The organism is Celeribacter sp. HF31 (assembly GCF_011806455.1).
In the GTDB taxonomy this organism is placed as follows: Bacteria; Pseudomonadota; Alphaproteobacteria; order Rhodobacterales; family Rhodobacteraceae; genus Celeribacter.
In genome coordinates, this window is sequence record NZ_JAATOT010000001.1 from 553883 (window position 1) to 611553 (window position 57671).

44 protein-coding genes (2 of these 44 running past the window's edge) are annotated in these 57671 nt (G+C 61.4%); 26 read left to right on the top strand and 18 right to left on the bottom strand.

Features of this window, described 5'->3' with window-relative positions; translation table 11 throughout:
* Window positions 1-268, bottom strand: the 5' portion of a protein-coding gene (locus HCZ23_RS02825) for a GTP-binding protein (protein WP_167600155.1). 809 nt of this gene lie to the left of the window's left edge; the window shows 268 of its 1077 coding nt (coding positions 1-268); it begins with the start codon at window positions 266-268; the stop codon falls past the left edge of the window.
* A 319-nt stretch (window positions 269-587) separates the two neighbouring features.
* Here HCZ23_RS02825 and HCZ23_RS02830 point away from each other — a divergent pair, with 319 nt between their 5' ends.
* From HCZ23_RS02830 to HCZ23_RS02840, 3 genes are all read left to right on the top strand, one after another.
* On the top strand, window positions 588-1874 hold the full coding sequence (locus HCZ23_RS02830; protein ID WP_167600156.1) for an O-antigen ligase: 1287 nt from the start codon (window positions 588-590) through the stop codon (window positions 1872-1874).
* 279 nt (window positions 1875-2153) lie between these two features.
* A complete protein-coding gene (locus HCZ23_RS02835; protein ID WP_167600157.1) occupies window positions 2154-4370 on the top strand; it encodes a GumC family protein in 2217 nt (738 codons plus the stop codon).
* A gap of 105 nt (window positions 4371-4475) precedes the next feature.
* Window positions 4476-4676, top strand: a complete 201-nt coding sequence (locus tag HCZ23_RS02840; RefSeq protein WP_167600158.1) for a hypothetical protein — start codon at window positions 4476-4478, stop codon at window positions 4674-4676.
* 106 nt (window positions 4677-4782) lie between these two features.
* On the opposite strand, the gene HCZ23_RS02845 is transcribed toward HCZ23_RS02840, so the two are convergent.
* A complete protein-coding gene (locus tag HCZ23_RS02845) occupies window positions 4783-6483 on the bottom strand; it encodes a PQQ-dependent sugar dehydrogenase (RefSeq protein WP_167600159.1) in 1701 nt (566 codons plus the stop codon).
* Between the two features lie 428 nt (window positions 6484-6911).
* On the opposite strand from HCZ23_RS02845, the gene HCZ23_RS02850 reads away from it, so the two are divergent.
* Window positions 6912-8129, top strand: coding sequence for a Gfo/Idh/MocA family protein (locus HCZ23_RS02850; RefSeq protein WP_167600160.1), 1218 nt, complete (start codon window positions 6912-6914; stop codon window positions 8127-8129).
* 86 nt (window positions 8130-8215) lie between these two features.
* Here the strand turns inward: HCZ23_RS02850 and HCZ23_RS02855 are convergent, their stop codons facing one another.
* The 4 genes from HCZ23_RS02855 to HCZ23_RS02870 form a co-directional block, all read right to left on the bottom strand.
* The gene (locus HCZ23_RS02855; protein ID WP_167600161.1) at window positions 8216-9040 is read right to left on the bottom strand and encodes a sulfotransferase; all 825 of its coding nucleotides are present in this window, start codon (window positions 9038-9040) and stop codon (window positions 8216-8218) included.
* 124 nt (window positions 9041-9164) lie between these two features.
* Window positions 9165-10346 (bottom strand): glycosyltransferase family 4 protein, encoded by a 1182-nt coding sequence (locus HCZ23_RS02860; RefSeq protein WP_167600162.1) that lies wholly within the window; start codon window positions 10344-10346, stop codon window positions 9165-9167.
* Between the two features lies 1 nt (window position 10347).
* Window positions 10348-11346 (bottom strand): glycosyltransferase family 2 protein, encoded by a 999-nt coding sequence (locus tag HCZ23_RS02865; protein ID WP_167600163.1) that lies wholly within the window; start codon window positions 11344-11346, stop codon window positions 10348-10350.
* The gene (locus tag HCZ23_RS02870; RefSeq protein ID WP_167600164.1) at window positions 11340-12554 is read right to left on the bottom strand and encodes a glycosyltransferase; all 1215 of its coding nucleotides are present in this window, start codon (window positions 12552-12554) and stop codon (window positions 11340-11342) included. Before HCZ23_RS02870 ends, HCZ23_RS02865 begins: the two co-directional genes overlap by 7 nt.
* A gap of 193 nt (window positions 12555-12747) precedes the next feature.
* Between HCZ23_RS02870 and HCZ23_RS02875 the strand changes: the two genes are divergently transcribed.
* Entirely contained in the window at window positions 12748-14178 is a 1431-nt protein-coding gene (locus HCZ23_RS02875; protein WP_167600165.1) for a polysaccharide biosynthesis/export family protein, read from the top strand.
* Window positions 14179-14201: 23 nt separating this feature from the next.
* On the opposite strand, the gene HCZ23_RS02880 is transcribed toward HCZ23_RS02875, so the two are convergent.
* On the bottom strand, window positions 14202-15152 hold the full coding sequence (locus HCZ23_RS02880; protein WP_368487274.1) for a glycosyltransferase family 2 protein: 951 nt from the start codon (window positions 15150-15152) through the stop codon (window positions 14202-14204).
* 150 nt (window positions 15153-15302) lie between these two features.
* On the opposite strand from HCZ23_RS02880, the gene HCZ23_RS02885 reads away from it, so the two are divergent.
* The 5 genes from HCZ23_RS02885 (at window position 15303) to HCZ23_RS02905 (ending at window position 20687) form a co-directional block, all read left to right on the top strand.
* On the top strand, window positions 15303-16118 hold the full coding sequence (locus HCZ23_RS02885; RefSeq protein ID WP_217703106.1) for a family 16 glycosylhydrolase: 816 nt from the start codon (window positions 15303-15305) through the stop codon (window positions 16116-16118).
* Between the two features lie 3 nt (window positions 16119-16121).
* The gene (locus HCZ23_RS02890) at window positions 16122-17096 is read left to right on the top strand and encodes a glycosyltransferase family 2 protein (RefSeq protein WP_167600168.1); all 975 of its coding nucleotides are present in this window, start codon (window positions 16122-16124) and stop codon (window positions 17094-17096) included.
* A 43-nt stretch (window positions 17097-17139) separates the two neighbouring features.
* The gene (locus HCZ23_RS02895; RefSeq protein ID WP_167600169.1) at window positions 17140-18339 is read left to right on the top strand and encodes a Gfo/Idh/MocA family protein; all 1200 of its coding nucleotides are present in this window, start codon (window positions 17140-17142) and stop codon (window positions 18337-18339) included.
* Between the two features lie 384 nt (window positions 18340-18723).
* Window positions 18724-19689, top strand: a complete 966-nt coding sequence (locus HCZ23_RS02900) for a glycosyltransferase family 2 protein (protein WP_167600170.1) — start codon at window positions 18724-18726, stop codon at window positions 19687-19689.
* The gene (locus HCZ23_RS02905; RefSeq protein WP_167600171.1) at window positions 19686-20687 is read left to right on the top strand and encodes a glycosyltransferase; all 1002 of its coding nucleotides are present in this window, start codon (window positions 19686-19688) and stop codon (window positions 20685-20687) included. Before HCZ23_RS02900 ends, HCZ23_RS02905 begins: the two co-directional genes overlap by 4 nt.
* A 21-nt stretch (window positions 20688-20708) precedes the next feature.
* Here HCZ23_RS02905 and HCZ23_RS02910 read toward each other — a convergent pair whose 3' ends face one another.
* From HCZ23_RS02910 to HCZ23_RS02920, 3 genes are all read right to left on the bottom strand, one after another.
* Complete coding sequence (locus HCZ23_RS02910) at window positions 20709-21710, bottom strand: sulfotransferase (protein ID WP_167600172.1); 1002 nt, start codon at window positions 21708-21710, stop codon at window positions 20709-20711.
* A 36-nt stretch (window positions 21711-21746) separates the two neighbouring features.
* A complete protein-coding gene (locus HCZ23_RS02915; RefSeq protein WP_167600173.1) occupies window positions 21747-23234 on the bottom strand; it encodes a lipopolysaccharide biosynthesis protein in 1488 nt (495 codons plus the stop codon).
* A 202-nt stretch (window positions 23235-23436) separates the two neighbouring features.
* On the bottom strand, window positions 23437-23697 hold the full coding sequence (locus HCZ23_RS02920) for a hypothetical protein (RefSeq protein WP_167600174.1): 261 nt from the start codon (window positions 23695-23697) through the stop codon (window positions 23437-23439).
* 863 nt (window positions 23698-24560) lie between these two features.
* Here HCZ23_RS02920 and HCZ23_RS02925 point away from each other — a divergent pair.
* The 6 genes from HCZ23_RS02925 (at window position 24561) to HCZ23_RS02950 (ending at window position 32895) form a co-directional block, all read left to right on the top strand.
* A complete protein-coding gene (locus HCZ23_RS02925) occupies window positions 24561-25235 on the top strand; it encodes a sugar transferase (protein WP_254869874.1) in 675 nt (224 codons plus the stop codon).
* Window positions 25236-25450: 215 nt separating this feature from the next.
* Window positions 25451-27232 (top strand): PhnD/SsuA/transferrin family substrate-binding protein, encoded by a 1782-nt coding sequence (locus HCZ23_RS02930; protein ID WP_167600176.1) that lies wholly within the window; start codon window positions 25451-25453, stop codon window positions 27230-27232.
* Window positions 27229-27849, top strand: coding sequence for a response regulator transcription factor (locus HCZ23_RS02935; RefSeq protein WP_167600177.1), 621 nt, complete (start codon window positions 27229-27231; stop codon window positions 27847-27849). The genes HCZ23_RS02930 and HCZ23_RS02935 overlap by 4 nt, the downstream gene beginning before the upstream one ends.
* A gap of 93 nt (window positions 27850-27942) precedes the next feature.
* A complete protein-coding gene (dsrO, locus tag HCZ23_RS02940; protein ID WP_167600178.1) occupies window positions 27943-28683 on the top strand; it encodes a sulfate reduction electron transfer complex DsrMKJOP subunit DsrO in 741 nt (246 codons plus the stop codon).
* Window positions 28683-29810, top strand: coding sequence for an NrfD/PsrC family molybdoenzyme membrane anchor subunit (nrfD, locus tag HCZ23_RS02945; RefSeq protein ID WP_167600179.1), 1128 nt, complete (start codon window positions 28683-28685; stop codon window positions 29808-29810). Before dsrO ends, nrfD begins: the two co-directional genes overlap by 1 nt.
* 1 nt (window position 29811) lies before the next feature.
* On the top strand, window positions 29812-32895 hold the full coding sequence (locus tag HCZ23_RS02950; RefSeq protein ID WP_167600180.1) for a molybdopterin dinucleotide binding domain-containing protein: 3084 nt from the start codon (window positions 29812-29814) through the stop codon (window positions 32893-32895).
* 29 nt (window positions 32896-32924) lie between these two features.
* Here the strand turns inward: HCZ23_RS02950 and putA are convergent, their stop codons facing one another.
* On the bottom strand, window positions 32925-36371 hold the full coding sequence (putA, locus tag HCZ23_RS02955; protein WP_167600181.1) for a bifunctional proline dehydrogenase/L-glutamate gamma-semialdehyde dehydrogenase PutA: 3447 nt from the start codon (window positions 36369-36371) through the stop codon (window positions 32925-32927).
* A gap of 123 nt (window positions 36372-36494) precedes the next feature.
* Between putA and HCZ23_RS02960 the strand changes: the two genes are divergently transcribed.
* A complete protein-coding gene (locus tag HCZ23_RS02960) occupies window positions 36495-36968 on the top strand; it encodes an Lrp/AsnC family transcriptional regulator (RefSeq protein WP_167600182.1) in 474 nt (157 codons plus the stop codon).
* A 14-nt stretch (window positions 36969-36982) separates the two neighbouring features.
* Here the strand turns inward: HCZ23_RS02960 and rfbA are convergent, their stop codons facing one another.
* The 5 genes from rfbA to rfbC are packed head-to-tail and all read right to left on the bottom strand — an operon-like array spanning window position 36983 to window position 41148.
* On the bottom strand, window positions 36983-37873 hold the full coding sequence (rfbA, locus tag HCZ23_RS02965; RefSeq protein WP_167600183.1) for a glucose-1-phosphate thymidylyltransferase RfbA: 891 nt from the start codon (window positions 37871-37873) through the stop codon (window positions 36983-36985).
* Window positions 37870-38718: a dTDP-4-dehydrorhamnose reductase gene (gene rfbD / locus HCZ23_RS02970; protein WP_167600184.1), complete on the bottom strand. Its 849-nt coding sequence runs from the start codon at window positions 38716-38718 to the stop codon at window positions 37870-37872. Before rfbD ends, rfbA begins: the two co-directional genes overlap by 4 nt.
* A gap of 11 nt (window positions 38719-38729) precedes the next feature.
* A complete protein-coding gene (locus HCZ23_RS02975) occupies window positions 38730-39542 on the bottom strand; it encodes a sulfotransferase family 2 domain-containing protein (RefSeq protein WP_167600185.1) in 813 nt (270 codons plus the stop codon).
* Complete coding sequence (gene rfbB, locus HCZ23_RS02980; protein ID WP_167600186.1) at window positions 39539-40588, bottom strand: dTDP-glucose 4,6-dehydratase; 1050 nt, start codon at window positions 40586-40588, stop codon at window positions 39539-39541. Before rfbB ends, HCZ23_RS02975 begins: the two co-directional genes overlap by 4 nt.
* Window positions 40585-41148 carry a dTDP-4-dehydrorhamnose 3,5-epimerase gene (gene rfbC, locus HCZ23_RS02985; RefSeq protein ID WP_167600187.1) on the bottom strand — a complete coding sequence of 188 codons (564 nt, stop codon included), beginning with the start codon at window positions 41146-41148 and terminating at the stop codon, window positions 40585-40587. Before rfbC ends, rfbB begins: the two co-directional genes overlap by 4 nt.
* Window positions 41149-41309: 161 nt before the next feature.
* On the opposite strand from rfbC, the gene HCZ23_RS02990 reads away from it, so the two are divergent.
* From HCZ23_RS02990 to HCZ23_RS03025, 8 genes are all read left to right on the top strand, one after another.
* Window positions 41310-41984, top strand: coding sequence for an NnrU family protein (locus tag HCZ23_RS02990; RefSeq protein WP_368487276.1), 675 nt, complete (start codon window positions 41310-41312; stop codon window positions 41982-41984).
* 295 nt (window positions 41985-42279) lie between these two features.
* Complete coding sequence (locus HCZ23_RS02995; protein ID WP_167600188.1) at window positions 42280-44667, top strand: glycogen/starch/alpha-glucan phosphorylase; 2388 nt, start codon at window positions 42280-42282, stop codon at window positions 44665-44667.
* Window positions 44668-44728: 61 nt separating this feature from the next.
* Complete coding sequence (gene glgB / locus HCZ23_RS03000; protein WP_167600189.1) at window positions 44729-46942, top strand: 1,4-alpha-glucan branching protein GlgB; 2214 nt, start codon at window positions 44729-44731, stop codon at window positions 46940-46942.
* Window positions 46943-46972: 30 nt separating this feature from the next.
* Entirely contained in the window at window positions 46973-48232 is a 1260-nt protein-coding gene (glgC, locus tag HCZ23_RS03005; RefSeq protein ID WP_167600190.1) for a glucose-1-phosphate adenylyltransferase, read from the top strand.
* Window positions 48233-48260: 28 nt separating this feature from the next.
* Window positions 48261-49706: a glycogen synthase GlgA gene (glgA, locus tag HCZ23_RS03010; protein WP_167600314.1), complete on the top strand. Its 1446-nt coding sequence runs from the start codon at window positions 48261-48263 to the stop codon at window positions 49704-49706.
* Window positions 49703-51793 carry a glycogen debranching protein GlgX gene (gene glgX / locus HCZ23_RS03015; protein WP_167600191.1) on the top strand — a complete coding sequence of 697 codons (2091 nt, stop codon included), beginning with the start codon at window positions 49703-49705 and terminating at the stop codon, window positions 51791-51793. The genes glgA and glgX overlap by 4 nt, the downstream gene beginning before the upstream one ends.
* Window positions 51786-53675, top strand: coding sequence for a 4-alpha-glucanotransferase (malQ, locus tag HCZ23_RS03020; RefSeq protein WP_167600192.1), 1890 nt, complete (start codon window positions 51786-51788; stop codon window positions 53673-53675). Before glgX ends, malQ begins: the two co-directional genes overlap by 8 nt.
* A gap of 27 nt (window positions 53676-53702) precedes the next feature.
* Complete coding sequence (locus tag HCZ23_RS03025; protein WP_167600193.1) at window positions 53703-55334, top strand: alpha-D-glucose phosphate-specific phosphoglucomutase; 1632 nt, start codon at window positions 53703-53705, stop codon at window positions 55332-55334.
* 60 nt (window positions 55335-55394) lie between these two features.
* Here the strand turns inward: HCZ23_RS03025 and HCZ23_RS03030 are convergent, their stop codons facing one another.
* Window positions 55395-56729, bottom strand: a complete 1335-nt coding sequence (locus tag HCZ23_RS03030) for an Nramp family divalent metal transporter (RefSeq protein WP_167600194.1) — start codon at window positions 56727-56729, stop codon at window positions 55395-55397.
* A gap of 95 nt (window positions 56730-56824) precedes the next feature.
* On the opposite strand from HCZ23_RS03030, the gene mntR reads away from it, so the two are divergent.
* Complete coding sequence (gene mntR / locus HCZ23_RS03035; RefSeq protein WP_167600195.1) at window positions 56825-57235, top strand: manganese-binding transcriptional regulator MntR; 411 nt, start codon at window positions 56825-56827, stop codon at window positions 57233-57235.
* A gap of 64 nt (window positions 57236-57299) precedes the next feature.
* On the opposite strand, the gene HCZ23_RS03040 is transcribed toward mntR, so the two are convergent.
* Window positions 57300-57671 carry the final stretch of an efflux RND transporter permease subunit gene (locus HCZ23_RS03040; RefSeq protein WP_167600196.1) on the bottom strand. 2736 nt of this gene lie beyond the right edge of the window, so the window shows 372 of its 3108 coding nt (coding positions 2737-3108); its start codon lies beyond the right edge, outside the window; the stop codon is at window positions 57300-57302.

Here is a 57671-nt window from a genome sequence, read left to right on the forward strand (position 1 = left end):
ACAGGCGCTCCAAAGAACTGCGCAGATCGCTCCCGGCGGTGCAACAGATACAGCCCGAGGTGGTCACCATCACCCGCTCGGAACCTTCGCCGACCAGATCCTCTGCGATCAGGTCCTGATCGATCGGCACAAGGCCAAATTCGTTGATGATGAGCGCGGTGTCCCGAAAGCGTGGGTCCTGCAAGAGCCGGTTCAAAAGCGTGGTTTTGCCCGCGCCGAGAAAGCCGGTCAGGAGGTGGACGGGGAGCTGAGGTGAGGGGCGTGCCATGGCGCGTAGTGTCTCACGTCGGCGCCGCACGGGCAAGCGCAGGAAGGTCGCGGGAAGGTCCCAGAGAGATCAATGCATGAGTCTCACAGGGATGCAATCCACGTCAAACCCGCTCAAAACGTTCGCGTTACGATGGAAAACCAAGCAAAGGCCCCTTTGATGTGTGTAAAATAAAGCGCTTTGGCGCGTTTTTAGGCACAAAAGCCTCAAGAAAAGATTGGGTCGGACCGGATTTCTGCATGTAATGTCATAGAAGCATGCTTTTGTGACGCGAGAACAGACCCGCGTTAGCAGGGCATGTAAGAAGAGTGACGATTGTATGATGACGCCAGAGGGGACAATCTATCCCACCCCCCCCCGTCCGCCGCTGCGGGCAGGTCGGGGGCGGGCGCGCTATGAGGAAGGCTGGTTCGGGCTCAGTGCCAAGCTGCGCGATCACCTCTTGCTGACGCTTTGGCTGGTTGTGACCTTCAAACAATTCCCGATGGATGAGCTGATCCTCTATCCTCTGTCTCTGTATTTCGGCTACGCCTTTGTGCGCGACATCGACGAGCTTTTCCCGATTGTCGCCAAATCCTGGGTGCTGTTCCTGTTTCCGATCTGGTGCACCATGTCGGTGCTTTGGGGCGTCAACCCGGGCACCATCATCAAATCCGCCGCGCAGGGCTTTCTGACCGTGATGATTTGCTACTGCGTGGCGCTCAGGCTCGAGCGGCGCGATGTGCTTGTCTCGCTGGTCTTTGCGGCGGGGATCTTCGCCATCGCCTCGCTCATTTTGCCCGCGACCGGCGGCAAGGCCTCGCGCGGGGTCTTTGCGTCGAAAAACTCCATGGGTCTCAATATGGTGATCCTCTGGACGGCGGCGCTTTGTGTGACGCTCGACTATGGTCAACATCGCCTCATTCGCCTTGCCGCGGGCATTCTGGCGGCCTGTGCACTGGCCTTGGTGTTCATTTCCAACTCCGCCACCGCCGTGCTTTTGGCCTTTGCGCTCATGTTGGTGATCCTCCTGTCGAAAATCCTCGAAGGCCGGGGGCTGTTTCATCCTGCCATTCTGATGATCCTGACCTTGGGGCTGAGCCTTTCGTTGATCGGGGCCTCTTTGGTGTTTTCCGCGGCCAATGTCGATGTGATCGGTCTCGTCCTCGATGAATTCGGCAAGGACGCGACGCTGACCGGGCGCACCGTGCTTTGGGGCTACGCGATCGAGCAGATCAAGGAGCACCCGCTTTTGGGCGTGGGGCATGGCGGGTTCTGGAACCCGCGCGATTGGACCCATGTCTCGCGCAAGATTTTCATCGACTTCCACAAGGACTTCAACGCCTCCTTCACCTTCCATAATGCCTATCTTCAGACCGCTGTGCACCAGGGGCTGATCGGGCTGGGGATCGCGATCACGGCGTTTTTCTTTTCGATCTGGCAGGTCTTCGCCGCGATGATCCGCAAATGCGAGATGCCGCAGGCGTTTTTCGTCGCCATCGCTCTGATGATCCTGGCGCGCAACATGACGGAGCCGGGGCTGATGACGCCCTTCGCGCTCATGACGATGGTGCTATACATGGGGGCGCTGATCGGGGTGCGGGAGCGGGTTTATGGCCCATCCTGACGGCGATTTCGAGTGTTTTGATATGGTAAACAAACCCTTGTCACAGACAGGTTTGTATGCTCGGTGCAGGAATGTGAGCGCTCAAAATTTGAGCGTCACGGGAATTGTCGGTGTTCGCGGGGGAAATTCCTTGATTGCGCATCGGCGGTTGAGAAAGCTTAAGACAAATCCGGGGGGCAGGTCGCCGTCCCGGCGTCGGGGCTGCGACTTTGCTATGGCTTGGACGACGGATCGGTCTCCCGGTGCCGAACATGGCAAGGGGCATGAAAGGGTGTGAGTATGAATCAGTATAGTGGTGTGCCGGCATTGTCGAAAAAGGACTATGGGCCGCAAAATCCCGGGTCGTCTCCACCGGAGTTCGATGCCCCGAAAATGCGCCTGAGCGATCTCATCCAACTGATCAAGGACGGGCGCAAGACCATCGCGATTTTTGCGGGCACGGCCATCGTTCTGACCGGCCTTTTGCTGTTGAATGCGACGCCGCGCTACGAGGCTGTCTCTCAGATGCTCTTGGGCGAACAGGGGTTGAGCGCGCAGAACAGCTTCGATCTGGTCGAGGAACAGAACCTCACCAGCTCGGTGATCGAGGGTGAACTGGCCGTGCTGCGGTCCAACGTCCTGCTGCATCGGGTGGCGGAGCGGCTCGAACTTGAGACCGTGCCGGAATTCAACCCGTCCGCTTTGGATGGAGACGGTCCGTCCTTGATCGACGGGCTCAAATCCTGGCTCAAATCTCTGGTTCCCGATTTCGATGCCGACCGCGGCGCGGAGATCGAAGAAGCGGAAAGTCAGATTTCGATGGCGGCCTCGGCGAGTGCCACGCAATTGGGCGAATATCGGGATATCGTCGGCAAGCTGCGCCGCTCTTTCTCGGTGCGTCAGCAAGGCACCTCCTATGTGGTGCAGGTGAAGGCGGAGTCCGAGAACCCCGATCTGGCCGCTGCGTTGTCCAACACCTTGATGGACGAATATGTGAAATTCCTGACCGACAAACGCTTTGATGCCGCGCAGGAATTCACCCATTGGCTGGAGGTTCGGGTGAACGATCTGGCCGTGACGCTCGAAGAGTCCGAGCGCGCCGTGGTCGATTACCGCGCCCGGATGGAGGCCGATGCCGACAACCGCTCGCGTCTCGATCAGCAGATGACCGAATTGACCACGCGCCTCGTGCAACAGCGCGCCGAACTGGCCCAGATCAACGCGCTGCGTGACAAGATGAATGAGATGCTGGAGAACGACGGCCCGCTGGCCGCGCAGCTTTTGTCCTCTTCTGAAGAGATGATCGAATATCGCAGCCAGATGTCGAGCCTGCGCCAGCGCGAGGCCAATGCGGTCGGACGTTTCGGTGAGGACTCCGCGCAGGTCGCCTCGATCCGCCGCACCATTGAACAATTGGAAGACGCCATCGAGACCGAGGTGCGTCGCGAATTGGACCGGCTGGAAAACCAGCGCGAGGTTCTGACCGTGGTCGTCGGCTCGATGGACAATTCGCTTTCGGAACTGTCGCGGCTCATGCTCAACCAGTCGGGCGAGGAAATCCAACTGAGCCAGTTGCGCCGCGTCGCCGATGCCAACCGTCAGGTCTATCAACAATTCCTCGGCCGCTTCAAAGAGCTGAGCGAATTGCAGAGCCTGAACAGCCCGGATGCCGAGGTGATTTCCTACGCCAACCCGCCGAGCGCGCCGGTCTATCCGCGCCGCAAACTGTCGCTGATTCTGGCGGCCATCGGCGGTGTGTTCCTGGGCGTCGCCTATCTTTTGCTCCGCAACATGCTGCCGCAGAAACTTGGCACGGAACAGCAATTGGCGCAGAGCACGGGGGTGGGCGTCTACGGCACGGTGAGTGGCGTTAGCGACGATCTTTTGCTCTATGATCTGTGCAGCAAGCTGAACAGCAAACCCGACAGCGATCTGGCGAAACAGGCGATGCGTCTGGCCAATAACGTCGATATGCGGGCAGGGGGAGCGGCGCGCACGATCCTTGTGAACACGGACAGCGATCGTATCGACCGGCTGCACACGGTGGTGATGCTGGCCTGGGCGCAGGCGCGCAAGGGCCGCAATTGCGTCTTCCTCGATGCCGACATCCGGGGCGCGCAGCTGTCGTCCAAGCTCGAATATCTCAAACCGAAAGCGACCCTCGCCGATGTGCTCTACGGCAATGGCGCGGTCGAGGATGCGCTGACCCGGATGCCGCGGGTGGGGGCGTTCTTCATGCCGACTGAGACCATGTCCGGCGCCAACCCCGCCGTGGTGTTCGACACGGAGAAATACCACGAGGTGATGCTGGCCCTTCTGGCCGAGGCCGACACGGTGATCATCGCGCCGCCGCCCGCCACGAGCTTTACCGAAGCCTACACGGCGATGGATGCGGTGGACGCGAACCTCTTTGTCGTCCGTGCAGGGACTTTGACGGCGTCAGAACTGAGCGAACCCCTGGCCATCGCGCAATCCGCGAAGGCACAGAATTTCGGGTTGATCATGACCTCGGCGTGAGGGGAGTGTCGTAAAGGTGCCTTTCTTCAAGGTCCTATATGAGCCCCTGTTCCGGCGGCTTTTCGCTCCGCCGGTTCGCTTATCATGACGGCGAGTGGATGCCTTTTGAAACCTGCCAGCCCCAAGGCTCTCGATATCTATTGCGATCTCTTCAACGAGCGCGTTGATGCGGGCTCGGTCCTGAGCGGCCAGCTGGGCAACGCTTATGTCGTAAGATCTTCAATTTCAGGAGAGGCGACGGCGCCAGATGCCATCGAAAGGATGAAGGAGGAGGCAAAGAAAGGTCTTCTCAAATATTCTCCCTGAAAAGGCGCCGTGAAAGCATAACGCGCATCATTCCACAAAAAGACCACCACGATCCTTCGCGGTGGTCTTTTCAATCTCAAATCTCCGCCTCACAACCCGGGGCGTCTCACAGCTCACACAGGGCCTTCGAAATCGCCAGCGAGACATTCTCGTTCTCGATGCCTTCCCAGCCCATGTTCGTGTCCGGCAACATGCCGTAAGGGTCGGAGATATAGGCCTGAAGCGTCTGCTCGGTCCAAACCCCGCCCAGTTTATCCAAGGCGCCGGAGTAGTCTTCGAAGGGGCTGTTGCCCGGCTCGCGGCTACAGATGTTATGCAGCGACGGGCCCGCGCCATTGTCGACGCCGTCCAAAAGGCTATGGCATTGCAGACAGGCCGCCATCGTCCCATCGGCCGCCGCCAGTACATCGGCGTCCGCGGCGTAAGTCGTCAACAGCTCGTCAAAGCGTGCCATCGGATCGGGGCCGGTGTCGGCGGTCAGGAACGACAGGCGGCGGTCGTCGGTGTAGAGCACGATGGTCTTGCCGCCGTGGATCGCATCCATATCGCGGATGCGCATCTCGACGTCGATCGGTTCGACATAGATGCCGCGACCGTCCTCGACGTGCACCCGATGCACTGCACCGCTCAAGGCGCCGATAAGCACGTCACCGTCCCAGGCGTAGTGGAAATTCTCAACCGCCAGCGCCGAAGACGGCGCAATCGAGGGCACAAAGGCGATCACCGGTTTGTCGTAGCCGTCGTGATTGGCGTGGCGGTCGCCGTTGCCCGCAGGCTGGCGGTTGTATTTCGTGCCAAAGCTCACAGCAGGAAAGCCGAAATTCGCGCCTTCGAACACGAGGTTCAATTCGTCACCGCCCTGCATCCCGTGGTCCGAGACCCAGATGCGCCCCTCTGCATCGACGCTGACGCCTTGCGGGTTGCGCAGGCCCTTGGCGATGGTGGTCTTTTCGCCGCTTTCGACATTGATCAGCATGACCTTTCCGTAATCCATATCGTCCGACTGGCCGATGGCATTGGTGAAATCGCGCTCTGCAAACCGGTCGGCGCGCTCGTAAGCCCCCGAGGACCAAGCGATGCGCCCGTCGGGCATCCGGTCCATCCGACCGCCGGCCTCAAGGCCGAACATGCCCTTGCCGGTGGTGAAGAGCTCTAGACAGGGCTCGGTGCGGGCGATCACGATCCAATCGTCGGCTTCGGCACTCCAGCTCAGCGGATCCATGCCCTGAACCGGCAGGCGCGCCATGGCGTTGCCGAAACATTTCTGCTCCGGCAGCCAGTCGGTGTAGGACAGCAAGAGATAGCCCGCGCCCTCTTGCCCGCGGGCGTAGTAAAAGATGTCGTTGAAGCGCATCCAGTTGAAGTTGATCTCGATGTCGCCCAACTCGCCCGCATCCAATTGCGCCTGAAGTGCTGCGCGGTGGTCATCGGGGGGGGCGACGTTAAGCTCATGGACCACGGCGTCGGTGACCGAATACATCTTGCCGACGCGGTCGGTGACCAGAACCGTGTCTTCGCCGATGGTGCCAATGCCGCCCGCGAAATCCTTGGCCGAGGCCGGCAGGAAGATGGTTTCCTGCGAGAGGATCGCCCGGTTGGTGACCAGACGCTCGGGCTCCGGCTCGGCGCCCGCGTTGAAGTAGGAATTGTACATCCCGTTCAACTTGTAATGGATTTGCGCCGGAAAGCTGAACCGGTTCTGCATTTCCGTGTTGAGCGCATAGCCCGCCCAGATCCCACCGCCGAAAAGTCCGGCCAGACAGACGATGGCCACCAAAGCCAGCGCCAAGATACGCAATCGTGACATGTTTATTCCCCCGCCAAGATACTCATCAATATACCACACCATAGGTAGCTTGACTGTACGACGGATTGGTAACGAGGTGAACGCTCGTGATTTGTCCTGAGGTTTCCGGGCTGAGTCGCCTGCGTGAGAGCCGAAATCCTGTGACAATTTTGGGCGATCCTTGAGCAAGTGGTCAAAAAGAGATCGCTTGGAGAAAGCTGCTGGCGCCAACAGGCGCTGCAACATGGCGTGAGTCTTCGTGAAACTGGACGGAAGGGATCGGGCTGCGTAGTCTACCCTTTACGATGGGCCCTTACGATGGGGATCAGGACGCAAGATCGTTACGATCGCCGTGTCATGTTGGACCTGTCGTCTGGCGATGCACCGGGGTGGACCGGCATCGCATGTTTCTGAGTGTCTCTAAGAACAGTGTCAGTGGGGGGATCAACATGAATATGGCCAACACGATGTCGGAGTCCGTCTCCGGAGCTGCCGTGGATGTCACGACAAAGGCCGGGACCAAGGCGGGGGCCAAAACCGGCATCGCCTTTCTCGGCTGCGGCTATGTCGCGGATTTTTACCAACAAACCTACGCCAATCACCAAGACAGCCTGACGCTGCACGGCATCTGGGATCACGACAGGGCGCGGCTTGAAAAATTCTCGGCCTTTTACAAGCTCGACTGCTACGCCAGTTTCGAAGAGATGCTCGCCGATCCAGAGGTCGAGATCATCGTGAACCTCACCAACCCGCATGCGCATTTTGCGACGAGCAAGCGCATTTTGGAGGCCGGGAAACACGTCTATTCCGAAAAGCCTCTGGCGATGGAGATCGATCAGGCGCGCGAACTGGTGGCGCTGGCCGAGGAGAAGGGGCTTCAGATCGTCTCTGCGCCCTCATCCGTTTTGGGCCCTGCGGCGCAGCGGCTCTGGCAGGCCGTGCGCGAGCGCGAATTGGGCACGCCGCGTCTGGTCTATGCCGAGATCGACGACGGGTTGATTCACAAGATGGGGTATGAGAATTGGCTGAGCTCCTCGGGCGCGCCCTGGCCCGCGAAGGATGAATTCTACACCGGCTGCACGCTGGAACATGCGGGCTATATGCTGAGCTGGCTGGTGGCGATGTTCGGTCCGGTGACCGAGGTTGTCAGCATGGCGAGCCTCTGCATCCCGGACAAGGGCGGCGACACGCCCGAGAATTACACCACGGCGGATTTCTCCTGCGCGTTGTTGCGGTTCGAGAGCGGCATGACCGCACGTCTGACCAATTCCATCATCGCGCCACATGACCATCGTTTGCGGATTTTCTGTGACGAAGGCGAGCTGTGCGCCCATGAGGTCTGGAATTTCCACACGGAGGTGGAGGCCTATCCGCTGGCGCGCAACAAGATCCAGCGCGGCATGGAGAAATTCCTTCACATGCGGCCGAAACGCAAATTGGCGGTGGCGAAGAACCCGAAGACGAAATTTGCCGAGGGCGGCCACCCGATGGATTTCGTGCGGGGCGTGGCCGATATGGCGGCTGCCGTGCGGATGGGCCGCCCGGCGCGGCTGGGCGGGGCGTTTTCGCTGCATATCACCGAGGTGACGCTGGCGATCCAATATCCGGAGATTTACGGCACGCCCTATGTGCCGCAAAGTCGACCGGCCCAGATCGAGCCGGTGTGAGAGAACGCCAAGCTGGAGGTCGTTCTCGCACGGAACAAGGCCTTTAGGCCGCCGTGCGGTCGCAGGTGATCATCCCACTCTACACCCTACCGAAACTCGCTCTGAAATGCCGCCCATTTCGGTGCGAAATCTGCCTCCAGACGCGCCCGCGTCTTGGGCGGCAGTTCGGATGGCACTTTGAGCGGCTTGCGCAGCAGTTTCTTGCCCATGGCGATCACTCCCTTGGGCATCAGCATGTTCAGCCGGTCGTAGTATTTCCACTGCCTGAGCCGCGCCAAAAGTGCGCCGTCCATGCCTTGGTTCTCGCGTTTGTGCAGCGCCTGTTGCTCAGAGAGCGCCGCCAGTGCCGTCTCGGACGCATCGACGCCCAGAAATTCGAGCACCTGCGCATGCACCGCATCCTTGTCGGCCTTGTAGTCGTCCAGAAACAGCACCAAAATCTGATCGTCGGGGAAATGCTGGCGCAGGGTCTCGACCGTCGCGCCATAGTCGCTTGTGCCGACGATCTCCGGCCATTTGTCGAGGGCCTCGTCGATCGGCACCACCTCGCGGGCGTTGGACAGCATCTGGACGTAATGGCTTTCGATCCGGTCAATCGGGTTGCGCACCATCATGATGAGCTTGGCGTCTGGGATGGTGTCGGCGATCCGCTCCGCCGTGCGTTCGACGCAATGGGACATCGCGTAATCCGGCGTGCCCTCCATCAAAAGCGCACCGTCCGGCGCAGGGGCAAAGAGGCTTTTGTACCACTCCATGTCCCGTTTGGTGAACAGGTCGTTGAAGAAATGCGTTTCCTTCTTGGGATACATGTAAATGTCAGGGTGTCGCATCAAGGCACCGCAAAGCGTGGTGGTGCCGGATTTGGGGGTGCCGATCACGATGGCATGTGGAAGGTCGCGTTTCTTGTCCATAGGGTGCATCTCCTAAAGCGTTTCTCAAAAACTTGAAGCACTCAATTTTTGAGAAACGCAGCAATATCAATTCAGTGCGGCAAGGTTTTTCGCTCAATCTGAAACAGACTAAACGAAAAACGTTTTAGGGGGTTAACTCCTGAACGTGGGGGTGAAGCGTGCCACGATGGGCGGCCAGCGCGCGCTGGGCCATCTCATGCATGACGGCGGGCGGTTCAACGAACGTGTCGCGGGGCAGGGTGGCCAAGGATCGGCGCAGCTCCAGCATCGGCGAAGGATCATTCAACAGGTGCTGGACCAGCGGAATGAACTGCGTTTCCACCGGATCGCCCACGATCAACCCGATGCCATGATCATGCAGCCATGTGGCGGTCTGGGTGCCCTCGGGCGCGAAAGCCGGCACGCCGAAATAGCCGCCCTCATAGACCCGGTTGGGCAAAAGCCACAGCGAGTTGAACCCCGCCTCATACCAATCCCCGGCCCAGACCAAATCGACTTCGCCGTAAATCTGGTTCAAATCCTCGGGCGCCTTGTAGCGGCCGTGATAGGTGATGTTGGGGAAGTCTTTGATTTCGCCTTCGAGATCGGGAATGACCGAGAGCGCCGGATAGCCGCGCAGCACGATCTCGACCGCATGGGGGAAATGCCGGGCGAGGTCCTTGAGCAACTCCAGCGAACGCCGACAGCGCAGATTGCCGAACCAGCCGATGCGCAGCCGCCCCGGAATATGCGGCAGCGCGTGTTCGGGGCGGGGCCCGAAGGCGTCGCCCTCGATCAGCCGGTTCTCGATCAGCATGTGCTGATAGCGCCCCGGATAGTAGCGCCGGAAATGTTCCTCTTCGAAGCGGGGCGAAGACACGACAATCAGATCGCTGGCCTCCACCAGCCGTTTCTCGAACTGCCGAAACGCCTTCGCGGACAGAGCATCCCCCGCCAGACGGTGGTGAATGTCGAGACATTCATAGACCACGGGCACGGAGCTCTTCATCAAGCGGCGCACCCTGAGCGCGGTCGCAAGCATGTCGAGATTGCGCGCGTAGAACAAATCCGCGCGGTCCAAGGTGGCGCGCTGGGCGAGCGCGGTTTTGGCGCCGGTGAAGATGGATTTGACCCGATGCACATAGTCATTGTCGTGGGTCTCGCCCAAATCGACCCAATCGAAGGGCACGGGCGTGGCCTCGCCGCGTCGGGGCATGAAACCGGTGACCTCAAAGCCTGCGCGCTGCATCGCGATGGCGCGGCGGCGGACGGCGGAATCTTTGGCGTTATGGCCGAAGAAAGCGATATGTTTGATCTCATCGGACATTTTAGCGCCCCGCCTTGCGCGCTTGGACGAGGCCAACCAGAAAGCCGATCCCCCAAGACGTATGCATCGCCGCCAGCGCCGGAAGCGCCACAAGACCGCAAAGCGCCTGATGCTTTTGCGCCATGAGGATCGCAACCCAGCTCAGGAGCAGCAGATAAAACAGAGGCCAGATCAGCCCCAAAAGACTAAACGGCAGGATCAAAAGCGACAGCGCCAGCAACAGCACATGCACCACCGGGATCATCTGACGCCGCGCAGGAATATCGCCATGTTTCAGACAGTTGCGCGCCCGCCCGACACCGTATTTGTAATACTGCCGCCACAGCCCGCGCAGGCTGTCTCGCGGGAAATAGCCGATGCGAATGCTGGCATCGAGCCAGATTTTGCGCCTGGATGCGATGAGGCGGCGGTCGAACTCGGCGTCCTCATTGGCGATGAAACTGGTGTCATAGCCTTCTATGGCGCGAAAGGCATCGAGACGGAACGCGGCGTGGTGGCCATGCTCGACATAGCCCGATTTGACGCCACCGCGATGAGGTGAGCCGCCTGCGCCAAGCTTGCTGTCGGCGACAAAAGCCAGACCACGGCGGAAACAATTCCCTTCCGCCACGGCATCCATCGGGATCACGATGGAGGCGATGTCCGGTTGGCGATCCAACTCGGCGCTCAGGCGCGAGATGAAATCGGACGGGTAGGCGGCATGGGCGTCACAGCGAATCGCGATGTCATAGCCATCGAACTCCGGCGCCAGAAGCATGTTCATCGCATGGGCCTGGGTGCGCTTGGGGTTGTGCCGCAATTCGACATTGGGAAACCGCTTCGCGACCTCTTCGACGATCCCCTGCGTCCCATCAGTGGAGCCACCATCGGCCACGATCACGCGGGCCTGCCCCGCCACCGCGTCCTGCGCCAAAAGCTGGGTCAGTACCGCTTCGATATGTTGCGCTTCATTGAGGGTCGGGATCAGCACGATCACGCGCTGGGGCGGGGTCTTTACCATGCGTAGGCCTCCAGCGGCAGCCTGTCGCGTTCCGTGAGCGTCCGTCCGGTGGCGGTCGGGATCGACCAGGGCGGCTGCGCGGCCAAAAACGCGGTGATAGCCAGCACCTCTGAGGCATTTCTATTGGCAAGCGCCTCGCGCAGCCGCCAGACCGCGCCACGTGACAGCGTGCGGGCCAAGGATTTGCCCGCAGTCGCACGTTTCGAAATGTCGAGAATGCGCTTGCGTGTGGAGGCCTCGAAAAGCTCTTGCGCGCCATGTTTGCCCGCCACGGCCCGGATCGCGATTTGGCATTCCTCGGGGCTGAGCGCCAGTTCGGGACGGATCAGCACGGCCGCTTCGAAATCTTCGAGGGCCTGGTCCCAGTCGCGCCGCCGGGCATAGACCGCGCCGCGTTGCAACAGCGCCGCGCGGCTGCAAAGCTCCGAGGAGTCGCCGTCGAACATCGCTTCGTACAATGACAAAGGGATGCGGTCGCGCAGGCGTTCAAACACGATTTTGTCGGCATTGCGCCACACGTCTTCCGAGGATTTCGCGGCATGGCGTTGCCAGGCGGGGCCACGTTCGCCGTCGTGTTTGCGTTGCAAAAACACCGTGTCCTCGATCACCTCCGCCGGGTAGCGCGCCATCAGTCGCACCGTCATGTCGTAATCGATCGAGCGCGCCAGATCGACGGAGAAGGGCCCGACCTTGTCATAACAGGCGCGGCGCACCAGTGTGGCGTTCTGGAAAAAGAAGATGTCTTCGAGCACATGTCGCAGCGGGCTACCGGAGCTGAGATTCGGCCAATAGCCCGCGTCGCTCAGCTCTTTCTCGCCGGTCTCGGGCGCGGTGGAAAACCGGTTGTGAGCGCCGGCGGCCAGACCGACCTCGGGCTTTTCATCCAGAATTGCAGCCAGTTTTTGCGTCGCATCCGGCAGTGCGATATCATCATCGTCACAAATCCAGATATACTCCCCCTGAGCCAGCTCCATGGCCTGATTCAATGCGGCGGACTTTCCGGCATTCTCTGCGCGCCGATAGTCGATCCTCGCTCCATCATTGCGCAGAAAGGGGGCTATGATGTCGGAGGTGTTGTCTGTTGAGCCGTCATCCCAGACGATGATCTGCGAGACTGCCCGTTTTTGCAGCAAAATCGCCTCGATCGCCTCGGCGAGAAGGGCCCCGCGATTAAAAGTTGGTACAAGCGCGGTAATTTGCGCAACCATAACAGTGTTCCCCCGTACAACATGACCAAGTGGTCTCAGCTTGTACTATGCTGAAAAGGTGACAAAGATGCATCTTCTTGCTCCTACGATAGTTCGTCAGACGCACAGGGGGCGTGTCGCAACGGTGCCGTTGGGCATTTTCTGTGCGTTTTTGATGTCTTTGCCTGCAATAAAGCCGCTTTCGGCCCAATCTGTGGGCGTTTGGACGGCGGCACAAGAGGATGTGACGGGCGATATGTCCCTGACGGAGGCGCCGAATCCCGCGGGGCTTTCGATGGTGTCCTCCAATAAAGAGACTCAGAAAGGGTTTCTGGGCATCGGCGATCAGGTTGCGCTGAGTATCGTCATTTGGGAAGACTCGGAGTTGGAATATCGCCAGTGGGAGCCGGTCTCGGGCACTTATACGGTCTCCGCCGAAGGCACGCTGACCCTGCCGCTGGTGGGCTCTCTTCCGGCGGTGAACATCTCGCGCGAGGAGCTGAGCCTTGAGATCGCCGGGATTTTGCAGAATCGCGCGCAGATGGTCGAAACGCCCGTCGTCACCCTCAACATCGATGCCTATGCGCCGTTTTTCGTGCTGGGCGATGTGGCGCGTCCTGGCGAATTCGAGGCCCGGCCCGACCGCACCGTCTATCAAGCCTTCGCCATGGCCGGCGGCGCGCCGCGTCTGGCGGGCGGGCTCGACAGCAATGTGCGCAGCCTGATGATCGACAGTGGCACGCTGTCGCAACTGCGCCGCGAAATTTTGCGCGCCGAAGTCTCCGCCGCCCGCTACCGTGCGATGCGCGACGATGCCGAGACCCTTATCTTGCCCGAAGATGTCACCCATCCCGACGGCGCCGCCGCGCTTCAACGGGTGATCGAGGGCGAGCAACAACAGTTGAACGCACGGCGTGAGGCGAAAGCGCTGGAGGTTGAGAACCTCGAGGGGTTGAAAGAGCTGTTGAACACCGAGATTGCGAGCCTCGAGGAAAAACTCGACGGGCTCTCGACCCAGATCGATCTGGCGCAGGAGAACCTCGACAATATGCTGTCTCTGAAAGAAAGCGGGCTGGCGCGGTCTGTGCAGATCCGAGACGCGCAGGAATCGCTTTTTGACGTGGAAAGCCAGCAGATTGACATTGAAACCGCGATTTTCCGCGCCCGCCAACGCCATCAGGAGGCCGAACGCGATATTCTGGCGCTGCGCTCTCGCGACAAGGTCGAAGCCGCGCGCGAGCTTCAGGCCTTGCAAGGCGAGATCGAAGAGCTGCGCCTGCGCCGCGAAACCTACGGCGCGCTCGTGGAGGCGGCGGGGGGCGAATCCTCGACGCTGATGGATCAGGTCGCGACCTTTTATTTCCTGACCCGCAACGGCGATGCCGCAGGCGAACAGCGCGTGGAGCCGGACACGTTGATCGGACGCGGCGACGTGCTGCGCGTTGAGCGTGTGGTGCTGGAGGGCGACGATCTTCCGGAGGTGTTATCTGAGGTCAGGCCTGCGATCCGCTCGGAGGTGCAGGGAGAGGGTCTGCCCGAGACACAGCCCGAGACACAGGTTGTGACATCGGAACACAGATCGGAGCATGAGGCGAGCCTCAAAGGGCCGGGCGAGGGCATCCGGCCGATGTTGCGGCAGGAATAATTTACCCGCGTCTTATCCGCCCGTTATCCGCCCGGTAGCCGTTTTCGGACGGATTCCGAGAGTTTCGTCATCACCAGCTTGCGCGCTCTGGGGTTCGTCGCGCAGAGTTTTCCGGCGGCCATGATCTGACGGTTTTTCAACCGGGTCATCACCACCTCCGCCGCCATCAGCGTCTCAAGATGCGTGCGGCGGATGTCGATAATCTGGGCCAGACGCTCCGTGCGGGTGTCGGCGCCGGGGGCCAGAACCTTGGCCGCAAATTCCGCATCGGCCGCCAAAAGCGCCTCGATATATTTCGGCGGTACGGTGGCGGACAGCGACCCTTCGGCTTGTTGATAGAGGTAATCCGGCTCGGGCGAGATGATCACCTTGGCGCCTTCGGCAATCGCGGCGGCGATGATGTGATAATCCTCGCTGTTACGCAGCGCGGGGTCATAGCGCAGCCCGGTTTCCATCAGATATTCGCGCCGGAACAAAGGCTTGAGATAGCCCAGACATTTCTCGCCCGCCGTCATCTGGTTGCCGGAGAGGTAATCTTCGAGTGTCAGGTGATGCCGCGGGTCCACCTCGGAGGGTGTCAAAAACACGCCGCCATTCACCGGCACGCCGTGGATGTCGACACGGGTGAAATTGCCCAAGACAATATCCGCATCCGCCGCCACCGCATGGTCCAACATCGTGGACAAACGTCCCGGCACCATGTCGTCATCGGCGTCCAAAACGGCGATCCAGTCGCCCGTCGCCGCCTCGATCGCCCGGTTGCGCGCGACGGACGGCCCGCCGTTTTGCGGCATCTGAATATATCGAACATCCGGGAAATCCCGCATGATTTGAGGGGTTTCGTCCGAAGATGCATCGTCGACGACAAGGATCTCCGGCGTCAAACCGGATTGCGCGCGCGCCGATGCTATAGACTTGGGCAAAAAACGCGCTGCGTTATATGCCGCGATCATTATTGTGGTCTGCAGGTTCATGAACGCTTCCCTGCCTGAACAGCTGTGTTAACCTCTTACTCATGTTCATTGTTAGGGTTCCCCCGTATGTCAGACAATCTGTACTTTCATTCTGACCGTAAAATCTTGCGTTCCTGCCTTATAATGTCGCTTTTTGCAGGCGCCGCCTTGGTGTCTCAGAGGGCGATCGCGCAAGAGGCGCCCGAGTTGCAGGGCAATCTTCCGCCCATTGGTGGATTCTTTCAGCTGTTCGAAACCGAGGCCGATCTTGGGGGATTCTACCTGTCGGATTTCGATTTCGGCGGTGAGACCATGGTCACCGGCTATCGCCGCGACCGGATTGCCTATGATGCCGAGACCAAGGAGGTCATCCTGAGCCTCTCGCCCGCGCCGGACGGATCGGAGAAAACCTTTTGGGGCGGCGAGATTCAGCGCGACGGAGGGCACGGTTATGGCGATTACGAGGTGGTGATGCAGCCTGCGAAAGCCGAGGGCGTGGTCTCGTCTTTTTTCACCTATACCGGCGGGGCATTCGGCGATCCGCACCATGAGATCGACATCGAATTTCTGGGCAAGGACACCACGGGCCTCTATGCCAATATCTTCGTCGATGGCGAACAAATGCCGGGGCGGCACATTCCGCTGGGCTTTGACGCCTCGGAGGGGATGCATCTTTACCGTTTCGAGTGGCGCCCCGAGGGCGTGCGCTGGTTCGCGGATGGCGAAGAGATTTTCTACGCCGCGGCCTCTGAGACCGCGATGCCGCAGTTTCGTGGCAAGCTTTTCGCCAATATCTGGGCCGTCGCGGAATTGCAGGAGCCCTGGGCGGGCGAGGTCGATCCCGACACCAATGTCAAAGCGCGCTATGGCTGCATGTCCTATGTGCCTCTAGGGCGGGGCGGGTTGCAATGTCAGGACTTCGGTCCCTGGACGACGATGGATGCGACCACGACGGAGACGGCCCCCGAGGGGCATGAGGAGGGCTGACCCGTGGTCGAGACCGCAATGATCGACGTCTCTGTCATCGTGGCTGCCTATAAATGTGTTCCGACGCTGGAACGTGCCGTGCACTCCTCCCTTGATCAGCCGGGGGTGGCGGTCGAGGTGATCATCGTGGACGATGCCTCGCCGGACGACACGTTGGATTTGGCGCGCAAATTGGCGGAGGCGCATGACAATGTAATCGCTTTGACCACGGGCGTGAACAAGGGCCCGTCAGGCGCGCGCAACATGGCGCTGGAGATTGCAAAAGGCACCTATGTCACCGTGCTCGACAGCGACGATTTCATGGAGCCGGGGCGTCTGGCGCGTATGATGGAACAGGCTCGCGCCTTGCAGGCCACCATTCTGGCCGATGACCTCTATAAGGTGATTGAAGGCGATGAAGAGGGCCCGCGCACGCGGCTGCTGAAGCTGCCGAAATCTGGCGCGGACAGCTTTGCGGTGGACCTGGCGGAATTCACACGCGGCAACATGACGAGTTACAATGGTGCGCGTGGTGAGATGGGGTTTCTCAAGCCTCTGATTTTGCGTGAGTTCCTTGAAGAGCATGGCCTGCGCTACCATGAGGACATGCGGCTCGGCGAGGACTTCGCGCTCTATGCCGAAGCGCTCGAGGCAGGCGCTACGTTTCATATCGTGCCGCCCGGTGGATATTTCGCCGTGGTGCGTCCGGAGTCTTTGAGCGGCTCGCATGGCGCCAAGGATTTGGGCGCTTTGGCGCATCGGATCGGTGCCCTGCGCGATGCGGCGACCGGGCCGACGCGCGACGCGCTTGAGGCGCTTTGGATCGATACCATGAAACGCTATAGCTGGGCGCGGCTGATTGATGCGGTCAAAGCCAGGAATGTGGCCGAGATTGCGTCCTGTTTTAATGCGCCCCCAAGTGTTTCAATTCATTTATTGTCATGCCTTGGCGAACAATTTGTCCTGCGCACCAGTAGATTACTTGGTCGGAATGCCTAAATAGAGGTGTGGGTTGGTGAAAAAGTGATGGAGGTTCTGCGTCGTGAGCGCTGAAATTCGATGGGGTATCGTGGGCGCGGGCATGATCGCGCGGCGTTTCGTGACGGACATTGCCTTGTGCAGCGACAGCCGTCTGGCAGGCATCGCCTCGCGCGCCTTGGATCGCGCCGAAGCGCTGCGGGATTTCGCCGGTGTCGCGCCTGAGAGCTGCCTCTGTTTTCAAGGTTACGAAGAGATGCTCGCCTCGCCCGAGATCGACGCGATCTACATCGCGCTGCCCACCGCCCTGCATGCCGAGGCCACACTGGCCGCGATTTCCCATGGCAAGCCGGTGCTCTGTGAAAAGCCTCTGGCGATGAACGCCGGCGAGGTCGAAGCCATCGCCAAGGCCGCAAAAGAGGCAGGTGTGCCGGTGATGGAGGCGGTCTGGACCCGCACTCTGCCGAATGTGCTCGAACTGCGTCGGCGTCTCGATGCAGGTGAGATCGGTAGACCGCTGCACCTCAGTGCCACGCTGGGATTCCCGGTTGATGACAGTCCCAACAAAAGCGTGGCTGAGCCGTCTCTGGGGGGCGGCGTGATCCGCGATCTGGGGGTCTATCCGATTTCTCTGGCTCAGTTTTTCCTGGGGGATCTCTCTTACAGCGCCTCGGAGGTCCGCTATTCGGCGCGCGGCACCGACCGCGATATGTCCGCGGTGCTGCGCGGCGGTGCGGACGGCTCTTGTCTTGTGACCCTCTCGGCCTCGCACAGCGGGCAATTGCCCAATCGGTTGGAGATCACCGGCACCAAGGGGCGGTTGTCCCTCGATGCGCCCTTTCTCTGCGGGCTCGGCGGTCGGATCATGCATTTTGCGGAGGTGACGGAAAGCGCGGAGGCGCCGGTCACGGCAGAGCCTGCGAACAGCACACCGAAACCTGCTCCGCCCCGCAAACGCGGTCTCAAGGACAAGCTGAAACAATCCTCCTTCGGGCGTGTGCTGCGCCGGATTGTCCTCGACCGTGTGCGTCTCGAAGGGACACAGATCGGCGCGGTCTACGAAGGCTCGGGGCTGCAATTCCAGATCGACGAGTTCTCCCGCATGCTGCACCGGGGCGAGACTGAATGCTCTCTTATGCGCCTGTCGGACAGCCTCGCGGTGGCGCAGCTTTTGGACCGGATTTCGGGCGGAAAAACGCCGGAAACCATCCGTGGGCTCAATCTCACACAAGCACCGACGCACTCCGCCATGCCCTCCGAATAAGGGCTTTGTCGCGCTGTAGTGCCTCCCCAAAACGTCTCAGGCACCCTGGCTGGGTGGGGCGTCCATGTGGTATTTTTGCGTTTTGCGACGTCTGATTGGCTGCGGATTGGTCGTGCCGTGCCGGTTTGCGCCCAATTTATGGGCTTTGGCATGCCTCTGCAGAGCCCGTTTCGATCTCCGTTAGGGCGCGGCCAAAAACTGTCGTATCTTTGAGATTGTAGCGCGTTAGACTTCTCGAAAGCGATGTCGAGAGGGATTTCGGCTGGTATTTTTCGTGTTGCGCTCGGGCATGCCGGGCTTGGCGCAACTCTGGTATGGTGTTCTCGGCAAGGGGGATAAGCGTTTCGAAAGCGGCCAGGCCGCCTCGGCACGCGGGTGTGGGTGATGAATAAAGAGACTTTCAAATATGCGCGTGGAAGCACGACGGCGGACAGTTGCCTGATCTCCATCGGGATTTGCACGTTTCGGCGGCCGGAACTGTTCGAAACCCTGACCTCGATTGGCAATCAGATCGTGCCGGATGGCTACACCATCGAGGTGATCGTCGCCGACAATGACGATGTTGCGAGGTTGGGCCCCAAGATCGCCGTCGCCGCGCAGGACACCGGCCTCAACATCCGCTACCGTCCGGCGCCCGCGCGCAATATCGCGATTGCCCGCAATGCCTGTCTGGAGGCTGCCGAGGGCGAAGCGCTGATTTTCATCGACGATGACGAAACCGCCGATCCCGGCTGGTTGGAGAATATGATCCGCTCCTGGCGACGCTCGGGCGCCAGTGTCATTTTCGGGCCGTCCTATGCGATCTACCCGGAGGAGACGCCTGAGTGGATGGTCGAGAACGACGTGCATTCCAACATTCCGTTGGACCGCGACGGGGTGGTGGAGACCGGCTATAGCTGCAATGTTCTGCTGGACTTGCGCAACGCCCGCGTGCGCGAGGCGCGGTTTGACGAGGCTTTTGGGCGCACCGGCGGCGAGGACACGGATTTCTTTTTCCGCCTGCACCGTCAAGGCGTCGATATGGACATCACCCTGGACGCCACCGTGCGTGAACCTGTCGCCGAGAAACGCATGTCGAAAGACTGGGTGATGCAGCGCCGCTTCAGCACCGGACAGGCCTATGGCCATTGCGTGACCTCTGCGGGGCGCAATGCGCCTCTGGCGGAACGGCTGGGATTGGTGCTGCGCTCCGGCGCCAAGAGCGCCTATTGCACGCTCAGGGCCGGGCTGACGATGTACCGCGAAAGCCAGTATCGGTTCTGGATGATGCGCGGCATGTTCCACGCCGGTGTCGCGCGCGGGGCCTGTGTGCCGCCGCGGACCCATAATTATGGGGGGGATGAGGCATGAGCAGCGCGCCCCCGAAGACCATTGCCCTGTTCTACGATGGCTACGAGGCCCAGGCCAATGACGCCCCCTTCGGGCGCACCCGGTCGCATGTCCGAAGCACCCTGCGTCAGGCCTATCGCCGCGCCAAGAACCTGCAACCCTACACCGGGTTCTACACCGCCTTTCTCAACCTCAAGCGCAGTCTTGAGGCCAGCGGGGTCACCATCCGGCTCAATGATTTTTCCTATGCCCGCGCCAATCCGACCATGCCCGTGGGGCTGACCGGGTTCCGCACGGTCTATGACAAGGTGCGGCTGCCCAACCCGGCGATGTTTGGTCCCGGGGAGGTGCCGGACCCGGACGATGCGATGCGTGTGGTCAAGAATTGCAACCTTAAGATCGTCACCCAACCCTCTGAATGGTATTGCCAAATCTGGCGTCCGGTTTTGGGCAATCGGGTCAAGCCGATGTTCGTTGGCCTCGACACAGACAACTGGCCCGATCTCTCGGGGCAGGACAAGGACATCGACGTGCTGATCTACGACAAGATCCGCTGGAATTACGATGAGCGCAAAGACGACCTTTTGGACCCGCTGATCGCGCATTTGGAGGCGCGTGGGTTGAGCTATCACATCCTGCGCTACGGGTTTCACCATCTGGGACAGTTCCGCGGCGCGCTGGCACGGGCGCGGTCTATGGCGTTTCTCTGCGAACATGAAACCCAGGGGCTGGCCTATCAGGAGGCCATGTGTTCGGGCGTGCCGATTTGCGCCTGGGACGAGGGGCATCTCGTCGGTCCGCACGATCTGTCGATTGCGCCGCCGGGACTTGAGGTCTCGTCTGTGCCCTATTTCGATGAACGCTGCGGGGTCCGGTTCAAACAGCCGGAGCTGGTCGAGGCCTTTGATCGGTTCTGGGAAAATCACGCGGGCTATGCGCCGCGCGATTATGTCTGTGAGAACCTGTCGCTGGCCGCAGGCGCAAAGCGCTATCTGGAGCTGTTCCAGACGCTTGGTTGAGATTGGTGGTTTGGGGGCGCTTTACTGCGCCGCCATCCTCTCGTCTTTCGGCGGCGTCGCGGGCGACCAGGACGACCAGACCTCCGACAAATCCCGCTCCAAAAGCGCGTCCAGTCCCGCATTGCGATCCGACAACAGGCGCGAGAGATAGCGCGCGGTCTCGGGCTTCATCTCCGGCGGGCGATCGGCGGTGAGCAAAAGCGGATTCACTTTGTGGAAATAGAATTGATACAGCCGGTTGGCGAGTTTCTCCCGCAGGCCGGTGTCGCGCCGCATATGCCCCATATAGCGCAACCGCGACACGCGCCGCCCGACCAGGGCGTTGACCCATTGCATGAGCTTCGGCTTGCCCGGATAGCTCGTCTTGTTGAACCACAGCTCATAGCCCTCAAGTGAAAAGGGCTCGACGCCGATGAACCGCGCGATGCCGTCCATCACCGCCTGGCGGTCGGTTTTGAAGTCCTCCAAAAGCACGATATGCACCCGGTCGCGGCCCAACACGTCGATCCATTGCTGCAAATGCGGCGCATAGGTCGAACCCGCCACGATCTGGGGCAGGGCGGTCAAAGCGCCCTCGAATGACGTGGTGACCCGCATCATCTTCATCGCGTGCCAATACTCGGAATAGGCGCGTTTCACCGGGTCGCGGAGCATGAAGATAACCTTCGCCTCCGGCAGCCGCTGTTTCACCCGATGCGCCACCATCGGCGAAAACAGATAGCGCGTGCTGTCCTCACCCAAGAGCGCCATATCGCCCAAAGCCGCATATTTCGCCCGATACCAATCGCGGGTCTCGGCGTTCTCTGGCGACGGGTCGCGGTAATCGAGCCGCCCGCCGCGTTCGAAAAACAGGTCGGGCCAGTTGAACGGGTCGTCGGCGTCGAAGTAGTTCACCTCATCCGTGGGAAAGGCGATCTCCGGGTGTTGATCGAGGATGAAGTGCAAAGAGGTGGTGCCGCATTTCGGCGCGCCCCCGATGATGAAATCTGGCTGGGGCGGGCGTTTCATCTCGGGGCTGGTCATCGTTACGCGTCACTCTCTTTGAAAAAGGCCGGGGGCTTAGGGACCAACGGCGGGGGTTACGGGGGTCAGACCCTGCGGCGTGTGGCGAAACACCGCGAGGGCGGATTTGGATTTCTGGCGGTCGATCAAAACCGTCAGGGCAATGCCAAGCACGCCCAGGGCGGCGGCGATCAGGAAATAGGCCACATTCGGCAGCTCGGTCAGATGTTCGATCCAAAGATAGGTGACCGCCACGGCAGCTGCGACGAGGCTCGAGGGGATCAACTGGGCCAGACAGCCTTTGAGTGTGATCGGAACAAGACGCGCGCCCAACTGCCAGTTGCGCGGCACCATGATAAGCGACCAAAGCGTAAAGCTCAGCGCCACCGCTTCGAGGCTGAATTGCAGCGCGATGAGCACCATGACGATGCGCACGATCACGCCTTCGATCGAGGTGCGCAGCAAAAGATCGGTGCGCGAGACGGCGCGAAACAGCGCCTGCATGAAAAAGATCGCGATGGCCTCGAGCACCAGCCCGCCGATGGTCAGCGCGAAGAGCATCGCCACCGGCGTCCATTCCGGCGACAAGAGCACGGAGAACACGGGCCGGCCTGCCACCGCGACCATGGTCATCGAGGGGATCAGGAGCACGGACAAAAGCCGCATCCCGGCATAATAGATATCGCGCAGCTTTTCGGGCGATTTTTGCGCCTTCGACATGCGAACATAGATGACCGAGGACATCGGCCCCGCGAGGCCGAATTGCGGCAGGCGGTTGAAGCGCTGCGCCATGGCGAAATAGCCAAGGGGGATCTGACCCAAGACGCGGGAGATCATCATGATCGGCAATTGCTGACGGATCACGGTGAGAAAAGCTGAGGCCAGCGTGTCGCGCGCGTAGATCAAATGCGGACGCAACCCTTGGGTCGAAAAGGCAAAGCTCGGGCGGAAGTGAGAGAGCATGAAAATGCCCACCATGCGCACGGCAGCCAGCATGACCTGTTGTCCGACCAGGGCCCAGACCCCGATGCCGGCAAAGGCGCCCGCCACCGCAAAGACGATGCCGGCCACGGTGGCGATCACCTGCACCTTGGCGATGCCGCTGTAATTTTCGCGTCGCTCGATTTCGGCATTGGGCGCGGCGGTGAGCGCATAAAACAGGGGGATGACCGACATGACGAGCAGCAAAGGCACAAGCCGGTCGCTGTCAAAATAGCGCGCGGCCAGCGGCGAGAGCCCGGCCACAAACACCGTACAGGCCACGCCCGCGCCGATCATCAGCCAGTTGACGGAGGACCATTCCACCTCATCGGCATCCTCGCGCCGGATCAGCGAGCGCCCCATGCCGCCATCGCTGAGCGTATTGGCAAAGATCACCAGCGTCATGGCGAGGCCCATGAGGCCGAAATCCTCGACGGTCAGTTGCCGTGCGAGGATAGGGAGAACGAGAATTTGTGAGATCGCGACAAAGCTGCGCGCCGAGATCAGGGATCCAACGCTGATGATGAAGCTCTTGAGCCCCGGTGTTTCCACTGAACCGTTCACTTGCCGTCTCTTCCACATAACACCGCGCGACTTCGAGGGCCGGAACGCGCGGGACACCTTTAGAGTGTTCTATATTTGCACGAGACCAACAATAAAAATCGGCCTCAACAGTCCATATGACCGCGAAGCATGACATTCTTAAGGCGTCTGGAAAAACAGCTTATTCGATTTGGGACTGAGGAAGAATTGAGCGCAAAGCGGATCAGTCGCGGTTCGCCCAGACACTTCCCAGCAAGAAGAGCACGATCAACACCGATCCGATCGCGCCATAGATCGGCACGGCCCAAAGGAGTGAGATGTCGAACGCCAGAAACAGAAGGACCGTGAAGATCAGCGCAAAGGGCAAGGCCAGCAAGGCGGCACCCTTGGCGGATGTCGTCGTTTTTGCGTCCTGCGAAGTCTGAGGGGCGGCGCGTTCGGTCTTTTCCGTTGAAAAATCAACTTTGGCCGTTTTGGTCTTCACGAAGTGTTCCTTGTTATCGTGCGCGAACGAAAAAGTGTCAGCAATACGTGCGGAGGGGCTGACATCAACTTGGGGACAACATCCCGTCAGCGCCTTATGTTAGCGCAACATATCGGGAAAACACTCAATACCAAACTGAAAACATACATGCCACAGATTGGCTGCGAGGCCCAGAGTGTTCGCGATAAAGTTGTGCGATGCGCCGATTTTCGCCTTAATCCTCTGATTTTGCAAATACTCGGTGCCTTGAGGGCCATAATTTGAAGGGAGATACGAAAAACCTGTCGGGCGGCCCTTGGACGCGAGAGGGCAGATTTTCGCCGACTCGATCTCTTTTGACCCAACGTAATCCGATTCCGGACAGGGCATTCGTATGGTTTTGATTCGCTGCACTGCGACGATGCCTGTGGAAAAGGTCAGGGTTCACTTACCCCTAGGTTGAGTGACTCTCGGCGCCGTATTCTCAAACAGTCTATTTTTTTGTCAAAAGGGGTTCTTTTTTGCGAGTTTTTGCCGATGCCAGCAGACGGTCACAGGCTTTTTTCTGCGGGTGCGAAGAGGGTCGAATTCGTTAATTTATTGTTAAATAAAGGTTAATGTTTGGTTAACGGGGGGTGGACGTCGATTTCAAGACAAAAATTGTTTTCTAGGCGATCAAATCCAATGAATTTAGCATGAAAGACATAAAAGAGGTGTATGTTGCGTCGGGCAGGCGCGTTAAGCGCACATAGCACGAAAAAGCCCCATGAGGTTTTCGAGACTGAGGTGAAGGGGGGGTCCCTTCCTGGAAAAGACAACGCATTTGTGCGCTCTAGCGCGCGTGCCCTTATGAGCTTATGAAGTGGATTGTTAAAATGTCGCAGATGGAACATCAGGATTCCACCACGCTCCCGCGTAACCAGTACTTCTACAAACAAACTATCGTGCCGATCTATGCCGGTGCCATGAAACGGTTGTTTGACATCGTTTTGTCGCTCCTGCTGCTGCCGATGATCGCGCCGCTCGTCCTCCTGCTTTGCCTTATGGTGTGCCGTGACGGCGGGCCTGGCTTCTTCGGGCATGCCCGGGTCGGCAAGGGCGGGAAAACCTTTAAATGCTGGAAAATCCGCACCATGGTGACGGACTCCCAGGAACGCCTTGAGGCGCTGTTGAAATCCGATCCCGCGGCGCGCGCCGAATGGGAACAGGATCGCAAACTGCGCAACGACCCGCGCGTCACGCCGCTGGGCAATTTCCTGCGCAAGTCCAGCCTCGATGAGCTGCCGCAGCTCTGGAACGTGCTCAAGGGCGAGATGAGCCTGATCGGCCCGCGTCCGGTGACCGAGCCCGAACTGGTGATGTACGGCAAGGACGCCGCCATCTACGAAGCACTCCGCCCCGGTGTCACCGGCCTGTGGCAAGTGTCGGGCCGCAACGATGTCTCCTACAAGGAGCGTGTCGAGCTGGACGTGCGCTACCACAACAAAATGTCGTTCATGCTGGACATGGAAATCCTGTTCCGCACGGCGAAATCGGTGGTGTCCCGCACCGGGTGCTGACGCAGCCATCGGCAAAGATACCGAAAACTACCCGGAAGACCCACCTTCAGTCTGAACCATCCGGTCATGGGACGTCCCCATGGCCGGATGTGTTTTATCAGCCCCTCACAAACGCGTCTCCTTCGACTGGACCCTCGCGTCAGAATGGTGTTGGCTGCGCCTTGCAGGCTGTCTGAACGAAGACGGCGAAAGACACGAGAGAGGCGCGAACCCGCATGAGATATCCAGCGAGCATCGCGGCCAGTGTCCTCTTCGGCCTCATGTCGATCCTCCCGCTCGCCGCGCAAGACACCCTGCGCATCGGCGTGCTGAGCTACCGCGCTGCAGAGCATTCTCTCGACCATTGGAAGGCCACCGAACGCGCGCTGAATGCCGCTTTGCCAGACCAGGTGTTCCAACTTGAGCCGCTGGACCTCACTGCCCTCGATGCGGCTGTGGCGGAGGGGAAGGTGGAGTTCGTCATCACCAATCCGGGCCATTATGCGACGCTTGAATATAACCAACACATCAGCCGGATCGCCACGGCAGAGGGCGATTGGCCGGTGGCCTCGACGCTGGTCTCCACCGGCGGGATCGAGAGTCTGACACAGCTTGTCGGCCAACGCCTCGCGGTTGTCTCCCCCGACGCTTTCGGCGGGTCTCAACTGGTCCGCGCTTTGATGCAGGACGTCGATGCCCGCCTTCCGGGGCAGGTCGAACTTTTGGTCACGGGCTATCCGATGCAACAGGTGGCCGAGGCGGTGCTGGACGGACGCGCCGAGGCGGCGGTGCTGCGCGCTTGCCTGCTCGAAGACCTCAAGGCCGAAAACCCCGCGCGGTTTGCCTCGCTGAAGCCCTTTGCCCTCAACGCACAGGCCACCGAAGCCACCGGCTGCGCCACTTCCAGCGCGGTCTATCCCGGCTGGCCCTTTGCCAAGGCGCAACACACCTCGCCGGAGCTGGCCAAAGAGGTCGCCATCGCCCTGATGCAGATGAATGAGGGCAATCTCTGGACCGTGCCTTTGGACTATCAGCCGGTGCATGACCTGCTGCGCAAACTCCAGATCGGGCCATACGCGCGCACCGGGCCGGTGTCCCTGCGCGAGTTCATTGCCGATTACCGCGAATGGCTGATCGTGCTGGCCGCCGCGCTCGCCTTCTGGGCACTTTACTCGGTGCGGATCGAAACGCTGGTGCGCCGCCGCACGCGGGCGCTCGACACGGCGAATGCCCAGCTCAAACAGGAAATGATCGACCGTCAACGCGCCGAGGCGGCCGACCGGCACCACCGGCGCGAGTTGGAACATGTGGCGCGGCTGTCGATCCTGGGCGAAATGGCCTCTTCCATCGCGCATGAGCTGAACCAGCCGCTGAGCGCGATCTCGAACTATGCCCAAGGCTGCCTGCTGCGGATAGAGGCCGGGCGGTTTTCCGAAGAGGATATGGTGACCGCCTCACGGGAGATGGCGGGGCAGGCGGATCGCGCCGCCACTGTGGTGAAACGCATCCGTGCCTTTGTACGCAAACGCGAAAGCCAGATGGCGCCAGTCGATATGCGGGGGCTGATTGAAGAAAGCGCCGCGCTCTATGCCGCCCCCGCCAATCGTGCGGGCGTCATCGTCGGGGTGCATGTGGCGGAGGAGCTGACCACGGTCATGGCCGACCGGGTGCAATTGCAACAGGTGCTGTTGAACCTCGTGCAAAATGCCATCGACGCCATGGGCGACACCGACCCTGGGGCCCGCAGCCTCGAAATCCGCGCCGCGCGCTATGACGATCTGAGCCGGGGGCCGGGGATCTGCCTCTCGGTGCGGGACCACGGCACGGGGATGACGGCGGAGGCGATGGACCATTTCGCGGAGGCCTTTTATACCACGAAACCGGAAGGCATCGGGTTGGGGCTCGCGCTGTCGCGCTCCATCGTCGAGGCCCATGGCGGCTGGATGCGCGCCGAGGCGCCCGCAAACGGCCCCGGTCTCAGAGTGCTGATCTGGTTGCCGATTGAGGGTGAGACATGAGCGAAACCGGCCTGATCCATATCGTCGACGACGACCGCGCGGTGCGTGACGGGCTTGGGTTTCTTTTGGGGTCTCTGGGGCTTGAAATTGAAACCCACGCGTCGGCTTTGGCATTCCTCGACGCGCTCGATACGGCAGAAACGGTGGGCTGTATCCTCGCCGATGTGCGGATGCCGGGGATGTCGGGGCTTGAGCTTTTGGACGAGCTGCAAAAGCGCGACTGTCCTTTGCCCGTCATCATGATCACCGGTCACGGCGATGTCCCGATGGCCGTGAAGGCGATGCGGGCGGGGGCCTTGGATTTCTTTGAAAAGCCGGTGCAGGGCATGGCGCTCATTGACCGCCTCAAGGAAGCGCTGGAGCTGAGCCGCACCCGTGCCGAGGCGGCCGGAGACCGCGCCAAGATCGCCACAAAGATCGACAGTCTGACCGCACGCGAGGCCGAAGTGGCCCGCGCGGTGGTCAGGGGCTTGCAGAACAAACAGATCGCGGCGGAGCTGGGCATCAGCCCGAAAACCGTGGAGATTCATCGCCATAACGCCATGAGTAAACTCGCCGCCACGAGCACGGCGGACATGGTGCGGCGGCTTGTCGCGGCGGGATGGGGCGAAACCTAGGGGAAAACCCTTAAGCCCCACGGGTTTCTGCCGATACCGTAAAAAATGCCCCGGACGTAGGGTCTGGCTGAGCCACAAGAAAGGATCAGCCAAATGGACACGACACGTCGCGGATTTTTAGGAGCGATCGGACAGGTGACCATCGGTGCCGCGGCCTCTGTCGCGGGCGCCGGCCAATCCGCCAGCGCCGAAGGCACGAATGTCCCGCATTGGGGCATGGTGGTCGATCTCAGAAAATGCATCGGCTGCCAAGCCTGCACCGTCGCCTGCATCATGGAAAATGCAGTGCCCGAGGATGCATTCCGCACCCATGTCTCCGTCTATGAATTGGTCAAGGATGGCCAAGATCCCGCGATGGTGATGCTGCCCCGGCTGTGCAACCATTGCGACGATCCGCCCTGCCTGCCGGTCTGTCCGGTCGAGGCGACGTTCAAGGCCGAAAATGGCGAGGTTCTGGTGGACGCGTCGAAATGCGTCGGCTGCGCCTATTGCGTGCAGGCCTGTCCCTATGACGCGCGCTTCATCAACCACGAGACGCAGGTGGCGGACAAATGCACCTTTTGTTTTCACCGCACGCAAGCGGGGCTTTTGCCCGCCTGTGTTGAAACCTGTGTCGGCGGCGCGCGCAACTTTGGCGATCTGAACGACCCGGAGAGCGAAGTCTCGAAAATGCTGCGCCACAATGAGGTCTCGGTTTTGCGCCCCGAGATGCACACCAACCCGAACGTCTATTACATCGGTCTCGACGACGTGCTCGACGGACGTGTGGCGGGCGAAGCTGCCTATCACCCGGAAATGGCCGCATCTGTGCAACACCATGGGGAGGGCCTGTGATGGAAACCCAAGTTCACGAACTCGTCGGCGCCGTGCACGATGCCGCATGGCAGCCCTGGGCGGTGCAGTATTTCTTTCTCATCGCCATGTCTGTGACAGCACTGTTGATGGCGCTTCCCGCCTTTGTCTTTGGCAAATCCACCGACCTGCGCGCCGCGCGTCTGGCGCTGATGGTCGCTGTCACCACCGGCATCACCGCGCCCATCGCGCTTTTGGCCGACCTGCACCAGCCGTTTCGTTTCTGGGAGTTTTTCGTCTACACGCATAAAAGCTCGTGGATGGCTTGGGGCGCGTGGATCGTGCCGTCTTACGTGGCGCTGATGCTGCTCTTTGCCTGGGCGATCCACCGGCCTGAGTTTCACCGCATGGGGCAGGATGAGTGGCGGTTCGCCTGGTTGTTCCGGCTGTTTTCCTTGGGTGGGGCCGCGAATGGTTTCGCGCGTCCGCTCGGGGTGCTGGCCGGGATCGCAGCGCTTGGCATTCTCGTCTACACCGGCTCCGAGGTGATGGTCGTCCGTGCCCGTCCGCTCTGGAACACACCCTTCCTGCCGTTGCAATTTGCCGCCACAGGTGTCGTCGGCGCGCTTGGGGTGATGTTGATCCTCGAACGGATGCTTTGCCGCGATGGCGCTTTGGAAGCCACGCTCAACCGCCGCCTTGCCCTCGCGCTCGCCCTCGTGGCCACGCTCGGGGGGACATGGTTCGCCGTCGCGATCTCCGGCCTCTCCCCCGTGCACACCGAGGCACTGGCCTCCGTCGCGGGCTTCCCGGTCTGGCAACAAATCGCGCTTTGGGGCGCGGCCTCCGTGGCGATCCCCTTCGTCTTGGCCCTTACCCTGCCACGCAACACCGGAGTGCTCACCGGGCTCATTGCGATCCACGCCGCATGGATGTTCCGCTGGACCGTGTTCATGGGCGGCCAAGCCGTCCCCAAGGTGGGCTCCGGCCTCTATGACGCGCTCATGCCCACCGGCCTCGCAGGCCTCATGGGCGTCATCGGCACCTTCGGCCTCTGGGTCTTTCTGATGATCGTCTACACCACCTTCGTGCCTTGGACGGACGCCACGCCGCCCGCGCACACCTCCGACCAAGCCCCCCGTAAATCTGCCAGCCCTCAGGAGATCTGACATGACCAACCGTCGCAATATTCTCAAAGGTGTCGCAGCCGCAGGTGCGCTTGGCACATTCGGGGCAGGCTATGCCGAGACCGTCCAGAAACTGGCCCGTGGCAAATGGTCCGGCAAGAAACCCCGCGACGAACATGTCGTCGGCAATTCGATCCCTGCGGAGTTCTCCGTCGACAAGGAGACGGGCGATGTGACGCTCAACCCCGATCAGGCGATGAGCTACGCCATGTGCATCGGCTGCACGACCATGTGCGGCGTGCGGGTGAGGGTCGATAAGGCGAAAAACAAAGTGCTGCGTGTCGCGGGCAATCCCTATTCGCCGATGAGCACCGATCCCTTCATCCCCTACGAGTCCTCCGTGGCCGAAAGCTTTGCCGCCATGGCGCAGGCCGGGCCGGGGCAGGGGCTGACACGTCGCTCGACGGCCTGCGGGCGCGGCAATGCAGTTCTCGAACAGGTCGACAACCCGCGCCGGGTGTTGAAACCGCTGAAACGTGTCGGCCCGCGTGGCTCCGGGCAATGGGAGACGATCAGTTTCGAGCAACTGGTCGAAGAGGTCACCGAAGGCGGCGATCTTTTTGGCGAAGGCCCGGTCGCCGGCCTGCGCGAGATCCGCGATCTCGACGCACCAGCTTTGGAGGGCGCGCCCGAGTTCGGCTCGCGCGCGAACCACCTCGTCTGGATGAACTGCGTCGATGACGGGCGCGACAGTTTCGTGCTGCGCTGGTTGAAACAGAGCTTTGGCTCGAACAATTTCACCCGCCACGGGTCATATTGCGGCGGCGCCTACCGCTCTGGATCGGGCGCAATGTTCGGCGATTTCAAAAAGATGCCGCATGCCAAGCCCGATTTCTCCAACGTCGAATTCGTGATCTTTGCGGGCACGGCGCCGGGCAATGCCGGCAACCCGTTCAAACGCATCGGCACGCTGGTGGCCAAGGCCCGCGCCGATGGCGATCTGAGCTATGTCGTGGTCGATCCGATCCTCAACAATGCGCAAAACGGCCCCTCGGGGGAGCGCGCGCGCTGGCTCGCGATCAAACCCGGCACCGATGGCGCGATGGCCATGGCGATGATCCGCTGGATGTTCGAAAACGACCGTTATGACGCGACCTATCTGGCGCAGCCCTCGAAAGCGGCGGCGGAGGCGGCGGGTGAGATGAGCTGGTCCAACGCCACCCATCTTGTGATCGTGGATGCCGATCATCCGCGCTTTGGCCATTGCCTGCGTGGGTCCGATATGGGGCTTGCGATCGAGGGTGAGGCCTATTCCGACACTGACCCCTTCATGATCTCTTCCGATACCGGCCCAGTTACCGGCCCTGTCCCTGCCGGTGCCTCGGCCGCTCCTCTGTTCCACGAGGGGCTGGCCGAGACCCAAAACGGACCTGTGGCGGTCAAAACCGCGCTGACGCTCCTGCGCGAAGAGGCCATGTCGCAGGACATGGAAGCCTATGCCGAAGACTGCGGCATTCCGGTCGAGAAACTTGTCGATCTGGCCCGCGAATTCACCAGCCACGGGCGCAAAGCCGCTGTGAGTTCCCATGGCGGCATGATGAACGGCTCGGGGTTCTACAACGCCTATGCGTTGATGATGCTCAACACGCTCATTGGCAATCTGAACTGGAAAGGCGGGACGATGATTGCGGGCGGCGGCTTCCCGGAAAACAAGGGCCCCGCTTACGATCTCGCAAGTTTCCCCGGCGCCGTGAAGGCCAAGGGCCTGCCCTTCGGGCGCAACGTGCCCTACGAGAAAACCTCTGAATTTAAAGCGAAAAAAGCCGCAGGCGCCGCCTATCCTGCCGATGCGCCCTGGTATCCCAACGCGCCGGGGCTTGCGACCGAGTGGATGTCGTCTCTGGTCACCGGCTACCCCTATAAGGCCGAAGCGCTCATCTTCCGCAATACCAACCCGATCTACGGCGTGCCCGGCGTGGCGCATCTGGTCGAAGAGATGAAAGACCCCGCCGTGGTGCCGCTGATCATCTCCATCGACCCGTTCATCAACGAGAGCACGGCGATCTCCGACTATATCGTGCCGGATTCGGTGATGTATGAGACCTGGGGTTTCACCAAGCCCTGGGGCGGCGTGGCGACCAAGGCGACTTGCGCCCGTTGGCCTGTCATTGAGCCGAAAATGGACCCCAATGCCGAAGGCGAGCGGGTGGGGATGGAGACCTTCCTCATCGCGGTGGCCAAACGCATGGGCTTGCCGGGGTTTGGTGACGCGGCGATCCCGGACGCAGAGGGCACTCTGCACCCGCTGAACCGCGCCGAGGATTGGTATCTGCGCGGGGCTGTGAACGTGGCGATGATCGGCACGCCGGTGTCGGATGCCACGGACGAAGACATCGCATTGTCCAACGTCGCGCGCATTGCCGATGAGCTGAAAGCCACGCTGAAGCCCCACGAATGGCGCAAGGCCGCGACGATTTTCGCCAAAGGCGGGCGCTATGAGAACATCGCGCGCAGCTATCAGGGCGACAAGGCGACCTATGCCTTCAACCCGCCGATGCTGGTCTGGAATGAGGGCTTAGGCAGTTTTCGCCGTGCCACCACCGGGACACGGCTTCCGGGCACGCCCGCCTGGCGCGCGCCGGAGTTTGCGGATGGCTCGAAAGTCAGCGATCACTACCCGCGCGAAGACTGGCCCATTCAGGTGATCAGCTTCAAATCGCCCTTGCAAAATTCCTATTCCGTCGGCGCAAAGTCTCTGTTGCGCATCGTGGCGTCGAACCCGTTGAACATCGGGCGCGATCTGGCGGCGGCGCATGGCATTCAGACCGGTGATATGATCCGGCTGACCACGCCGGGCGGGACGCTGGAAAGCGTCGCTGTGGTGCGCGCAGGTGTGGCGCCTGACACGGTGGCGATTGAACATGGTTTTGGACATCGCGGCTTTGGGGCACAGGACATCACCATCGACGGCGAGACCATGCCGGGCGATCCGCGACTGGCCGCCGGTGTTTTGTTGAACGATCTCGGGATGTTGGACCCGACGCGCATGAAGGCTGGCGTCTGGGTCGATCCGGTGTCGGGCACGGCGGTGCGTCATGGCTTGCCGGCCCGGATCGAGCGGATTTGACGCTCGATCCTGTCCCCGGGGGGGCGTGATCACGCCTCCCCGGACAAAAGCGCGGCATTGCCGCCCGCCGCCGTGGTGTCGACACAGAGATGGCGCTCATGCAGCACATGGGCGGCATCGGGCGCCGTCGTCACGAGCGGCAGGATTGCCCCCAGGCGCTGCGACAGGGCTTGGCTATAGGCGCGGGCTTTCTCCGCATCGCCCCACCAGATCACGCCGCCGAACCCGTCGATGGTTTTGAGCGCGTGGCTGGGGGCGAGGCCCTCCGCCACAACCGCAAGACCGCCCAGATCGGTGATGGCTTTGGCCTGTGCCTCGGCCGTGACGCGACCCGGTCCCAGACAGAGGAAGGGCGGACGGGCATGGGTCGAGAGCGTGTTGGCTTCGCCCGTCGGTCCGGGCAATTGCTCTTTCGACAGAGGCTCTTCGGAGTGGGGCGTCGCGGTGATGGCGCGCTGAAGGGCGGCGGCATCGGTGGCTTTGTCCCATGTTTCAGTGGAGGCCTCAGATGGCGCAGCGCAGAAGCGGTTGAGGTAGAGCGGCCCCCCGGCTTTCGGCCCGGTGCCGGACAGGCCTTCGCCGCCAAAAGGTTGCGAGCCGACGATGGCGCCGATCTGGTTGCGGTTCACGTAGAGGTTGCCGACATGCAGCGCATCGCAGACCTGTTGCACCCGATCGTCGATCCGCGTGTGCAGCCCGAAGGTCAGGCCATAGCCGGTGGCGTTGATCGTCTCGATCACCTTGCCCAAATCCCGCGCTTTATAGGTCGCGATATGAAGCACCGGGCCGAAGACCTCGCGCGCAAGGCTTTCGATGCCCGCAACCTCGATGAGCGCCGGGGCGACGAAGGTGCCCTCGGTGGGGGCCGTCAGCCGGTGCAGCACGCGGGTCCCGGCAGCATCGACATAGGCTTTGATCTGGTCGCGCGCCTCACGGTCGATGACCGGGCCGACATCGGTCGAAAGCAGCCAGGGGTTGCCAACGGAAAGCTCATCCATCGCGCCTTTGATCATCTCTATGAGGGCAGGCGCAATGTCCTCTTGCACATAGAGGCATCTGAGCGCCGAACAGCGTTGGCCCGCCGATTGAAACGCGGAGGCGACGATGTCGCGCACGGCTTGCTCCGGGAGCGCGGTGCTGTCGACGATCATGGCGTTCAGCCCGCCGGTTTCCGCGATGAGCGGCGCGCCGGGGGCAAGGTTGGCGGCCATGGCGCGGCGAATGATTTGCGCTGTCTCGGTCGAGCCGGTGAAGACCACGCCGTCGATGCGCGGGTCCGAGGTCAAAGCGGCGCCCACGGTCGGGCCGTCGCCGGGCAAGAGTTGCAGCGCCGTCATCGGCACGCCCGCCTCATGCAAGAGACCGACCGCCAGCGCGGCGATCAGCGGGGTTTGTTCGGCGGGTTTCGCCAGAACTGCGTTGCCCATGGCGAGCGCGGCCGAGATTTGCCCGGTGAAGATCGCCAGCGGGAAGTTCCACGGTGAAATCGCGGTCACGCGGCCCAAAGGTTTCGCGTCCGGGCGACGCTCTGCCTCGTCCGAATAATAGCGCAGGAAATCCACCGCTTCGCGCAGCTCGCCCACGGCATCGGGCAGGTTTTTCCCGGCCTCATACGCCAGAACGGCGAAGATTTTGCCAAAGTTCGCCTCATAAAGATCGGCAGCGCGACGCAGCACGGCGGCGCGTTCCGACACGGGGGCGTCCCAAAGAGTAGCGGCGTCCAAAGCGCGAGACACTGTCTCTGCATCGGCTTGCACAACCTCACCCACGGTCTCTCCGGTGGCGGGGTTTACGACCGGGGCGGGCGTGCCAGTGGCCTCGCCCGCGATCATCGGCGCGGCGTTGAAGTCGAACGCGGCCCCACGTGCGGCCTCGATCCGGGCCAGCGTGTCCTCGTCCTTGAGATCGAAGCCTTCGGAGTTCTGGCGCGCGCCAAAGATTTCAGAGGGTTGTACGAGGCCAGCCGGGGCTTGCGCGTCAATGACCGAGGTGAACGGGTCGAGGGCGATCTCTTCGGGCGTGACGCTTTCGTCGACGATCTGGTTCACGAAAGACGAGTTCGCGCCATTCTCCAACAGGCGCCGCACGAGATAGGCCAAGAGGTCCTGGTGTTTGCCGACGGGGGCATAGATGCGACAGCGGGTGCCTTCGTCTTTCAGCACGATGTCATGCAGGCGCTCGCCCATGCCGTGCAGGCGTTGGAATTCGAAGGCGGGGTTTCCGGCCTCACGGGCGAGTTCGAGGATCGCGGCCACCGTATGGGCGTTATGCCCGGCGAATTGCGGATAGATCCGGTCGCTGTAGCCCAAGAGCTTCTTGGCGTTGGCGATGTAGCTGACGTCGGTCGCGTCCTTGGTGGTGAACAGCGGGAAACCGGGATGGCCCTCGACCTGCGCGAGTTTCATTTCCGTGTCCCAATAGGCGCCTTTGACGAGGCGGACCATGAGCTTGCGGTCCAGCTCTTCGGCGGTCTGATAGAGCCAATCGAGGGTCAGCCCGGCACGTTTTCCGTAGGCCTGCACGACGACGCCAAAGCCGTCCCAGCCGGCCAGTTCCTCGTCTTCGAGCGTGGCGCGGATGACGCGGAGCGACAGCGTCAGGCGGGCCTGTTCCTCGGCGTCGATGTTGAAGCCCATGCCAGCGGCGCGGGCCTGACGGGCCAAGGTGCGCAAGACAGGAACGAGTTCTGCCATGACGCGGGCCTCCTGGGCGACGTCATAGCGCGGATGCAGGGCGGAGAGTTTCACCGAAATGCCGGGGTTGTCGGCGACGGAGCCTTTGGTGCAGCCTTTCGCGATGGCACGCATCGCGTCGGAATAGGCCTTGGCATAGGCGTCGGCGTCCGCTTGGGTCATCGCCGCTTCGCCCAGCATATCGTAGCTGTAGGTGTAGCCTTTGGCCTCCTGGCCCTTGGCGCGGGTCATGGCGGCCTCGATGGTCTGGCCCAACACGAATTGCTGGCCCATTTCCTTCATCGCGCGGGACACGGCGGTGCGGATCACCGGCTCACCCATGCGTTTGACAAGGCCGCGAAGGGTGCCCGCAACGCCGCTGCCAGGTTTCTCATCGTCAAGCACGCGGCCCGTGAGCATCAGCGCCCAAGTCGAGGCATTGACCATGGCCGACGACGAATGCCCCATGTGCTCGCCCCAATCCGACGGCGCCACTTTGTCCTCGATGAGATCGTCGATGGTCTCGCGATCCGGCACCCGCAGCATCGCTTCGGCCAGACACATGAGCGCCACGCCTTCGCGGGTCGACAGCCCGTATTCGGCGAGGAAATGTTCCATCAACGTCGGAGCGGATTCCTTACGGATGCGGCGGACAAGCTCGGTGGCGCGGGTGGTGATCCGGGCGCGCTGTGCCTCGGGCAGGGCGGCCGCGTTGATCAAGTCGCCCAGCACATCGGCTTCGGGGGCGAATTTGGTGGTGGACAGAGAGGACATCAAGTCCGTCAGAGAAAGCGTGTGGCCCATCTGCGTGATCCTAAAAAGAGAGGGGGTGTTTTGATCAATATACAGGATTTGAACTTGCTATTTTTCCCAATATTGTATCATAGGCATAACAAAGAGACCAAAGAGAATGGATTTTGTGGTGCAATGGAAAAGGAACTCGATCGTTACGACCGGAAGATTCTCGATTGTCTGGCAACCGACGCCCGAATGTCTTTAACCGAGTTGAGCCAAAGGGTTGGCCTCTCCAAGAACCCGGTGGCGCTGCGGGTCAAGGCGCTTGAGCAGGCGGGGGTCATCGTCGGATACCGCGCGATCCTGTCGACGCAGCGGTTGGGGCTGAGCCATGTGTCCTTTGTCGAGGTCAAATTGGATGACACCCGCGATGCGGCGCTGACAAAGTTCAATGCGGCGGTGAAAAACGTGCCGGAGATCGCCGAATGCCACATGATCGCGGGCAATTTCGATTATTTGCTCAAAGTGCGCACAGGCTCGATGGAGGCCTACCGCGAGGTCATGGGCCGGAAGATTTCCAGCCTGCCGCATGTGCAATCCACCTCGACCTTCGTGGCGATGGAAGCGGTGGTGGAGCAAACCAACCCACCGCTGCCGGAGGCGTAACAAGGCGCTGAGGCTCAGATATGTTTCTGGTGCATCAGCGTTTTGAGATATGTGCCATAGGCGGTTTTCTGGAAGGTCTCGGCATGTTTCGCCATCTGTGCGTCGTCGATCCAGCCCTGTGTGTAGGCAATCTCTTCGGGGCACCCCGATTGCATCCCCTGACGTAGCGCCAGCGTGCGCACGAAGTTTCCCGCATCCAGGAGCGAACCATGGGTGCCGGTGTCGAGCCAGGCATAGCCGCGCCCCATGCGCTCGACCGACAGCGTGCCGTCTTTGAGATAGCTTTCCAAAAGCGTGACGATCTCCAACTCGCCTCGCGCAGAGGGTTTGACCTCCCGCGCTCGACGCGGCGCATCGCCATCGAGGAAATAGAGGCCCGTGACGGCGTAATTCGACGGCGGCACCTCAGGTTTTTCGATGATCTCCTCGACCCTTCCGTCGCGGTCGAATTTCACCACGCCATAGCGCTCGGGATCGGCGACGTGATAGCCAAACACCGTGCCCCCCGTGTCGCGCGCATCCGCGGCGGCCAACATTTCCGGCAGGCCGTGACCGAAAAAGATATTGTCGCCCAGAACCATCGCGGACGGCGCGCCGTCGAGGAAGTCCTCGGCCAACAGATAGGCCTGCGCCAGACCGTCCGGCGAGGGCTGGGTGATATAGGTGAGCGACAGGCCCCAATGGCTGCCGTCGCCCAACAGGCGTTTGAACTGGGCCTGATCCTCGGGCGTGGTGATCAGCGCGATCTCGCGGATGCCCGACAGCATGAGAACCGACAAGGGATAGTAGATCATTGGCTTGTCGTAGATCGGCATGAGCTGTTTCGACACGGCCATGGTCAGCGGATAAAGCCGCGTGCCCGACCCGCCCGCCAGAATGATGCCTTTGCGGTGAACGGTGCTCATGCTCTCAACTCCTCGATCGTCTCTTTGACGCCCGCGCGCCAGTCGGGCTGATGGATGCCGAATGTGGCCTCGGTCGCGGTGCAGTCCATGCGGCTGTTGGCGGGGCGTTTGGCGGGGGTGGAATAGGCGCTGCTCGGGATGTCCTCGACCGCGCAGTTGATCTTCGCAGTCTCGAAAATCGCGCGGGCGAAATCGGCCCAGCTCACGTCCGGCGCGCCGGAGAAATGGTAGGTGCCGGTCTTGGCGGGGTCGCGCGCGAGTTGGTCGGCGATGCTGACACAGGCCTCGGCGATGGCGCGGGCGGGCGTCGGTCCGCCGATCTGGTCGGCCACGATGGTGAGCCGGTCGCGCTCCGCCCCGAGCCGCAGCATGGTCTTGACGAAATTGCCCCCGTGGCTTGAAAACACCCAGGAGGTCCGCAGAATCGCATGGGTCCCGCCCGCCGCGCGCACGGCCTCTTCGCCCATGAGCTTTGTGCGCCCGTAAGCGCCCAGAGGCGCGGTCGGATGATCCGGTGCAAACGGGGTCTCGCCGCCGCCGTCAAAAACGTAATCCGTTGAAATATGGACAAAAGGAATGCCCAGCTCGGCACAGGCCCGGGCCATGGCGCCGGGGGCCTCGCCGTTCACGAGGGCGGCGGTGGCCTCCTCCTCTTCGGCACGGTCGACCGCCGTGTAGGCGGCCGCGTTGATCACGGCCTCGGGCTGATGCGCCGCAATCGCCGCCGCACATCCCGCCGGATCCGTCAGATCCGCCGCCTCACGCCCAAGAAAAACCGCCTCGGGCAAAAGCGTGTGAAGCTCCGTGGAGACCTGGCCGGTCGAGCCGAAAACGAGGATTGTCATATCTCATCCTTCTAAGGAATCTCAATATCGGGAAAGGTCAGGCGCTCGCGGCCCAGCCGTTCAATGTAGAGCTTAAGATCGTCGGCATAGAGCCGCGCGACACTCTCACGAAGCTGCGCATCGTAGAGCTGCGCATGGGGGGGCAACCGGCCGTCGATCTTCAACCCCTCCAGACGATGAAGGGTCATGTCGGCGAAATTCTGCGCCTCGACGACCTCGCCGCCGGAGGTGCCATGCGCCGTCCAAGGACGCGCATCGAGGATCGTCATGCCTGTTTCCATCTCGATCTTTTGTTTCGCCGCGTCAAAGGATTCGAGCGCGCCCCAGAAAACATAGTCCTTGTAGACCAGAAAGTCGCTTTGCGGCGCCCAGTGAAGATTGCGCCGCAGATGCCCCGGCTTTTGCAACAGCTTCACGAACCCGCGAAAACTCAGGGAGGCGGGATCGAACCTCTCCCCCTCCGCGCGGTGCAGCTCCCAAAAGTCGGGTTTGCGCGAGACGATCTTGTCGAGAAAGGCGCTCGCCAGACGTGAGAAGGGGCATCGCAGGATCACAAAGGTGAAACGCGCACGGGCAAGCTCTCGCAAGCTCGCCCGGAAGGTCTCGTTGTTCGCATGAATCCAAAGCCAGTCCTGCTCGTCCGCGATACATCCGTTGGCGACCGCCAGCGACAGGCGCATCGTCGAACAGCCGTTCTTGGGGATAAAAGAATAAACCGTGTCCGATCCATAATGGCAAAGCGCGTGACGCGCGGCAAATCCGTGCCTTGCATTTTGCCGCAGAACCGCAGGGGACGCCGCGGAATACCGGAAAGCCCGCGTCATCCCGTCACCCCCAACCGCTCACCAACACCTTGGCGCGCCTGCAAAGGTCGCCACCAGTTCTCATTGTCGAGATACCATTGCACCGTGCGCGCCAGCCCCTCCTCAACCGTCACCGAGGGCCGCCAGCCCAGCTCGTCGCGGATGCGCGTCGGGTCGATGGCGTAGCGCGCGTCGTGGCCAGGGCGGTCGGTGACAAAGGTGATCTGGTCGGCGTAGCGGCCGCTGTCTTTGGGCCGTTTCTCATCGAGGATCGCGCAGAGCGTCTCGACCAGTTCGAGGTTCGTGCGCTCGTTCTCACCGCCGATGTTGTAGCTCCGGCCAAGCGCGCCCTTCTCCACCACAAGCAAAAGCGCATCCGCGTGATCCTCGACATAAAGCCAGTCGCGCACGTTTGAGCCGTCGCCGTAAATCGGCAGCGGCTTGCCCGCCAGCGCATTGAGAATGATCACCGGAACGAGCTTCTCGGGAAAGTGGAAAGGCCCGTAGTTGTTCGAGCAATTGGTGAGCACGACGGGCAAGCCATAGGTCTCATGCCAGGCGCGCACCAGATGGTCCGAGCTCGCTTTCGACGCCGAATAGGGCGAGCGTGGGTCATAGGGCGTGTCCTCTGTGAACTGCACCGATGTGTCCGCGGGCAGCGAGCCGAAGACCTCGTCGGTCGAGATGTGGTGAAAGCGGAACCCCTCCGGCCTGCCCGCCTCGACCCAGTATTTGCGCGCCGCCTCCAGCATGTTGAAGGTGCCCGTGATGTTGGTCTCGATGAAATCGCCCGGCCCGTCGATGGAGCGGTCCACATGGCTCTCGGCGGCAAGGTGCATCACCACATCGGGACGATGCGCCGCGAACACACGATCAAGCGCCGCACGGTCGCGGATGTCCACCTGTTCAAAGGCGTAAAGCGGGCTGTCCGACACAGAGGCCACATTGTCGAGACAGGCCGCATAGGTCAGCGCATCGAGATTGATCACCTCATGTCCGCGCGCCACCGCCAATCGCACCACCGCAGAGCCGATGAACCCCGCGCCACCCGTCACCAATAGTCTCATGTCTTGTCCTTCGTAAACGGCGTCTCAAAGGCCGCAAACTCTTGTGCTTTTTCGTCTTTTTCCGAGATCACCGGCGTGATCCCGTCCAGCGGCCAGTCGATGCCGCAGCTGTCCCATTTCACCGCGCCGTCGCAGTCGGGCGCATAATGATCGGTGCATTTGTAGATGATCTCGCTGTCGGGCTCCAAGGTCATGAACCCATGCAGGAACCCGGCCGGAATCCAGAGCTGAACCCCGTTCTCGAACGACAGGTCCTCACCATACCAGTGCCCGTAGGTCTCCGAGTCCTTGCGCGCATCCACCGCCACGTCGAAAATCCGACCCCGGCCACAACGCACGAGCTTGCCCTGCGCATGCGGCGGGCTTTGGAAATGCAGGCCCCGCACCGTGCCCACCTCACGCGACAGCGAATGGTTGTCCTGCACAAACTCGGGCAGGAACAGCCCCTCGGCCTCAAGCCGCGCCTTGTTCCAGCTTTCTGAGAAAAATCCCCGATGATCCCCGAACCGCGCCGGAATGAGTCGCAGCACATCCGGCAAGCCTGTCTCTTCGATTTTCATGTCGATTTTCACGGGGCCTCCAGTCTTTGGCGAGGCCCTTGCGACCTCAGGTTGTTTTCCCTCTATAACAGTCGGAAGAAAAGTGAAACGTTCCTCATGACTTAAGACCAGACAACGCCCCGCCCGATGCGGAGGGATATCTGGCAAAAGAGGAGGCGCTGATGATGGTCTGGACGGAATTCATAGGGGCCATGGCCGTGTTTTTCCTCAGCCATGCGGTGCCGGTGCGGCCAAAGGTGAAACCCTGGCTGGTGCGGCATCTGGGCGCGCGCGGGTTTTCGCTGATCTATTCAATACTGTCGCTGATGATCCTGATCTGGCTGATCGTGGCCGCCGGACGCGCGCCCTTCGTGCCGCTTTGGGAGTTCGGCGCGGCGGGGCGCCACACGGCCCTCACGCTCATGCTGATCGCCTGTCTCGTGTTGGCCTTGGGGATCGCGCGGCCCAATCCGTTTTCCTTCGGCGGCGCGCAGAACGACCGTTTCGACCCTGCGCATCCGGGCATTGTTCGTCTCACCCGGCATCCTCTTTTGCTGGCCTTGGCGCTGTGGGGTGGAGCGCATGTTTTGGCCAATGGCGATTTGGCGCATGTGGTGCTTTTTGCCCCTCTGGCGGGCTTCGCTGTGCTGGGAGGCAAGATGATCACACGGCGCAAGCGGCGCGAGATGGGGGCGGAGTACGACCGGCTCTGGGCCGAGACCCGTGCCCTGCCGATCTCGCGGCTGCTTTGGCCGCCATCCGGGACGGTGGTGCTTCGTCTTCTGGCCGGGTTCCTGCTCTATGGCGGTTTGATCCTGGCGCACGGACCGGTGATCGGCGTCAATCCGCTGTTTTGAGGCGAGGGTCCGGTCCGAAATTTGAAACTCTCTGCATAAAACATTCATATTCTGCTCCTAGGAAGGGGCGAAGAAAGACGATGCGGCGGGTTTTGGCCGGGATCAATGCACATCTGCTGCGGGAACAGGCGATGTCAGGGCGCAGAAGTCTTCAAATGTTCGATTAGGATGCAAATGCCGCACCGCAGCCAGAAAACGAAGAGGGCCACCTTGCCATCGCCTCAGCTTTCCGTCTTAGCTGGAAAGCAGTGTGTTACAAGTGTTCCTCCCCTCTCTTTTAGTCATAAGGTGATCCATGGTGCGAACTGCACAGACCCCCAATTTCCGCGACGCCCTTCTTCAGCATCTCACCTATACGATGGGCAAGGACCCGGAACACGCGCAGTTCTTCGACTGGCGGATGGCGCTTTCGCACGCGATCCGCGACCGGATCGTTGACACTTGGGTCGCCTCGACGCGCAAGACCTATGAGCAAGATGGCAAGCGGGTCTATTACCTCTCGATGGAATTCCTGATCGGGCGTCTGCTCGAAGACGGGATTTTCAATCTCGATATGGTCGAAGAGGTGAAAGAGGCGCTTGAGAGCTTTGGCATGGATATGCGCACCATTCTGGACGACGAACCGGATGCGGCACTGGGCAATGGGGGCTTGGGCCGACTGGCGGCCTGTTTCCTCGACAGCCTGTCCACGATAGGTTGTCCGGCCATGGGCTATGGCATCCGCTATGAGAACGGGTTGTTCAAACAGAGCTTTGTCGACGGCCGTCAGGTCGAGAGCCCGGAGACCTGGCTTCAGGAACCGCACCCCTGGGAATTCGAACGCCCGGAAGTGCGCATCAACATCGGCTTTGGCGGCGATGTCGCCTATGAGAACGGCAAGACGATCTGGCGCCCCGCCGAGATGATTCAGGCCGAAGCCTTCGACACCCCCATCGTCGGCTGGCAGGGACGCTGGGCCAACACGCTGCGCCTCTGGTCTGGCCGCGCGGTCGATCCCTTCGATCTGGGCCTGTTCAACTCCGGCGATTTTGCCGCCGCGTCCGAACATGAGGCGCTGGCGCGCACCATTTCGCGCGTGCTCTACCCCGAGGACAGCAACGAAGCCGGGAAAGAGTTGCGCCTCAAACAGGAGTATTTCTTCTCCGCCGCCTCGATCCGCGACATCCTGCGCCGCTTTGACAGCCAGCATAACGATTTGAAACTTCTGCCGAAAAAGATCGCGATCCAGCTCAACGACACGCATCCGGCGATTGCCGGGCCTGAGCTGTTGCGCATCCTGCATGACGAGCGCGGCCTGTCCTTCGAGGAGGCGCTTGAGATCGTCCATGGCTGTATCAACTACACCAACCATACGCTTCTGCCGGAGGCATTGGAGCGGTGGGACGAGCGCCTGTTCGGCCGTCTTCTGCCGCGTCACATCGACATCATCAACCGCATCGACGACGCGCATTACCGCGCCAATCCGCAGCGCACCCTGTCGTCGCGCTCCGACGGTCAGGTCAAGATGGGCGAGCTGTCCTTCATCATGGCCAATAAGGTGAACGGCGTCTCAGCGCTGCACACCGATCTGATGAAGAAAACCGTGTTCAAGGAGTTGAACGCGCTGCACCCGGAGCGCATCGTCAATGAGACCAATGGGGTGACGCCGCGCCGCTGGATGCATTCGTGCAATCCGGCTCTGTCCGGCCTGATCACCGAGACCATCGGCAACGAATGGATCGCCGACCTTGAGCAATTGAAAAAGCTCGAACCGTCCATCGAGGACGCGGGCTGGCTCGACCGCTTCATGGGCGTGAAATCCGCCAACAAAGCCGCGCTGTGCGACTATGTGGCGGAGGCGCATGGGGTGAAACTCAACCCCGACGCCATGTTCGACATCCAGATCAAGCGGATGCACGAATACAAGCGCCAGCACCTCAACATCCTCGAGACCATCGCCCACTGGCAGGAGATCAAGGACAACCCGAACGCCGATTGGGCGCCGCGGGTCAAGATTTTTGCGGGCAAGGCGGCGCAGGGCTATTACTTTGCAAAAGACATCATCCGGCTGATCAACGACGTCGCCAAACTGGTCAATTCTGATGCCGCGACGCGCGATGTGTTGCAGGTGGTGTTCCTGCCGAACTACAACGTGACGCTGGCCGAACGACTGGTGCCTGCCGCCGATCTGTCCGAACAAATCTCGACGGCGGGCAAGGAGGCCTCCGGCACCGGGAACATGAAATTTGCGCTGAATGGCGCGCCCACCATCGGCACGCTCGATGGCGCCAATGTGGAAATCCGCGAACAGGTCGGCGAAGAAAACTTCTTTCTCTTCGGCATGTTGGCCGATGAGGTGATGCAACGCCGGATGATCCACGACCACGCGCAACAGGCGATCAACGCCGACCCGCGTCTGGGCCGGGCTTTGGAAGCGCTTCGTGATGGTACCTTCAGCCCCGAAGATCCGGGCCGCTACACCCATATCGCCGACAATCTGACCTGGTCGGATTACTTCCTTGTCTGCTCCGATTTCACCGACTATTGGCGCGCCCAACGGGAGGTGGACAAGGCCTATCTGGCCCCCAAAGCCTGGGCCAAAATGGCGGCGCTCAATACCGCGCGCTCAGGCTGGTTCTCCTCTGATCGCACAATTCGCGGTTATATGTGCGATATTTGGGGAGCTGAAAGTCTTCTCGCGTAAAATCAAAGGATTGTGCGGGGGTCCGAATCCTTTAAGCTTGCCATGAACAAAGGAATTTCGCATGGCTCCGGCACAAGACCACGACTTTGCAGACGCAAAGATTTTGTCCCAAATTTGTGAGGGACGTTTCGACGATCCCTTCGCCATTTTGGGGCCGCACAAAAAGGGCCGGGTGCGTTTCGTCACGGCCTTCGATCCGGGCGCAGACGAGATGACGGCGCTTTCCGGCGGCAAACGCTATCCGCTGGCGCCGGTGACCGGCTACGCGGGGCTGTTCCACGGCAAAGTGTCGGGCACCAAACCTTACCTGCTCGAAGGGCGGCATGGGACGGTGATCTGGACCGTCGAGGACGCCTATCGCTTTGGTCCGGTTCTGGGCGAGATCGACGAATACCTTCTGGGCGAGGGCACGCATCACCACGTCTGGAAAGCGCTTGGCGCCCATGTGATGGAACATGAGGGCACAGAGGGCACGCATTTCGCGGTCTGGGCGCCCAACGCGCGGCGCGTGTCTTTGGTGGGCGATTTCAACGCCTGGGACGGGCGTCGTCATGTCATGCGCCGTCGCGGCGCCACGGGGGTGTGGGAAATTTTCATGCCCGGCGTCGGCGAGGGCACGGCCTATAAATACGAAGTGATCGGCGCTTACGGCGAAGTGCGGCTTAAGGCCGACCCCGTCGGTTTCGGCAGCCAGCACCCGCCGGAAACGGCCTCCGTGGTGCGCGACATCAAGGGCTATGGCTGGTCCGATGAGGCTTGGCTTGAGACCCGCCAATCGGTGCAGAGCCGCGACAAACCGATCTCGATCTACGAGGTGCAGCTTGGCTCGTGGAAGCACAAGGAAAACGCCTATGGCGGTGCGCGCCCGATCTCTTACAAAGAGGCGGCGGTCGAGCTGGTGGACTACGCCAAAGACATGGGCTTCACCCATATCGAGCTGATGCCGATCTCGGAATATCCGTTCGATGGCTCCTGGGGCTATCAGCCGGTGGGGCTTTTCGCGCCCACCGTGCGCTTCGGTCCGCCGCATGAGTTCCGGGATCTGGTGAATGCGGCGCATGAGGCGGGGCTGGGCATTCTGATCGACTGGGTGCCGGGGCATTTCCCCACGGACAGCCATGGGTTGGGCCAATTCGACGGCACCGCGCTTTATGAGCATGCCGATCCGCGCGAAGGCTTCCATCAGGATTGGAACACGCTGATCTACAATTACGGCCGTTTGGAAGTGGCCAATTTCCTGACCTCCAACGCGCTCTATTGGTTCGAAGAATATCACATCGACGGGCTGCGCGTGGATGCGGTCGCTTCGATGATCTACCGCGATTATTCGCGCGAAGAGGGCCAGTGGATCCCGAACGCACAGGGCGGACGCGAGAATTTCGAAGCCATCTCCATGCTGCAAACCATGAACACGCTCACCTATGGCGAAGTGCCGGGGATCATGACCGTGGCCGAGGAAAGCACGGCCTATGCGGGCGTGTCTGCGCCGGTGGACACGGGCGGGCTTGGGTTCGGGTTCAAGTGGAACATGGGCTGGATGAACGACACGCTGGACTACATGTCGCGCGCGCCGGTGCATCGCAAATACCATCACCACCAGATGACATTTGGCCTGCATTACGCCTTTTCCGAGAATTTCATCTTGCCGATCAGCCACGACGAAGTGGTCCACGGCAAGAAATCCATGCTCTCGAAAATGCCGGGGGAGGAATGGGAGAAATTCGCCAACCTGCGCGCCTACTACGGCTTCATGTGGGCGCATCCGGGCAAGAAGCTTTTGTTCATGGGGCAGGAATTCGCCCAATGGCAGGAGTGGAACCATGAGGCAGAGATCGACTGGGCCTGTTTGGGCTATCATATGCACGAAGGCGTCCAAAGCCTCGTGCGCGATCTGAACCATCTCTATCAGGGCACGCCCGCGCTTTATGCGAAAGACTGCGAAGGCGACGGGTTCCAGTGGATCGAAGCCAACGATGCCGAGGCCTCGATTTACGCCTGGGTCCGGCGCGGCAGGCCGGGCGACCCGGAGGTCGTCGTGGTTTGCAACTTCACGCCGGTGGAGCGGATGGCTTACCAACTTGGCTTCCCCTCGGAAGGTCGCTGGCAGGAGGCGCTGAACACCGATGCGCAGAGCTACGGCGGCGGCGGGCGCGGCAATATGGGCGGCGTCACCGCGACGCGCCTTGAGGACCAAGACTGGCAGGGCCAACCTGCCGCGGCCACGATTTGCGTGCCGCCGCTGTCGACATTGATTTTTATTAAGGAAGGGGCGTGACCCCAAAGGGGCACGTGAGAGGATAAACAGATGCCACATACGCGCAACAGGCTCTCTGGTCGCACCGTCGCCTTCGTGCTCGCGGGCGGACGCGGCTCGCGGCTCAAGGAACTGACCAACGAGCGGGTGAAACCCGCCGTCTATTTCGGCGGCAAGAACCGGATCGTCGATTTCGCCCTCTCGAACGCGCTGAATTCCGGCATTCGCAAGATGGCGATCGCCACACAGTACAAGGCGCATTCGCTCATTCGCCACATCCAGCGCGGCTGGACGTTCTTCCGCGCCGAGCGCAACGAATTCTTGGATATTCTGCCCGCGTCCCAGCGCTATGAGGAAAGCACCTGGTATCGCGGCACGGCGGATGCTGTGGCGCAAAACATCGACATCATCGACAGTTACGACGTGGATTACATCCTGATCCTCGCGGGCGACCATATCTACAAAATGGATTATGAAGTGATGATCCGCCAGCATGTGGACACCGGCGCCGATGTCACCGTCGGCTGCCTGACGGTGGATCGCAAGGAGGCCTCGGCCTTTGGCGTCATGGGCGTCGACGAGAAAGACCGCATCACGACGTTTCTTGAAAAACCCGCCGATCCGCCCGCCATTCCGGGCGATGAGACGAAATCTCTGGCCTCGATGGGCATCTATGTCTTCAACTGGAAATTCCTGCGCGAACGCTTGCTCGAAGATATGGAAGATCCGCATTCCAGCCATGATTTCGGCAACGATCTGATCCCAGAGCTGGTGCGCAAAGGCAAGGCGCAGGCGCATCGTTTCACCGACAGCTGCGTGCGTCACCCGGAGGCGCCGGCCTATTGGCGCGACGTGGGCACGATTGACGCCTATTGGAAGGCCAATATCGACATGACGGATTTCACGCCGGAACTGGATATGTGGGACAAAGAGTGGCCGATCTGGACCTACTCCGAAAACACCCCGCCCGCGAAATTCATCCACGACCGCCCCGACCGGCGCGGCTCTGCGGTGAGTTCCATGGTTTCGGGCGGCTGTATCATTTCGGGGACGGAAATCCGCGAAAGCCTGTTGTTCACCCATGTGATGACCAATTCCTATTCCTCGCTGGAACGCGCCGTGGTTCTGCCCAAGGCCTATATTTCGCGGCATTGCCGGTTGAAAAACGTGGTGGTGGACCGCGGTGTGCATGTGCCCGAAGGCCTCGTCGTGGGTGAGGACCCGGAGGTCGATGCCAAGTGGTTCCGCGTTTCGCCCGGCGGTGTGACCCTGATCACCCAGGACATGCTGGACGCGAGAGCGCGTGGATGAGGAAAAGAGCGTAATGGCGACCGAAGCGATGATCCGCGTTCTTTCCGTGACATCCGAATGTGTGCCGCTGGTGAAAACCGGCGGCTTGGCCGATGTGGCGGGGGCTTTGCCCGGCGCTTTGGCGCCTCTGGGCGTCGAGATGCGCACGCTTTTGCCGGGCTACCGCGCCGTCTTGGAGGCCCAGCCCGAGGCCGAAACGGTTTTCGAGGTCTGGGACCTCTTCGGCGGTTTTGCCCGCATTCGACGCGGCACGCTTGGCGATCAGGTGCTTTATATCCTTGATGCGCCGCATCTCTATGACCGCGACGGCTCGCTTTACATCGGCCCCGGTGGGCATGACTGGGGCGACAACGCGCAGCGCTTTGCCGCGCTCTCTCTGGCCGCTGCGATGATCGCCGCGCATGGCATTGAGGACTGGGTCCCGCAGGCGATCCATATGCACGATTGGCAGGCGGGTCTGACGCCGATCTACCTGCGCGAATTGGGCGCGGCCGAGCGGGTCAAGACGCTGATGACCATCCACAACGTCGCGTTTCAGGGCTGTTTCGGCGCCGATATGATCGGCACGCTGGGCCTGCCGCCGCATGGGTTCACCGAGGGCGGCTATGAATATTGGGGCCAGATCTCGATGCTGAAAGCCGGGATCATGACCTCGACCAAGGTCACGACCGTCTCGCCGACCTATGCGCGCGAGCTGATGGACGGGGCTTTCGGGCTGGGGATGGAGGGGGTTCTGGCCTCTCGTGGCGCGGATTTTTCCGGCATTCTCAATGGCATCGACCTCGATCTCTGGAAGCCGTCCTACAAATCCCCCAAGGGCAAGGACAAACACAAGGCGGCGCTGCGCGAGGAATTGCACCTGCCCGACAGCGATGGGCCTCTCTGTGTCGTGATCTCGCGGCTCACGGGGCAAAAGGGCTTTGATCTTTTGCTTGAGGCGTTGCCGATGCTCTTGGAGCAGGGCGGTCAACTGGCGCTTTTGGGCTCCGGCGAGCCGCATTTCGAGGCGGCCTTTCGCAATGCCGCAGAGAAATATCCCGGCGTCGCCGTGCGCATCGGCTACGACGAAGCCTTCGCGCGGCGTCTCATTGAGGGCGGCGATGCGATCCTCGTGCCGTCGCGCTTTGAACCCTGTGGTCTGACCCAGCTTTACGGGTTGCGGTTCGGCACCATCCCGGTGGTGACGCTCACCGGCGGGCTGGCCGACACGGTGATCAACGCCAATTCGGCAGCGCTTGCGGCGGGCGTGGCGACCGGACTGCAGGTCTATCCGATGACCAAAGAGGCGCTTTCGATGGGGCTGACCCGGCTCTGCGATCTTTACCGCGACAAAGACGTCTGGTCGCAGATGATGAAAAACGCCATGGCGCAACCCGTCGGCTGGGACACCTCGGCCAAGGCCTATGCCGCGCTGTTCAAACAGATGGTTGAATCAGGCGAGAGCACCCGTGAGAGTGAGGGCGCCCGCGCATGAGTTCCTTGACGATCCTCGGCGGCCATGCCGCGCCTTTGGGCGCGACGTTTGACGGCGAGGGCGTCAATTTTGCAGTCTTCTCCGAACATGCGCACCGCATCACGCTCTGCCTCTTTTCGCCCGACGGGCGGGTGGAAACGCACCGGCTCGATCTGCCGGAACGCGATGGCGATGTCTGGCACGGCTATGTGCCGGGGCTTAGGCCCGGTCAGCTCTACGGGCTGCGCGCCGACGGCCCCTATGCGCCCTATGAGGGGCATCGCTTCAACTACAACAAGCTTTTGCTCGATCCCTATGCCAAACGGCTGACCCGACATCTCGACTGGCACGATGCGGTGATGGGCTACAAGGTCGGGGACAAAGAGGTCGATCTGTCCTTCGACAAACGCGATTCCGCGCGCTACATGCCGCGTTGTGTGGTCGAAGATGTGCTGTTCGCCTGGGGACGCGACAAGGCGCCGCGCACGCCGACCTCGAAATCGGTGATCTACGAGGCCCATGTCAAAGGCCTGACGCAGCTCCACCCCGATGTGCAGCACAAGGGCAAATTCCTGGGCCTCGCCTCGGACGCCATCCTCGATCATCTGGTGAAACTCGGCGTCACGGCGATTGAGTTGCTGCCCGCGCAGGCCTTTCTCAATGACCGCTTTTTGGTCGAAAAAGGCCTGGTGAACTATTGGGGCTATCAGACGCTTGGCTTCTTCGCCCCTGATCCGCGCTACCTCGCGCATGACCAGATCGCCGAGTTCCAACACATGGTCGCGCGGCTGCATTCTGCGGGCATCGAAGTGATCATGGATGTGGTCTACAACCACACCGGCGAGGGCAACGAATTGGGTCCGACCCTGTCGTTTCGCGGCCTCGACAACCGAAGCTATTACCGCCTCGCCGACAATCCGCGCTACTACATCAACGACACCGGCACCGGCAACACGCTCAACATCGACCACCCGATGGTGCTGCGCATGGTGTTGGACAGCCTGCGATATTGGGTCGAGGAGATGCATGTCGATGGCTTCCGCTTTGACCTTTGCACCACTTTGGGTCGCACGCCGACCGGCTTTGACCGGGGCGCCAGTTTTTTCGACGCGATCCGTCAGGACCCGGTGCTGACCCGCGTCAAACTCATCGCCGAACCGTGGGACATCGGCCCCGGTGGCTATCGCGTCGGGGGCTTTCCGCCGCCGTTTTTGGAATGGAACGACAAGTTTCGTGACGGCATCCGGCGGTTCTGGCGCGGGGACGCGGGGCACGTTGCGGTGCTGGCCGACCGCATCACCGGCTCTGCGCTGCAATTCGACCATTCGGGGCGGCCGGCCACGACATCGGTCAATTTCGTCACCGCGCATGACGGGTTCACGTTGATGGATGTGGTCAGCTACACCCAGAAACACAACGAAGCCAATGGCGAGGGCAACCGTGACGGCCATGGCGACAACGCCTCGGACAATATGGGCACCGAAGGCCCGACTGACGATCCCGCGATCCTGGCGGCCCGCGCGCAACGGCGGCGTAACCTCTTGGCGACCGTGCTGTTTTCCCAAGGCACGCCGATGCTCTTGGCCGGAGACGAGTTGGGCAACAGCCAAAAGGGCAACAACAACGCCTATTGTCAGGACAATGAAATCGGTTGGATCGACTGGTCGCAATCCGATCCCGCGTTCCTCGATTTCGTCCGGCGTCTGATCGCGTTCCGGCGCGAACACCCGATCCTGCGCCAGAAACGGTTCCTGCACGCCCGCGAACGTATCGTCGATGGCATTGAGGATCTGTTCTGGTGGCGGGCCAATGGCGCGCCGATGACGGATGAGGATTGGGCCTGGTCCGATCTGAAAACGCTCTGTGTCGAGATGCGGATCGCCTCGGGCACGCCGGCCTATGCGCAGCGCGAAGAGGCCCTGTTCCTGATTTTCAACCGTGGCCCTGCGGTGCCTGTCCATCTCCCGGCCTGCCCGGATGGGCGGCGCTGGCGGCTTTGGATCGACACGGCGCACCCGGAGATCGACGGCGAAGTGGTCGATGCACCGATGATACAGGCTGCCTGCGAGAGCACATTGGTTCTGGAACTGGAGGCCTATAATGACTGATTTGCGCCTCGAACTGGCCTATGCCCGTGGTGTTCACGCCAATTACTACGACCAGATGGGGGGCTATCATGAGACCTCCGTCGAGACGGCCGTGGCGCTTTTGGCCGCTCTCGGGATCAAGGCCGACACAGAGGCCGAGGCCCGCGCGCATCTTGACGCGGGCGATGCCTGGCTGCCGTGGGACATCGTGTTCGAGGCGGGGACCAAGCCTTGGGTCGACATCGGAGAGGCCACTTGGCGTCTGACTTTTGAGGACGGCACAAAGACCGAAGGGCGGGGCGTCGGAAGCCTGCCGTTGGTGCCCTTGGGCATCCATCACCTCGTGGCCGATCTACCGCATGGCGCCCAGCGGATCACGCTTTTGGCGGCGCCTTCGACGATCCCCTTGCCGGAGCGTGCATGGGGCATGACCGTGCCGCTTTATGCGCTTTCCCCCGAGGGCATCGGCTCTTACGACGACCTTCTGCCGCTGGTGCAGGGGCTGGGCGAAAGAGGCGGCAGTTTTCTGGGCATGAACCCGGTGCATGCGGGCTTTCCTGCCGATCCCGGCCTCTTTAGCCCCTATACGCCGTCGCATCGTCGCCGTCTCAATGTGTTGCATCTCAAGACCTCGGGCGGGGCCTCGGACCGGCTTGTGGACTATGAAAACGACGGTCCGGCGCGGCTTGTGGCTCTGCGCGAGGCGTTTGAAAAGGACAAATCTTCCAAAGCGTTCACGGCCTATCTTGAGGCCGAGGGGCGCTCGCTCGAAACCTTCGCCCTGCATCAGGCGCTGTCGGATCGTTTCGGGCCGTTCTGGTCGGGTTGGCCGGAGGCCTATCAGGACCCGGAAAGCCCGGAGTGCACCGCTGCGCGTGCCGAGTTGAAAGCCGAGATCGGCTTTCACAGCTGGCTGCAATGGCGGGCCGAGGCGGCCCTCACAGAGGCGCAGGCGCAGGCCAAAGCGGCGGGCATGACCCATGGGCTTTACGTCGATCTGGCGGTCGGCACCCATCCGCATGGCGCCGAAACCTGGGAAGATCGCGACAGCTTTGCCTTTGGGGCATCCTTGGGTGCGCCGCCAGATGCCTTCTCCTCCGAGGGGCAGAACTGGGGCCTCGCACCGTTCAATCCGATCACGCTCCGGGACAAGGCCTATGCGCCTCTGGCGGAAACCTTCGCGCGGCAACTGCGCGTCTCGGGCATGCTGCGGGTCGATCACATCCTTGGCTTTGAGCGCACTTTCTGGGTGCCGCAAAACGCGCCCGGCTCCTATGTGACCATGCCGCGCGACTCGATGCTCGCGGTCGCCCGGATCGAGGCGGCGCGCGGCAATGGTGGCGCGGGCGGGATCATCATCGGTGAGGATTTGGGCAATATTCCCGACGGGCTGCGCGATGCGCTGGCCGGGTCGGGGGTCTTGGGCTGTCGCGTGGCGATGTTCGAGCGCTGGCAATGGGACGACCCGGAATTCAAACCGGCGCAGGATTATGACGAGGCGGCGATCGCGTCGTTTTCGACCCATGACCTGCCGACCTGGATGGGGTGGCGTCAAGGCGCCGACATCACGGCGCGCGCCCGCATCGGCAGCCTCGACAATGCCCAGACCTCGAAAGATCAGGGCCACCGCGCCCGCGAGGTCGAGGCGCTTGATCGGCTTTTGCCCGAGGTGGAGCTGAGCACCGGGCAGGATGCGCTGCATGGCTTTCTGGCCCGGACGCCCTCGCGACTTGTCGCGGTGCAAGCCGAAGTGATTCTTGATATGGTGGACCAACAGAACCTGCCGGGGACCACCAGTGAATACCCGAACTGGCGGCTCAGGCTGCCGGGCGGCGCCAAGGCGCTTGCCACCCATAAGAAACTGGACCGTGTGGCCGAGATCATGCGCCAGAACGACCGATAAAAAGACCGAAGAGAGGAACAACACGCCATGACCCGCCAAGTGGTTTCCACGACCCCCATCGAAGGCCAGAAACCCGGCACCTCCGGGCTGCGCAAGAAAACGCCTGTCTTCATGCAGCCGCGTTACCTCGAAAACTTCGTGCAGGCGATTTTCAACGGCACGGGCGGCGCCAAAGACAAGACCTATGTTCTGGGGGGCGACGGGCGCTATTTCAACGAACGCGCGGCCCAGGTGATCCTGCGCATGGCGGCGGCCAATGGCGCGAAAAAGGTCATCATCGGCCAGAATGCGCTTTTGTCCACGCCGGCGGCCTCGAACCTCATTCGCACGCGCGGCACGGATGGCGGCATCATCATGTCTGCCTCGCACAACCCCGGCGGGCCGACCGAGGATTTCGGCGTCAAATTCAACACCGCGAACGGTGGCCCGGCGCCGGAAAATATCACCCAGCGCATTTTCGAAGAGACGCAGAGCCTGAGCGAATACGCGATCTGCGAGGCGCAGGATGTTGATCTCTCGACGCTTGGCACCTCGACCATGTTCGGCATGGAGATCGAGGTGATCGACCCGGTGGCGGATTACCATTTGATGATGGAAGAAATCTTTGATTTCGAAGCGATCCGCGATCTGTTTGCCTCCGGGTTCACCCTGCGCTTCGACGCGATGCATGCGGTCACCGGCCCCTATGCCAAGGCCATTCTCGAAGGCTCGCTGGGCGCGCCGGAGGGATCGGTCGTCAACGCCGTGCCTTTGCCGGACTTTGGCGGCGGTCACCCAGACCCGAACCCGATTTGGGCCAAGGAGTTGATGGATCTGATGTTCTCGTCGGATGCACCCGACTTTGGCGCGGCCTCGGACGGCGACGGCGACCGCAATATGATCGTGGGCCGCAACGCCTATGTAACGCCCTCGGACAGTCTCGCCGTTCTGGCCGCCAACGCCGCTTTGGTGCCAGGCTACAAGGACGGGCTCAAGGGCGTGGCGCGCTCCATGCCGACGTCCCGCGCGCTCGATCGTGTGGCCCATGCCGCCGGGATCGAATGTTATGAGACGCCGACGGGGTGGAAGTTCTTCGGCAACCTTCTGGACGCGGGCCGCGCGACGCTTTGTGGCGAGGAAAGTGCCGGAACCGGCTCGGATCACGTGCGCGAAAAGGACGGGCTTTGGGCCGTGCTGTTTTGGCTCAACGTGCTGGCCGCGCGGGATCAATCTGTGGCGGAGATCATGGCCGATCACTGGGCCAAATTCGGACGCAATTATTATTCGCGCCATGATTTCGAGGCGGTCGACAGTGACGCCGCCAATGGCTTGATGAACGCGCTGCGCAGCCGCTTGCCCAACCTGCCGGGGCGGGTGATCGAGGGGATGACCATCGAGGCCGCCGATGAGTTCGCCTATGACGATCCGGTCGATGGCTCGCGCTCCGAAGGCCAAGGCATTCGCATCCTCTTCACCGACGGTGGGCGCATCGTGTTTCGCCTGTCGGGCACGGGCACCGAGGGCGCGACGATCCGGGTCTATCTGGAGAGGGTCGAAACCAAGGCGGCGGCCCTGCAGGACAATCCGCAGAATGCCCTGTCGGGGATCATTTCGGCGGCGGATAAGCTCGCGGAAATTCGCAGCCGCACGGGCCGGAATGCGCCCGATGTGATCACCTGAGCTTTGTCTCAGAGGACGATGAAAGCCGGGGCATTGCCTCGGCTTTTTTAGTGCGCTCGTTCAATTCGCAAGGAAGGGGATGGGCAGGCCAAAGGTCTCGGCCAACAACACGAAGTTGAGGCCCAAAACCGCGCAAGCGCCCAAGACGGCCAGCACGCGCAGCACCGGCCCGATCCGAAACGCCCCCATCACGTCGCGACGCGCGGAGAAATACAAGAGCGCCAGCATCGGTACGGGCAGGGCGATGGACAGAACCACCTGCGACATGACCAAGGCCTCGGTGGCGTTCACCCCCATGGCGACCACGGCAAAGGCGGGGACCATGGTGATCAGGCGCCTGAGCCAGATCGGGATGCGGATGTGCAGGAACCCTTGCATGATCATTTGACCCGCCATGGTGCCCACAACCGACGAAGAAATCCCCGAAGCAATCAGCGAGGTCAGGAAAATCGCAGCGGCCGCCGCGCCCAACAGCGGCGTGAGCGTGTGATAGGCGGTTTCGATCTCGGCCACCTCGGAATGGCCTTGGTGAAAGGCGCTGGCGGCCATCATGACCATCGCCATATTGACCATGCCGGCGACGGCGAGGGCCAGAACGACCTCGGTATTGGAATAGCTCAACACGCGCCGCCGGTCGGCGTCGTCCCGCATCACGGCGCGCGATTGCGTCAGGCCGGAGTGCAGGTAGATCGCATGCGGCATCACGGTCGCGCCGATGATGCCGACGGCGATGGTCAGCGCCGCCGCATCGGGCAGATTGGGCGTCACAAGGCCGGTCGCCGTGGCGCCCCAGTCGATGGGGGCGATGAGGATTTCCGCGAGATAACACAGGCCGATGAGGCCGACCATGGCGCCGATGATCAGCTCCATCGGGCGAAAGCCGCGGCCCTCGAAAATCAGGATGCCATAGGTCACGATCGCGGTGATGCCCATGCCGACGATCAGCGGCAGGTTGAACAGAAGCGCAAGCCCGATGGCACCGCCCAGGAATTCCGCGAGATCGGTGGCCATGGCGGCCACCTCGCTCACCGCCCACATCACCCAGACCAGAGGCCGGGGCAGGTGGTCGCGGGACAGTTCGGCGAGGTTCTTGCCGGTGACGATGCCCAACCGTGCGGAGAGCGCCTGAAACAGCATGGCGATGAGGTTGGCCAAGAGCACGACCCAGAGAAGCGTATAGCCATAACCCGCGCCGGCTTGGATGTTGGTCGCGTAGTTTCCGGGGTCCATATAGGCGACAGAGGCGATGATCGCGGGACCGGCAAAGAGCAACCGACTGCGCCAGCCGTGGCGCTGTCCGGTGAGGACGGCGGTGATACCGCTTTGGGTTCTGCGCGTCAGGTCTTGGCGGTTTGAGCTCTGCCGGGCTGCGTTTTGGCGTGTCGCGTTTTGCATTGGACTCACATCTATTGCCTTATAGATGATCTATAGCCTATGCTATATTTAAATCAATCGAAGTTTTCGCAGGCGCAGCAAAAGGGGAGAGGGCGATGACAGAGGTGGAGCAGGCGGATCGCTTTGCCCGCGCGCGGGAGGCGCAATCCGTGGCCCTCATTGAAGATTACGTCGAGATGATCGGCGATCTGATCGCGGAGCTGGGCGAGGCGCGGGTGGCGGACATCGCCGAACGCATGGGCGTGGCGCAACCGACCGCGACCAAGGCGATTGCGCGTCTCAAACGCGACGGCTTTGCCACCTCGCGGCCTTATCGCGGCGTGTTCCTGACCGAAGAGGGCGCAGAGCTGGCCGAGCGCGTGCGGGCGCGACATCGCACCGTGGTGGCGCTTTTGGTGGCGGTGGGGGTGCCCGAGGAGATCGCGGAATTGGATGCCGAAGGGATCGAACATCACGTCTCAGAGCAATCTCTGAAAGCCTTCGAAGACTTCTTGCAGGGCAAATAATCAGAAGGTCGGAAACGAAAAAGGCCGGGCATCACGCCCGGCCTTTCGCTGTTTGTGGTGCGGATCAGGCCGCTTTCTTTTTGCCGCCGAAGATCTTGAAGATGATCACGAAGAACAGCGGCACGAAGAGGATGCCCAGAACCGTGCCGGTGATGGTGCCGCCGAGCACGGCAGCCCCCACGGCCATCCGGCCACCGGCGCCCGCGCCCGTGGACAGAACCAGCGGCACAACGCCCAAGGAGAAGGCCATGGAGGTCATGATGATCGGGCGGAAACGCTGTTTCGCGGCGGTGAGCACGGCCTCGAGGAGCGGCGTGCCGGCCTCGACCTGTTCTCTTGCAAATTCGACGATCAGAATGGCGTTTTTCCCGGTCAGACCGATCACGGTCAAAAGACCCACCTGAAAGAACACACCGTTCTGGAAGCCGAAATGCCA

Bases quoted from the DNA above. Each gene is read 5' to 3' on its own strand.
- HCZ23_RS02880 (WP_368487274.1), bottom strand. From the start codon at position 15,152: ATGAACCTGCAGACCACAATAATGATCGCGGCATATAACGCAGCGCGT.
- HCZ23_RS02975 (WP_167600185.1), bottom strand. From the start codon at position 39,542: ATGACGCGGGCTTTCCGGTATTCCGCGGCGTCCCCTGCGGTTCTGCGG.
- HCZ23_RS03025 (WP_167600193.1), top strand. From the start codon at position 53,703: ATGACCCGCCAAGTGGTTTCCACGACCCCCATCGAAGGCCAGAAACCC.
- glgB (WP_167600189.1), top strand. From the start codon at position 44,729: ATGGCTCCGGCACAAGACCACGACTTTGCAGACGCAAAGATTTTGTCC.
- HCZ23_RS02860 (WP_167600162.1), bottom strand. From the start codon at position 10,346: ATGTCCGATGAGATCAAACATATCGCTTTCTTCGGCCATAACGCCAAA.
- HCZ23_RS03030 (WP_167600194.1), bottom strand. From the start codon at position 56,729: ATGCAAAACGCGACACGCCAAAACGCAGCCCGGCAGAGCTCAAACCGC.
- rfbB (WP_167600186.1), bottom strand. From the start codon at position 40,588: ATGAGACTATTGGTGACGGGTGGCGCGGGGTTCATCGGCTCTGCGGTG.
- rfbC (WP_167600187.1), bottom strand. From the start codon at position 41,148: ATGAAAATCGAAGAGACAGGCTTGCCGGATGTGCTGCGACTCATTCCG.
- HCZ23_RS02910 (WP_167600172.1), bottom strand. From the start codon at position 21,710: ATGACCAGCCCCGAGATGAAACGCCCGCCCCAGCCAGATTTCATCATC.
- HCZ23_RS02925 (WP_254869874.1), top strand. From the start codon at position 24,561: ATGGAACATCAGGATTCCACCACGCTCCCGCGTAACCAGTACTTCTAC.
- rfbA (WP_167600183.1), bottom strand. From the start codon at position 37,873: ATGAGCACCGTTCACCGCAAAGGCATCATTCTGGCGGGCGGGTCGGGC.
- HCZ23_RS02905 (WP_167600171.1), top strand. From the start codon at position 19,686: ATGAGCAGCGCGCCCCCGAAGACCATTGCCCTGTTCTACGATGGCTAC.
- HCZ23_RS02850 (WP_167600160.1), top strand. From the start codon at position 6,912: ATGAATATGGCCAACACGATGTCGGAGTCCGTCTCCGGAGCTGCCGTG.
- HCZ23_RS02845 (WP_167600159.1), bottom strand. From the start codon at position 6,483: ATGTCACGATTGCGTATCTTGGCGCTGGCTTTGGTGGCCATCGTCTGT.
- nrfD (WP_167600179.1), top strand. From the start codon at position 28,683: ATGGAAACCCAAGTTCACGAACTCGTCGGCGCCGTGCACGATGCCGCA.
- malQ (WP_167600192.1), top strand. From the start codon at position 51,786: ATGACTGATTTGCGCCTCGAACTGGCCTATGCCCGTGGTGTTCACGCC.
- HCZ23_RS02935 (WP_167600177.1), top strand. From the start codon at position 27,229: ATGAGCGAAACCGGCCTGATCCATATCGTCGACGACGACCGCGCGGTG.
- HCZ23_RS02835 (WP_167600157.1), top strand. From the start codon at position 2,154: ATGAATCAGTATAGTGGTGTGCCGGCATTGTCGAAAAAGGACTATGGG.
- HCZ23_RS02960 (WP_167600182.1), top strand. From the start codon at position 36,495: ATGGAAAAGGAACTCGATCGTTACGACCGGAAGATTCTCGATTGTCTG.
- HCZ23_RS02900 (WP_167600170.1), top strand. From the start codon at position 18,724: ATGAATAAAGAGACTTTCAAATATGCGCGTGGAAGCACGACGGCGGAC.
- putA (WP_167600181.1), bottom strand. From the start codon at position 36,371: ATGGGCCACACGCTTTCTCTGACGGACTTGATGTCCTCTCTGTCCACC.
- HCZ23_RS02930 (WP_167600176.1), top strand. From the start codon at position 25,451: ATGAGATATCCAGCGAGCATCGCGGCCAGTGTCCTCTTCGGCCTCATG.
- HCZ23_RS02865 (WP_167600163.1), bottom strand. From the start codon at position 11,346: ATGGTAAAGACCCCGCCCCAGCGCGTGATCGTGCTGATCCCGACCCTC.
- mntR (WP_167600195.1), top strand. From the start codon at position 56,825: ATGACAGAGGTGGAGCAGGCGGATCGCTTTGCCCGCGCGCGGGAGGCG.
- glgX (WP_167600191.1), top strand. From the start codon at position 49,703: ATGAGTTCCTTGACGATCCTCGGCGGCCATGCCGCGCCTTTGGGCGCG.
- rfbD (WP_167600184.1), bottom strand. From the start codon at position 38,718: ATGACAATCCTCGTTTTCGGCTCGACCGGCCAGGTCTCCACGGAGCTT.
- HCZ23_RS02995 (WP_167600188.1), top strand. From the start codon at position 42,280: ATGGTGCGAACTGCACAGACCCCCAATTTCCGCGACGCCCTTCTTCAG.
- glgA (WP_167600314.1), top strand. From the start codon at position 48,261: ATGATCCGCGTTCTTTCCGTGACATCCGAATGTGTGCCGCTGGTGAAA.
- HCZ23_RS02830 (WP_167600156.1), top strand. From the start codon at position 588: ATGATGACGCCAGAGGGGACAATCTATCCCACCCCCCCCCGTCCGCCG.
- HCZ23_RS02855 (WP_167600161.1), bottom strand. From the start codon at position 9,040: ATGGACAAGAAACGCGACCTTCCACATGCCATCGTGATCGGCACCCCC.
- dsrO (WP_167600178.1), top strand. From the start codon at position 27,943: ATGGACACGACACGTCGCGGATTTTTAGGAGCGATCGGACAGGTGACC.
- glgC (WP_167600190.1), top strand. From the start codon at position 46,973: ATGCCACATACGCGCAACAGGCTCTCTGGTCGCACCGTCGCCTTCGTG.
- HCZ23_RS02990 (WP_368487276.1), top strand. From the start codon at position 41,310: ATGATGGTCTGGACGGAATTCATAGGGGCCATGGCCGTGTTTTTCCTC.
- HCZ23_RS02870 (WP_167600164.1), bottom strand. From the start codon at position 12,554: ATGGTTGCGCAAATTACCGCGCTTGTACCAACTTTTAATCGCGGGGCC.
- HCZ23_RS02950 (WP_167600180.1), top strand. From the start codon at position 29,812: ATGACCAACCGTCGCAATATTCTCAAAGGTGTCGCAGCCGCAGGTGCG.